The 41,336-nt window shown below is 61.2% G+C and carries 30 protein-coding genes; 7 read left to right on the forward strand and 23 right to left on the reverse strand.

What is annotated here, in order from left to right; translation table 11 throughout:
• Positions 1 to 251: transposase (locus BM116_RS17505; protein ID WP_139222370.1), on the reverse strand; the 251-nt coding region annotated here is incomplete at its 3' end.
• A 120-nt stretch (positions 252 to 371) separates the two neighbouring features.
• A complete protein-coding gene (locus BM116_RS17510) occupies positions 372 to 2,162 on the reverse strand; it encodes an acyl-CoA dehydrogenase C-terminal domain-containing protein (RefSeq protein ID WP_083728341.1) in 1,791 nt (596 codons plus the stop codon).
• A 197-nt stretch (positions 2,163 to 2,359) separates the two neighbouring features.
• Between BM116_RS17510 and selO the strand changes: the two genes are divergently transcribed.
• On the forward strand, positions 2,360 to 3,784 hold the full coding sequence (gene selO, locus BM116_RS17515) for a protein adenylyltransferase SelO (RefSeq protein ID WP_083728340.1): 1,425 nt from the start codon (positions 2,360 to 2,362) through the stop codon (positions 3,782 to 3,784).
• A gap of 132 nt (positions 3,785 to 3,916) precedes the next feature.
• Positions 3,917 to 5,704: an SLC13 family permease gene (locus tag BM116_RS17520; RefSeq protein WP_083728339.1), complete on the forward strand. Its 1,788-nt coding sequence runs from the start codon at positions 3,917 to 3,919 to the stop codon at positions 5,702 to 5,704.
• 266 nt (positions 5,705 to 5,970) lie between these two features.
• On the opposite strand, the gene BM116_RS17525 is transcribed toward BM116_RS17520, so the two are convergent.
• From BM116_RS17525 to BM116_RS17585, 13 genes are all read right to left on the reverse strand, one after another.
• Positions 5,971 to 7,245 (reverse strand): bifunctional O-acetylhomoserine aminocarboxypropyltransferase/cysteine synthase, encoded by a 1,275-nt coding sequence (locus BM116_RS17525; protein ID WP_083728338.1) that lies wholly within the window; start codon positions 7,243 to 7,245, stop codon positions 5,971 to 5,973.
• Positions 7,246 to 7,322: 77 nt separating this feature from the next.
• Positions 7,323 to 8,093, reverse strand: coding sequence for a ParA family protein (locus BM116_RS17530; protein ID WP_083728337.1), 771 nt, complete (start codon positions 8,091 to 8,093; stop codon positions 7,323 to 7,325).
• A gap of 56 nt (positions 8,094 to 8,149) precedes the next feature.
• Complete coding sequence (hemE, locus tag BM116_RS17535; protein ID WP_083728336.1) at positions 8,150 to 9,232, reverse strand: uroporphyrinogen decarboxylase; 1,083 nt, start codon at positions 9,230 to 9,232, stop codon at positions 8,150 to 8,152.
• Positions 9,233 to 9,358: 126 nt separating this feature from the next.
• Entirely contained in the window at positions 9,359 to 10,777 is a 1,419-nt protein-coding gene (locus tag BM116_RS17540; RefSeq protein ID WP_083728335.1) for an FAD-dependent oxidoreductase, read from the reverse strand.
• A 93-nt stretch (positions 10,778 to 10,870) separates the two neighbouring features.
• Positions 10,871 to 15,322 carry a glutamate synthase large subunit gene (gene gltB / locus BM116_RS17545; RefSeq protein WP_083728334.1) on the reverse strand — a complete coding sequence of 1,484 codons (4,452 nt, stop codon included), beginning with the start codon at positions 15,320 to 15,322 and terminating at the stop codon, positions 10,871 to 10,873.
• A 258-nt stretch (positions 15,323 to 15,580) separates the two neighbouring features.
• Complete coding sequence (locus BM116_RS17550; RefSeq protein WP_083728333.1) at positions 15,581 to 17,140, reverse strand: SPOR domain-containing protein; 1,560 nt, start codon at positions 17,138 to 17,140, stop codon at positions 15,581 to 15,583.
• Positions 17,137 to 18,216, reverse strand: coding sequence for a 3-dehydroquinate synthase (gene aroB / locus BM116_RS17555; RefSeq protein ID WP_083728332.1), 1,080 nt, complete (start codon positions 18,214 to 18,216; stop codon positions 17,137 to 17,139). Before aroB ends, BM116_RS17550 begins: the two co-directional genes overlap by 4 nt.
• A 67-nt stretch (positions 18,217 to 18,283) precedes the next feature.
• Entirely contained in the window at positions 18,284 to 18,793 is a 510-nt protein-coding gene (gene aroK, locus BM116_RS17560) for a shikimate kinase AroK (RefSeq protein ID WP_083728331.1), read from the reverse strand.
• A gap of 5 nt (positions 18,794 to 18,798) precedes the next feature.
• Positions 18,799 to 20,934, reverse strand: a complete 2,136-nt coding sequence (pilQ, locus tag BM116_RS17565) for a type IV pilus secretin PilQ (RefSeq protein ID WP_083728343.1) — start codon at positions 20,932 to 20,934, stop codon at positions 18,799 to 18,801.
• Between the two features lie 56 nt (positions 20,935 to 20,990).
• On the reverse strand, positions 20,991 to 21,512 hold the full coding sequence (gene pilP / locus BM116_RS17570) for a type 4a pilus biogenesis lipoprotein PilP (protein WP_083728342.1): 522 nt from the start codon (positions 21,510 to 21,512) through the stop codon (positions 20,991 to 20,993).
• A gap of 5 nt (positions 21,513 to 21,517) precedes the next feature.
• A complete protein-coding gene (locus BM116_RS17575) occupies positions 21,518 to 22,147 on the reverse strand; it encodes a type IV pilus inner membrane component PilO (protein WP_083728330.1) in 630 nt (209 codons plus the stop codon).
• Positions 22,144 to 22,722, reverse strand: coding sequence for a PilN domain-containing protein (locus BM116_RS17580; RefSeq protein WP_083728329.1), 579 nt, complete (start codon positions 22,720 to 22,722; stop codon positions 22,144 to 22,146). The genes BM116_RS17575 and BM116_RS17580 overlap by 4 nt, the downstream gene beginning before the upstream one ends.
• Positions 22,722 to 23,786 (reverse strand): pilus assembly protein PilM, encoded by a 1,065-nt coding sequence (locus tag BM116_RS17585; protein ID WP_083728328.1) that lies wholly within the window; start codon positions 23,784 to 23,786, stop codon positions 22,722 to 22,724. Before BM116_RS17585 ends, BM116_RS17580 begins: the two co-directional genes overlap by 1 nt.
• A gap of 184 nt (positions 23,787 to 23,970) precedes the next feature.
• Between BM116_RS17585 and BM116_RS17590 the strand changes: the two genes are divergently transcribed.
• On the forward strand, positions 23,971 to 26,367 hold the full coding sequence (locus BM116_RS17590; protein WP_083728327.1) for a penicillin-binding protein 1A: 2,397 nt from the start codon (positions 23,971 to 23,973) through the stop codon (positions 26,365 to 26,367).
• Here BM116_RS17590 and BM116_RS17595 read toward each other — a convergent pair.
• The gene (locus BM116_RS17595) at positions 26,325 to 27,272 is read right to left on the reverse strand and encodes a LysR family transcriptional regulator (protein WP_083728326.1); all 948 of its coding nucleotides are present in this window, start codon (positions 27,270 to 27,272) and stop codon (positions 26,325 to 26,327) included. The genes BM116_RS17590 and BM116_RS17595 overlap by 43 nt on opposite strands.
• Before the next feature lie 154 nt (positions 27,273 to 27,426).
• Here BM116_RS17595 and BM116_RS17600 point away from each other — a divergent pair, with 154 nt between their 5' ends.
• Both BM116_RS17600 and BM116_RS17605 read left to right on the forward strand, forming a co-directional pair.
• Complete coding sequence (locus BM116_RS17600) at positions 27,427 to 29,127, forward strand: AMP-binding protein (protein ID WP_083728325.1); 1,701 nt, start codon at positions 27,427 to 27,429, stop codon at positions 29,125 to 29,127.
• A gap of 3 nt (positions 29,128 to 29,130) precedes the next feature.
• Complete coding sequence (locus BM116_RS17605) at positions 29,131 to 32,415, forward strand: acetyl-CoA carboxylase family protein (protein WP_083728324.1); 3,285 nt, start codon at positions 29,131 to 29,133, stop codon at positions 32,413 to 32,415.
• Positions 32,416 to 32,555: 140 nt separating this feature from the next.
• On the opposite strand, the gene cydC is transcribed toward BM116_RS17605, so the two are convergent.
• The 7 genes from cydC to BM116_RS17640 all read right to left on the reverse strand — a co-directional run bounded on the left by cydC (position 32,556) and on the right by BM116_RS17640 (position 39,968).
• Positions 32,556 to 34,190 carry a thiol reductant ABC exporter subunit CydC gene (cydC, locus tag BM116_RS17610; RefSeq protein WP_083728323.1) on the reverse strand — a complete coding sequence of 545 codons (1,635 nt, stop codon included), beginning with the start codon at positions 34,188 to 34,190 and terminating at the stop codon, positions 32,556 to 32,558.
• Positions 34,183 to 35,856: a thiol reductant ABC exporter subunit CydD gene (cydD, locus tag BM116_RS17615; RefSeq protein WP_083728322.1), complete on the reverse strand. Its 1,674-nt coding sequence runs from the start codon at positions 35,854 to 35,856 to the stop codon at positions 34,183 to 34,185. The genes cydC and cydD overlap by 8 nt, the downstream gene beginning before the upstream one ends.
• A 28-nt stretch (positions 35,857 to 35,884) precedes the next feature.
• Positions 35,885 to 35,998, reverse strand: coding sequence for a cytochrome bd-I oxidase subunit CydX (cydX, locus tag BM116_RS17620; RefSeq protein ID WP_083728321.1), 114 nt, complete (start codon positions 35,996 to 35,998; stop codon positions 35,885 to 35,887).
• Positions 35,999 to 36,013: 15 nt separating this feature from the next.
• Positions 36,014 to 37,153, reverse strand: a complete 1,140-nt coding sequence (gene cydB, locus BM116_RS17625) for a cytochrome d ubiquinol oxidase subunit II (RefSeq protein WP_083728320.1) — start codon at positions 37,151 to 37,153, stop codon at positions 36,014 to 36,016.
• Entirely contained in the window at positions 37,153 to 38,709 is a 1,557-nt protein-coding gene (locus tag BM116_RS17630; RefSeq protein ID WP_169847296.1) for a cytochrome ubiquinol oxidase subunit I, read from the reverse strand. Before BM116_RS17630 ends, cydB begins: the two co-directional genes overlap by 1 nt.
• Before the next feature lie 174 nt (positions 38,710 to 38,883).
• Positions 38,884 to 39,612 carry an LrgB family protein gene (locus tag BM116_RS17635; protein ID WP_083728318.1) on the reverse strand — a complete coding sequence of 243 codons (729 nt, stop codon included), beginning with the start codon at positions 39,610 to 39,612 and terminating at the stop codon, positions 38,884 to 38,886.
• Positions 39,609 to 39,968 (reverse strand): CidA/LrgA family protein, encoded by a 360-nt coding sequence (locus BM116_RS17640; RefSeq protein ID WP_083728317.1) that lies wholly within the window; start codon positions 39,966 to 39,968, stop codon positions 39,609 to 39,611. Before BM116_RS17640 ends, BM116_RS17635 begins: the two co-directional genes overlap by 4 nt.
• A gap of 212 nt (positions 39,969 to 40,180) precedes the next feature.
• Here BM116_RS17640 and BM116_RS17645 point away from each other — a divergent pair, with 212 nt between their 5' ends.
• Both BM116_RS17645 and BM116_RS17650 read left to right on the forward strand, forming a co-directional pair.
• Positions 40,181 to 40,957 (forward strand): outer membrane protein OmpK, encoded by a 777-nt coding sequence (locus BM116_RS17645; protein ID WP_083728316.1) that lies wholly within the window; start codon positions 40,181 to 40,183, stop codon positions 40,955 to 40,957.
• A gap of 112 nt (positions 40,958 to 41,069) precedes the next feature.
• The coding region (locus BM116_RS17650) for a transposase (protein WP_139222371.1) at positions 41,070 to 41,336 on the forward strand (267 nt) is incomplete at its 3' end.

Genomic DNA, 41,336 nt, shown 5'->3' on the forward strand with positions numbered 1-41,336 from the left:
TGAATCTCGCGCATTAACTGTCGTTCGCTGCGCACGCCGAACAGGTAGCCAATAAACAGCATCTTGAACAGAGTGACCGGGTCAATCGCCGGGCGACCGTTGTCAGCACAATACAGGTGCTGGGTGGCAGGACGAATGAACTCGAAATCAATGTGCTGGGCGATCTTGCGCAGCAGATGGTCAGCTGGCACCAGTTCTTCGAGGGTGACCATCTCCAGCGCGTGTTGTTTGGGTGAAGGGGGGTTGAGCATCGGGTTGGCCTGCGATAAACGACAACCCATTAAACAAAAGCCCCCGCCTTTCGGCTAGGGGCTTTGTCAGCAGTCTGAAACCCCGGCGAGCCGGGGTTTTGGTTCACATCAGCGGACCGATCAGAACTGCTCGACAGCGATGTCCATCAGGCTGGAAGCACCGGCAGTCAGCGCTTCGGCGTGCGCCTGAGCGCGCGGCAGCAGACGCTGATAGAAGAACGCCTGAGTCGCCAGCTTACCTTTGTAGAAGTCGACCTCAGTGCTGCCTTCGTCCAGCTTGGCCTGGGCAACCAGCGCCATCTTCAGCCACAGGTAGGCGTGAACCACGTAACCAGAGAACGCCAAGTAGTCGACCGCAGCAGCGCCCACTTCTTCCGGGTTCTGCATGGCTTTCATGCCAACAGAGGTGGTCAGCTCGCCCCACTGGGCGTTCAGCTGGGCCAGCTTCTTCGCGTAGTCGCCAAACTTGGCGTCGCCTTCAACCTCTTTGCACAGCAGGTGCACCTGCTTGGTGAAGGTCTTCAGCAGCTTGCCCTGGCTACCCAGTACCTTGCGACCCAGCAGGTCGAGGGCCTGGATACCGTTGGTGCCTTCGTAGATCGGCGCGATACGGCAGTCACGAACGTGCTGCTCCTGACCCCATTCACGGATAAAGCCGTGACCACCGAACACCTGTTGACCCAGCAGCGTGGCTTCCAGACCGGTATCGGTCATGAAGGCTTTACAGATCGGCGTCAGGAAGGCCAGCTGTGCTTCTGCGTCGGCACGGGCTTCTTCTTCAGCCGCGTAGTGCGCCTGATCCAGCAGCTTGGCAGTGTGGTAGGCCAGCGCGCGGTTACCTTCGTTGAAGGCTTTCATAGTCAGCAGCATGCGACGCACGTCCGGGTGAACGATGATCGGGTCAGCCGCTTTATCCGGTGCAGCCGGGCCTTTCAGCGAACGCATTTGCAGGCGATCTTTAGCGTAAGCCAGCGCGCTCTGGTAGGACGCTTCACCGTGACACAGACCCTGCATGCCGGTACCCAGGCGAGCGTGGTTCATCATGGTGAACATGCAGTTCAGACCCTTGTTGACATCACCGATCAAAAAGCCGGTGGCATCGTCAAAGTTCATCACGCAGGTAGCGGAAGCCTTGATACCCATCTTGTGCTCGATGGAGCCACAGATCAGGCTGTTGCGCTCGCCTACTTCACCGTTCGCATCCGGCAGGAACTTGGGCACGATGAACAGGGAGATACCCTTGGTGCCAGCCGGCGCGTCAGGCAACTTGGCCAGTACCAGGTGAACGATGTTTTCAGACATGTCGTGCTCACCGCACGAGATGAAGATCTTGGTGCCGGTCACCTTGTAGGTACCGTCAGCCTGCGGCACAGCGCGGGTTTTGACCAGACCCAGGTCGGTACCACAGTGCGGCTCGGTCAGGCACATGGTGCCGGTCCAGGTGCCGGGGGTCAGCTTGTTCAGGTACAGCTCTTTCTGCTCGTTGGTGCCGTGCGCAGCGATCGCCGCAGCACAACCGTGGGACAGGCCCGGGTACATGCTGAACGAGTAGTTAGCCGAGGCCACCATTTCAGCCAGAATCAGACCCAGCGAGGACGGCAGACCCTGCCCGCCGTACTCGGGAGAAGCGGTCATGGAGCCCCAGCCGTTTTCACAATAGGCCTGATAGGCTTCCTTGAAGCCCTTGGGCGTGGTGACGACGCCGTTTTCGATGTGGCAGCCTTCTTCGTCACCGGTGCGGTTGAGCGGCGACAGCACCTGATTGGTGAACTTGGCACCCTCTTCCAGGATCGCGCTGACCAGATCCGGGGTGGCGTCTTCCAGACCGTACGCAGCGTAGCTGCCGGTCATGTCCAGCAGCTCGTCCATGACAAAGCGCATGTCGCGCAAGGGGGCGTTATATTCAGGCATGTCGACTCTCCAAAGGGCGGCCAGTCACCACCGGCAGCATGATTTCATACAGGTGTTTGAACACTAAGGACCGACGCCCCTGCGGTCAAGAAATTGGGCCGTGCATTACCTCTCCTGATACAGCGCTATAACGCAGCGCTGCCAGCCATGCGGCACTGCTGTAGCATGGTGAGTCAGACCCAAACAAGGAGCCAATTGTGCCCACTCTGGCCGACCTGCAGTTCGACAATCGCTTTGCCCGTCTGGGAGACACTTTTTCCAGCCGCGTGTTGCCCGAACCACTGAGCAACCCGCGACTGGTGGTGTGCAGCGAAGACGCGCTGGCCCTGCTAGACCTGGATTCCGACCAGGCCGCAGACCCACTGCTGGTGGAGCTGTTTGCCGGCCACAAGGTGTGGAGCGATGCCGAGCCCCGCGCCATGGTGTACTCCGGGCATCAGTTTGGCGCCTACAACCCGCAACTGGGCGACGGTCGCGGCCTGCTGCTGGGCGAGGTGGTCAACCAGGCCGGCGCCTACTGGGATCTGCACCTCAAGGGCGCCGGCAGCACGCCTTACTCGCGCATGGGCGATGGCCGCGCGGTGCTGCGCTCATCAATCCGCGAGTTTCTCGCCAGCGAAGCCCTGCATGCGCTGGGCATCCCGACCAGCCGGGCTCTGTGCGTCACCGTCGGCGACAACCCGGTGTACCGCGAGCGCGAAGAGCGCGCCGCCATGTTGCTGCGCCTGGCGCCCTCGCATATCCGCTTTGGTCACTTCGAGTACTTCTACTACACCCGCCAGCAAGACGCGCTGCGTCAGTTGCTGGAGTTCACACTGGACACCTGCTATCCGGACTGCCGCAACGCAGAGAACCCCGCTCTGGCCATGCTGCATCAGGTGCTACAGCGCACTGCCGAGATGGTCGCCCGCTGGCAGGCATACGGTTTCTGTCATGGGGTCATGAACACCGACAACATGTCGATACTGGGTATCACCTTTGACTTTGGCCCCTATGCCTTTCTCGACGCCTTTGACGCCCGGCACATCTGCAACCATTCCGACCACGAAGGGCGCTACGCCTTTCACCGCCAGCCGCTGATTGCCCAGTGGAACCTAGCCTGCCTGGCCCAGGCCCTGACACCCTTTGCCTCCGTTGACGAACTCAAGGCTGAACTGGCCAACTTCATGCCGCTGTTCGAGCAGCACTATCTGGCGTTGATGCGCCAGCGCCTGGGCTGGACAGCCACGCGCGAGGATGACGCCGAACAGATCGACGCCCTGCTGCAACTCATGCAGGCCAGCGGAGCCGACTACCACCTGACCCTGCGCCAACTCGCTGAAGAGCACCCCTTGGTGCGCGACCAGTTTATCGACCGTGACGCCTTCGACGCCTGGCGACAGCAACATGAGCAGCGCTGCGACGCGCCCCTCGACGCGCGCCAGGCAGCCAACCCGCTGTATGTTCTGCGCAACTATCTGGCCCAGAACGCCATTGCTGCCGCCGAGCAAGGCGACTTCAACGAAGTGCGTAGACTGCATCACATCCTGCGCCAGCCATTCAGCCCGCAGGCGGGCGCCGAGGCCTACGCCGCCGCGCCGCCGGACTGGGGCCGACATCTGGAAATCAGCTGCTCATCGTAAACAAGCTTTATTCTTTTTAAGAATATAAAAATCAGTTTTTGTGCTTGGACAAATATAGCGCCGACTCTTAATGTGACGCCCAGCGTGGGTCCGACTGCGGACCCGATACCTCACGAGAGAGTTCGGTTACCGATGAGCTGGGATTCACTGCCCCTGATAGGCGTAGCACTGCTGCTGTGCTGGGTGTTCTACGCCTTCGCGCGGGAAAAATTCAGCCCCGACGTGGTCGTGGGCATCGCGGTTGCCGTGCTGCTGGTCAGCCAACTACTATCGCCAGCCGACGTCCTTGGCGTACTGTCCAACAGTGCCCCCATCACCATTGCCTGCATGTTTATCCTGTCCGCGGCGCTGGAGCGAACCGGTTGCGTCGAGACCCTCGGCAACTGGCTGGCGCGTATGGGCGGCGGCAGCCAGTGGCGCACGCTGTTCAGTCTGATGATGACGGCCCTGCTGCTATCGACCTTCATCAACAACACACCGGTGGTCGCCATCCTCACGCCGGTTGCCATTGCACTGGCCACCAGCATCGGCAGCAAGCCCTCGAAGATGCTGATTCCGCTGTCCTACGCCACCATCTTCGGCGGCACCATGACCATGATCGGCACCTCCACCAACATCCTGGTCGACGGCGTTGCCCGGCAGATGGGGCTGGAGCCGTTCGGCATGTTCGATATCACGTTGCCAGGAATGATCATGGCCAGCATCGGCATGGCCTTTGTGCTGCTGATCGGCCATCGACTGCTGCCCGAGCGTGAAAGCCTGTCGCGCCAGCTGCGTCCGGACCAGGCGCGCACCTTTATGACCGAGCTGCTGGTGCCGCACGACTCGCCGGTGATCAACCAGACCATCAGCCAGGCCAACCTGAACGGCAACAGCGGTATCCGTGTGCTGAAAATCTTTCGCGGCGATGAGGAGCTGTCTACCCCGCTTAACGACACCCAGTTACTGGCAGGCGACCGTCTGGTGCTGCACACCAGCATGCGTGATTTTGTCGAGTTGCGGCACAACGGCTTGCTGGCGATCAACCGCGCCGACAGCTTCGAGACCATCTCGACCCGCGATGTGATGCTGGCCGAGGCCATTGTGGGCCGCAACTCCCGCTACAGCCACCGCCCGATGCGCGACCTCAACCTGACTGCGCGCTACGGAATTCACGTGTTGGCAGTGCACCGCCACAACGAGAATATTCAGGACAACCTGGATGACTTCGAACTGCAGTTCGGTGACGTCATGCTGGTAGAAGGCACAGCGTCGCAGATCAAGAAGTTTGCCGACAACGGCGAGTTGATCAGCCTCAACTCGGTACAGGAGCGCGCCTACCGCCGCGACAAGGCGCCGATCGCCATCGCCGCTGTGCTGGCCGTGATGGTGCTGGCCGCGTTCAAAGTCATGCCCATCGAAGGGCTGGCGATGATTGCTGCCGCGCTGGTGGTCGCTACCGGCTGTCTGGATACCGAAGACGCCTACAAGGCCATCGACTGGCGCATCCTGACGCTCATCTTCGGCATGCTGGCGATCAGTATCGCGATGAACAAGGTCGGCCTAGTGGATACCGTGGTCAGCCACGTGATGACGCTGTCGCCGCTACTCGGACCGCTGTTCATGCTGTCGTTCATCTACCTGCTCACCTCGATCCTCACCGAAGTGGTCAGCAACAACGCCGTCGCGGTACTGGTCACCCCGATTGCGATTGGCGTTGCCCAACAGCTCGGCGCGGACCCGCGCCCCTTTGTGGTCGCGGTGATGTTTGCTGCCAGTGCCAGCTTTGCCACCCCCATCGGCTACCAGACCAACACCTTCGTTTACAGCGCCGGTGGCTACCGCTTCTCGGACTTTATGCGCATCGGCGTACCGCTAAACCTGATCATGTGGGCAGCTGGCTCGCTTATCATCCCGCTGATCTGGCCGCTGTTTCCCTGAAACGCGCGCTGGCGCGCGCAAGCTGGAAGCTGGAAGCTGGAAGCTGGAAGCTGGAAGCTGGAAGCTGGAAGCTGGAAGCTGGAAGCTGGAAGCTGGAAGCTGGAAGCTGGAAGCGTAATCAGTATGAGTTGACCTACAGGCAGTCAAACACTTTTTGCATTCAGAGTGCCATCCCAAACATAAGAAAACCCGCGCGATTTAACACCGCGCGGGTCTTGCTTACAGCTTGCGGCTTGCAGCTCGCTTCCCGCAAAGCGGGAAAGCGCTTAGCGCGAAGCTTCCAGCGCCTGCGACAGATCGGCGAGGATGTCGTCGATATGCTCGATACCGATCGACAGGCGCACCATGTCGCGTGGCACGCCAGCCTTGGCCAGCTCTTCGTCATTGAGCTGACGGTGAGTGGTCGAGGCCGGGTGACAGGCCAGTGACTTGGCGTCGCCGATGTTGACCAGTCGCACCACCAGGTTCAGCGCATCGATAAAGCGCGCACCGGCCTCCTGGCCGCCCTTGATCCCGAACGACAGTACCGACGCCGGCGTGCCGCCCATGTAGCGCTTGGCCAGGGCGTGCTCGGGGTGATCCTCCAGCCCGGCGTACTGTACCCAGGCAACCTGCGGGTGGCTCTGCAGGAAGCTGGCGACCGCCATGGCGTTGTCGCAGTGACGCTCCATGCGCAGCGACAGGGTTTCCAGCCCCTGCAGAATCATGAACGCGTTGAACGGCGACAGCGCCGCGCCCATGTTACGTAGCGGCACAACACGGCAGCGACCAATGAAAGCCGCTGGGCCGAAGGCTTCAGTGTAGACCACACCGTGGTAGGACGGGTCAGCGGTGTTGAGCAGCGGGAAGCGCTCCGCGTTCTCAGCCCAGGGGAAGCAGCCGCCATCCACCACGATGCCGCCAAGGGTCGTGCCGTGGCCGCCCATGTACTTGGTCAGCGAGTGCACCACAATGTCAGCCCCATGCTCAAACGGGCGGCAGAGCGCCGGGGTGGCGACGGTGTTATCGACAATCAGCGGCACGCCATGACGATGGGCGGCATCAGCCAACGCCTGGATATCGATCACGTTACCCGCCGGGTTGCCGATGGACTCACAGAACACCGCCTTGGTGCGCGCATCAATCAGGCTTTCCAGCGCGGCGATGTCGTCATGGGCGGCAAAGCGGGTTTCGATACCCTGGCGCGGCAGGGTGTGCGCAAGCAGGTTGTAGGTACCACCATACAGCTTGGCCACGGAAACGATGTTGTCGCCCGCTTCGGCCAGGGTCTGGATCGCGTAGGTGATAGCCGCCATACCGGAGGCGACAGCCAGGGCACCAACACCGCCTTCCAGCGCCGCAACGCGCTGTTCCAGCACGTCGTTGGTGGGGTTCATGATGCGCGTGTAGATATTGCCAGGCACCTTCAGATCGAATAGATCGGCCCCGTGCTGAGTGTCGTCAAAGGCGTAGGAGGTGGTCTGGTAGATTGGCACGGCAACCGCGTGCGTATTGGGGTCGGGGGTGTAACCGGCGTGTATGGCAAGCGTTTCGAGCTTCATGGCGCTGTCCTTGTTATTGAAGTCCAGCGCCGAGCATGAAGAAGGAAGTCCGGCTGGTCAATACGACCAGGCGCAGCCTATTGCGCCTCGATATGGTCGTGCAGCGCCATAAACTGCTGAGTCAGCTTGTGCCGGCCATCGAGGAAAATCAGCGGCGTGGCCGCCTCGTGCGACTCGCGCATGCGCACCGAGCTGTTCAGGTGCACCGGAAGCACCGGCAGACCTTCAGCGATCATCTCATCCAGCATCTTCTGCGGCAGGGCCGCACGCGGCTGAAACTGGTTGACCACGATACCCTCGACCGCCAAGTCCTCGTTGTGCTCTTCACGCACGTCTTCCAGCTCGGTCAGCAGGCCGTACAGCGCCTGACGCGAAAAGCTGTCGCAATCAAAGGGAATCAACACGCGGTCAGCGGCAATCAGCGCCGACATGGTGTAGAAGTTGAACGCCGGAGCCGTATCGATGTAGATCCGCTCGTAGTTATCCTTCAAGTCCTTGAGCAGCTTGCGCAGCTTCTGGATTTTGTAGCGCGACTCCAGCTTGTGCTGCAGCTCGGCCAGCTCGGGGCTGGCCGGCATCAGCCAGAGGTTCTCGAACGGCGTTTCGGTAACGAAGTTCTCGGCCTTTTTGCTGAACAATCCGCTGGACAGAGTCTGCGAGAAGAAATCCGCGATAGTAGTATCCACATCCTTCATCCGCTCACCGAGCAGGTAATGGCTGGAGTTCGCCTGCGGGTCCAGATCAATCACCAGCGTTTTATAGCCCGCTGCCGCACTGACCGCAGCCAGATTGCAGGCGATGCTCGACTTGCCGACACCGCCTTTCTGGTTGAACACTACCCTACGCATACGCCCTCTCCTTGTTCAGAAATCAACAGCCCTGCCCTTTGCCAGCGCAGACGGCATCAAACCACGATAGCATTCGGATCGTGATAAACCGCTGACAACTCGTGCACAGCCTCAATGAAGGCACCGGCGTGAGCCGGGTCGACCTCGGGCGTGATGCCGTGGCCCAGGTTGAATACATGGCCGCTGCCCTTGCCATAGCTGGCCAGAATACGCGCGACCTCGGCGCGAATCGCCTCCGGCTTGGCGTACAGCACGGTCGGATCCATATTGCCTTGCAATGCAACCTTTGAACCAACCCGCGAACGCGCCACGCCGATATCCATGGTCCAGTCCAGACCCAGCGCGTCGGCACCGGCGTCGGCAATGCTTTCCAGCCACAGGCCACCATTTTTGGTGAACAGAATGACCGGAATCTTGCGACCATCGTGTTCGCGGATCAGACCGGAGACGATCTTGCGCATGTAAGCCAGCGAGAACTTCTGGTAGGCGTCGGCAGACAGGTTGCCACCCCAGGTATCAAAGATCTGCACTGCCTGGGCGCCGGCCTTGATCTGCCCGTTGAGGTAGCTGGTCACCGACTGAGCCAGCTTGTCGAGCAGCAGGTGCATGGCTTCAGGCTGGTCATACAGCATGGCCTTGGTCTTGCGGAAATCCTTGGAGGAGCCGCCTTCAACCATGTAGGTTGCCAGCGTCCATGGGCTGCCGGAGAAGCCGATCAGCGGCACACGGCCGTTCAGCTCACGGCGAATGGTACGCACCGCATCCATCACGTAGCCCAGGTCCTGCTCCGGGTCCGGCACCGGCAGTGCCTCGATATCGGCTGCGGTATCGATCACCTTGCGAAAGCGCGGGCCCTCGCCGGTCTCAAAATACAGGCCCTGCCCCATGGCATCGGGAATGGTGAGGATGTCGGAAAACAGAATGGCTGCATCCAGCGGGTAGCGATCCAGCGGCTGCAAGGTGACCTCGCAGGCCATCTCCGGATTCATGCACAGGCCCATGAAATCGCCGGCACGGGCCCGCGATGCCCGGTATTCAGGCAGATAGCGGCCGGCCTGACGCATCATCCACACCGGGGTGACATCCACAGGCTGACGTGCCAGTGCGCGCAGGAAACGGTCGTTCTTGAGTTCAGTCATGGGGCCCATCCAGTCAAAAAAGGTCAGCGGCCATTGTAGCGGCAATTGCGCATAAACATCAGGCCGCAAAGCAACAAGGGCGCCCGCAGGCGCCCTTGTTGGTAACAGACAGGCCGTGACCTGTTGTCACACCTCGAGGTAATCGAGGATACCTTCGGCTGCCTGGCGACCTTCCCAGATGGCGGTTACGACCAGATCGGAGCCGCGCACCATGTCACCACCGGCAAACACCTTGGGGTTGCTGGTCTGGAACTTGTACTGCGCCTGCTCCGGTGCCACCACGCGACCCTGGCTGTCGGTATCGATCTGCTTGTCGGCAAACCAGTCGGCCGGGCTGGGACGGAAACCGAAGGCGATGATCACCGCATCGGCAGCCAGTACCTGCTCGGAACCGGGGATCGGCTCGGGGCTGCGACGGCCACGGGCGTCAGGCTCGCCCAGGCGGGTTTCAACTACCTTGACGCCTTCAACCTTGTCTTCACCAACAATGGCAATCGGCTGACGGTTGAACAGGAACTTAACGCCCTCATCCTTGGCGTTCTTCACTTCCTTGCGCGAGCCCGGCATGTTCGCTTCGTCGCGACGATAGGCGCAGGTCACGGCGTTGGCGCCCTGACGGATGGAAGTGCGGTTACAGTCCATCGCGGTGTCGCCGCCACCGAGAACCACAACGGTCTTGCCCTTCATGTCGATGAAGTCATCGGCCGACTTTTCAAAGCCCAGGTTGCGGTTCACGTTGGCGATCAGGAAATCCAGCGCGTCGTAGACACCGGGCAGATCTTCGCCGGGGAAGCCGCCCTTCATGTAGGTGTAGGTACCCATGCCCATGAAAACGGCGTCGTAGTCGGCCAGCAGCTCGTCGATCATCACGTCCTTGCCGATCTCGGTGTTCAGGCGGAACTCGATACCCATGCCTTCAAACACCTCACGACGACGGGACATTACCGTCTTTTCCAGCTTGAACTCGGGAATACCAAAAGTCAGCAGGCCGCCAATCTCCGGATTGCGGTCGAACACCACCGGAGACACGCCGGCACGCGCCAGCACGTCGGCGCAGCCCAGACCGGCCGGGCCTGCGCCGATAATGGCAACACGCTTGCCGGTCGGTACTACGCCGGACATGTCTGGACGCCAGCCCATGGCAAAGGCGGTGTCGGTGATGTACTTCTCGACCGAACCGATGGTAACAGCACCAAAGCCGTCGTTCAGGGTACAGGCGCCTTCGCACAGACGGTCCTGCGGGCACACGCGGCCGCACACTTCCGGCAAGGTGTTGGTCTGGTGCGACAGCTCGGCGGCTTCAAGGATGTTGCCTTCGGAGACCAGCTTCAGCCAGTTGGGAATGAAGTTGTGCACGGGGCACTTCCATTCGCAATAGGGGTTGCCGCAACCGAGGCAGCGATGCGCCTGTTCGGAGGCCGCATCCGGCTTGAACTGCTCGTTGATCTCAACGAACTGGGTCTTGCGCGCGCGCAGCGGGCGCTTCTTCGGATCTTTACGACCTACATCGATAAACTGGAAGTCGTTATTCAAACGGTCTGCCATATCTAAACCTCTACACTGCAGCGGCGATCACGTCACGCCACTGCCAGACTCATCAGGGCCGGCAGGCCGCCGCAGCGGCCTGCCTCGGGCGGCTTATTGTGGGTTCGCTCGGGTACTGGTCAGCAGCGCGCGCAGGCTCGCGGCCTTGGGCTTGACCAGCCAGAAGCGACGGATGTAGTCGTCCAGGTTGTCCAGCACCTCTGCACCCCAGGCACTACCGGTCTCGGTCACGTACTCGGCCAGCACCTGAGTCAGGTGGCTGCGGTACATTTCCATCGACTCGTTGCTGATACGGTGCAGCTCGACCAGCTCGTGATTGAGCTTGTCGAAGAAGGTGTTATCCATGTCCAGCACATAGGCAAAGCCACCGGTCATACCCGCACCGAAGTTGTGGCCAGTGCTGCCCAGTACGCAGACCATCCCGCCAGTCATGTACTCACAGCAGTGATCACCCGCGCCTTCGATGATGGCATGGGCGCCCGAGTTACGGACCGCGAAGCGCTCACCAGCGATACCGGCGGCGAACAGCTTGCCACCAGTGGCACCATACAGACAGGTGTTGCCGATGATCGAGGTCTGCTCGGAACGGAACGGGCTGCCCTTGGGCGGTACGATGGTCAGTTTGCCGCCAGTCATGCCCTTGCCGACGTAGTCGTTGGCGTCGCCTTCCAGGTACATGTGCAGGCCACCGGCGTTCCAAACACCGAAGCTCTGGCCGGCAGTACCGGTCATGCGGAAGGTGATCGGCGCACTGACCATGCCCTGGTTACCGTGCACCTTGGCAATCTCGCCCGATACGCGGGCACCAATGGAACGGTCACAGTTGGTCAGCGACAGCTGGTACTCACCACCGGTGCGGCCATCGATGGCGGCACGCGCCATCTCCACCATCTTCTCGGCAGTCAGGCCCTTGTCGAACGGCTCGTTACGCGGCGACTCGCAGAACTGCGGTTTGTCAGCCGGCACCAGATCGCTGCCCAGCAGCGGGCGCAGATCCAGGTTCTGCTGCTTGCCGGTTGCACCCGGCAGGATGTCCAGCAGGTCGGTACGGCCGATCAGGTCCTGCAGGGTGCGCACACCCAGCTTGGCCAGCCACTCACGGGTTTCCATCGCGACGTAGGTGAAGAAGTTCATCACCATCTCGACGGTGCCGATGTAGTGGTTATCACGCAGATGCTCGTTCTGCGTTGCAACACCGGTCGCACAGTTGTTCAGGTGGCAGATACGCAGGTATTTGCAACCCAGGGCAATCATCGGCGCGGTACCAAAGCCGAAGCTCTCGGCACCGAGAATGGCCGCCTTGATCACGTCCAGTCCGGTCTTCAGACCACCGTCGGTCTGCACGCGCACCTTGCCGCGCAGATCATTGCCGCGCAGGGTCTGATGGGCTTCAGACAGGCCCAGCTCCCAGGGCGAACCGGCATAACGGATGGAGGTCAGCGGCGATGCGCCGGTACCACCGTCGTAGCCGGAAATGGTGATCAGGTCAGCGTAGGCCTTGGCCACGCCGGCAGCGATGGTGCCAACGCCCGGCTCGGAGACCAGCTTGACCGAGACCAGCGCCTGCGGGTTGACCTGCTTGAGGTCAAAGATCAGCTGCGACAGGTCTTCAATCGAGTAGATGTCATGGTGCGGCGGCGGCGAAATCAGCGTGACACCCGGGACCGCGTAACGCAGACGGGCGATCAGCTCGTTCACCTTACCGCCAGGCAGCTGACCACCTTCACCGGGCTTGGCACCCTGGGCGACCTTGATCTGCAGCACGTCGGCGTTGACCAGGTACTCGGGCGTTACGCCAAAGCGACCGGAGGCGATCTGCTTGATCTTGGAGGTACGCACAGTGCCGTAACGGGCCGGATCTTCACCGCCCTCACCGGAGTTGGAGCGCGCGCCCAGACGGTTCATCGCCTCGGCAATTGCCTCGTGCGCCTCGGGAGACAGAGCACCCAGGGAGATACCCGCCGAGTCGAAGCGCTTGAAGATGGACTCCAGCGGTTCAACGTCATCCAGCGAGATTGCCTGCTGGTCATCGCGCACCTTCAGCAGGTCACGCAGCGCAGCAACCGGGCGGCTGTTCACCAGCGCGGCGTATTCCTGATACTTGTCGTAGCTGTCGCCCTGCACGGCGTCCTGCAGCGCGCGGACCACGTCCGGGTTGTAGGCATGGTACTCGCCGCCAAAGACAAACTTCAGCAAGCCACCCTGCTGGATGGACTTGCGCGGGTTCCAGGCTTCCTTGGCCAGCAGCGCCTGCTCGGCCTGCAGGTCCTCAAAGCGGGCACCCTGAATACGGCTGACAACACCGGTAAAGCAGACATCAACCACTTCGTCTGCCAGACCGACCGCTTCAAACAGCTGGGCGCCACGGTAAGAAGCGATGGTGGAGATGCCCATCTTCGACAGGATCTTCAGCAGGCCCTTGGAAATGCCCTTGCGATAGTACTTGAAGGTCTCGAACAGGTCGCCGATCACCTCACCGGTACGGATCAGGTCACCCAGCACTTCGTAGGCCAGATACGGGTAAACCGCGGTCGCACCAAAGCCGATCAACACCGCATAGTGATGCGGGTCGCGGGTGGTAGCGGTTTCGACCAGGATGTTGCACTCCGAACGCAGACCAACCGCGGTCAGGTGGTGGTGCACCGCACCAACCGCCAGCGCCGCATGAACCGGCAGCTTGCCCTGCTCGATGGCACGGTCGCTGAGCACGATGATGGTCTTGCCTTCGCGCACGGCCGCTTCAGCTTGCGCGGTGATGTCCTTCACGGCATCGCCCAGCAGGGTGCCTTCTGCGACGTTCAGGTCAATCACGTGGCGCGCAAAACCGGGACGCTCATCCAGGTTCATGATGGTGCGCCACTTGGCCGGCGAGATCACCGGCGAGCTGAGGATCGCGCGATTGGCGTGATCGGCAGTCTCTTCGAACACGTTGCGCTCGGCACCCAGACAGGTTTCCAGCGACATGACGATGGCTTCACGCAGCGGATCGATCGCCGGGTTGGTTACCTGGGCGAACTGCTGACGGAAATAGTCGTAGACCGAGCGAACCCGACCAGACAGCACAGCCATCGGGGTGTCGTCACCCATGGAGCCGACCGCTTCCTGACCGTTCTCGGCCAGCGGACGCAGCACCTGATCACGCTCCTCAAAGGTGACCTGGAACATTTTCATGTACTGCTTGAGCGCCTCGGCCGACAGGAAGTCAGCGCCGTGATCGCGGTCGTCCAGGGTCGCCTGAATACGCAGGGCGTTCTCTTTCAGCCACTTGCGGTAGGGGTGGCGAGACTTCAGACGATTGGCGACATCATCGGTATGCAGCACCTCGCCGGTCTGGGTGTCGACCGCCAGGATCTGACCCGGACCAACACGCCCCTTGCTGACCACATCCTCGGGCTGGTAGTCCCATACGCCGATTTCAGACGCCAGCGTGATGTAGCCGTTCTTGGTGATGACGTAACGCGCCGGGCGCAGGCCGTTACGGTCGAGCAGACAGACCGCGTAGCGACCTTCGGTCAGCACGATACCGGCCGGGCCGTCCCAGGCCTCCATGTGCATGGAGTTGTATTCGTAGAACGCACGCAGGTCGGCGTCCATGGTTTCAACGTTCTGCCAGGCTGGCGGCACGACCATGCGGATCGCGCGGAACAGGTCCATGCCACCACACAGCAGCAGCTCCAGCATGTTATCCATGCTGGAAGAGTCGGAGCCGGTGGTATTGACCAGCGGTGCCAGGCTGTCCAGATCGGGCATTAGGTCGTTGGTGAACTTGTTGCGACGCGCGTGAGCCCAGTTACGGTTGGCCGTGATGGTGTTGATTTCACCGTTGTGGGCAACCAGACGGAACGGCTGGGCGAGCGGCCACTTGGGCAGGGTGTTGGTGGAAAAGCGCTGATGGAACACGCTGATCGCGGTTTCCATGCGCTCGTCACCCAGATCTGGATAAAACTTGTCCAGATCCGCCGGCATCATCAAGCCTTTATAGGAGATGACCTTGTGCGACAGGCTGCAGACATAAAAGCTGCTGTCGGCCTGCATGGCAATTTCAGCCTTGCGGCGCACATAAAAGAGCTTCACACCGAACTGCTGCTCGTCCAGGCCCTCGCCAGAGACGAACACCTGCTCGATACGCGGCAGGCTAGTGCGAGCAAGCGGCCCCAGCTTGGTCGGATCGACCGGCACCGGACGCCAGCCCAGGCCGGTCAGGCCCTGATCGGCCAGCGCATCGGCGAAGGCCTGCTTGGCCGCGGCGGCAGCCGGTTCGTCAGTCCCCATGAACACCATGCCGACGGCGTACTGCTCTGGCAGCTCGACCGACAGGGTTTCACGAGCGACCTCGCGCAGAAAGCGATCCGGCTTTTGAATGAGCAGGCCGCAACCGTCGCCGGTCTTGCCGTCAGCATTAATACCGCCACGGTGCGTCATGCAGGTGAGGGCTTCGATGGCCGTCTGCAGCAGGTGGTGACTGGGCTGGCCTTCCATGTGGGCAATCAAACCAAAGCCACAGTTATCCTTGAACTGATCAGGCTGGTATAGACCTGCTTTCATAGGCACTCTCTCAAAAAGCTAATAAATTCAGGCACTTAAAAAACCAGACCACGGATAAATCTGGCTCTGCGCCGGGCAAAAGGGGAGTAATTGTACACAGCGCCAAGCACGCTCACAATTTTTTTTGGCGCAATGATGCCGCTTGGGCGTATTCAAATGTCGTAAATCGGAAACTTTGTAGTCCGACTATAGCGCTACCGACAGGCATCGGCCACGCCTTTTTGGTCAGCAGGCCCGCCTAGCGGCGGGCCTGACAGCTTAGCGTAGAGCGCTCTGGATATCAGCCATCCCGCGAGGCCAGGGCTTGCTATCACGCAGTGCGGGCGGCAGCTTGGCAACACCGGCCTGCGCCGCTTGACGGGAAGCATAGGCCCCCTGCGTCACAACATACCAGGGCTCGCCCTGGTGCGTGGTCTCAAAGTAGCCCAGATCAGAGACCTCGGCATGGCGAGCGATAAAGGCCTTGGCGGCCGCCTCGGAGCGTGAGCCAAGCAGTTGGACAACGTACTCCGAACCGGGACGCTGACGATACCAGCTGGCATCGTGATAACCCGAAGCAGGACGCGCCGCCGCTGGCGCGGCCGGCGGTGCGACCTCGCGTGGCTCGGTCTCGGCTTTTTTCGCTGCAGGTTCAGGAGCCGGAGCCGGAGCCGGAGCCGGAGCCGGAGCCGGAGCCGGAGCCGGAGCCGTCAAGGCTGGCGCTGGGTCCGGCTCTGCGTCCAGTGCAGGCGCTTCAGTCTGCACCGGTGCCGGATCGGGCGCCGAGGGAGCCTGCGCATCAACCAGCGTCGGCACGGCATCCTCTTCCGACGCAGCTGCCGAGCTCGCATTCTGAGCACCGCTCGTGGTGCCGTCCCCAGGCAGCGGGGCCGATACCGGCGCCTGACTCTGCGCCTCGACTACTGGCGCAGGGAGCTGCAGAACTGTTCGCTCTGGCTCCTGCGGCTGATCACCCATATACCAGGCGACGCCGATGCCCGCGGCGATCAGTACCAGCGCGGCCAGCGCCTTGACCGGGAATGGGTTGCCACCGGCTCGACGCATGGCAACGGGCGCCTCCTGCATAGCGGCCAGCAATGCCTGCCGCGCAGCCTGATTGATACCGCCAGGCCAGCCGCCGCTGCGCTGATGTACCCACTCAACTTGCGCATCATCCAACAACTCAATTCCCTGCCCAGCCCCCTCAAGGCGCTGAGCCATGTAATCCCGCGTTTCGGCGACATCCAGTGGCTGCAGGGCGATCATATGCACGGCAGGCGCATCATCCGACTTGCGAACGAGCGACAGCGCCGCCTCCGCCTCACTATCAGCGAACAGGAAGACACGCGGCGCCGCCGGTCCGGCCTCGGCAATCTCGCTCAGCATGCTGACGGCAGACGACTCCAGACACTCCGCATCGTCGATGACCAGATACAACTGAATACCGACCGCCTCACTTTGCTGCGCCTTGCGGAGCAAACTGGCGACGTCGCGCTGCTCGGCACTGACCGCCTGACACAGCCCGGCAAGCAGCGCACTTTCAGCGGGCATCTCCCGCGCAGACAGCACAACGCACTGGATGCTGTCTTTATTGCTACTGGCGACCAGCGCCTGGCGCAGCAATGTCTTGCCACTGCCCTGAGGGCCCGTGACCGCCATGACCTGATCGCCATAGCGGGCAAGGTGGTGCAACTCGGCCAGCACGCTTTTGCGTTTGGGGGTAAAAAAGCGAAATCCGGGGGTGCGCGGAGCAAAGGGATCATGCGTGAACTGGTAATGATCCAGCAGATCATCGGCGCCACTCACAGCCGTGAAGACTTCATCAAAGCCTTTGCTCATTGTTCAAACCCCACAAGACACTGACGCAACGCATCAGCAGTAAATTCAGCCGTCACAACGGCCTCACCCATGCCGCGCAAGAGCACAAGGCGCAGCTGACCATCCAGCACCTTCTTGTCGACCGACATGAGACGTTCAAAATCAGCGGCAACCATGCCCTTGGGTGGTACCGTCGGCAGACCCGCCGCGCTGATCAGCGCAACACCGCGATCTCGCTCAGCGTCCGTAATCCAGCCGAGCCTGCAGGACAGGTCCAGGGCCATCGCCATGCCGGCGCCAACCGCTTCGCCGTGCAGCCAGCTGCCGTAGCCTTGATGCGCCTCGATAGCATGGCCAAAGGTGTGCCCCAGGTTCAGGATGGCGCGCACGCCGCCTTCGCGCTCATCGGCCGCGACCACCTCAGCTTTGATGGCGCAAGAGCGCTCAATCGCGTAGGTCACCAGCGCCGCGTCCAGCGCACGCAACGCTGCCATGTTCTGCTCAAGCCAGGTCAGGAAATCCGCGTCCCGGATCAAACCGTATTTGACGATTTCAGCCAGCCCGGCGCTAACCTCGCGCTCGGGCAAAGTGCGCAGACTGTCGGTGTCGATCAGCACCGCCTTGGGCTGATAAAACGCACCTAGCATATTCTTGCCTGCCGGATGATTGATACCGGTCTTGCCGCCAACAGAAGAGTCGACCTGAGAAAGCAGCGTAGTCGGCACCTGAATAAAGTCCACGCCGCGCTGGTAGCACGCCGCAGCAAAGCCGGTCATGTCTCCGATAACACCGCCACCCAGCGCAATCAGGGTGGTGCGACGATCATGACGCTCGGCAAGCAGCGCATCAAACACCTGCTGCAGCGTTGACCAGTTCTTGTAGGCCTCGCCGGTCGGCAGCACTACGCTGGTCACGCGATAGCCGGACAACTTTTGCAGCAGCGACTCAAGATACAGGGGAGCAACGGTATCGTCGGTAACGACACAGACTTGGCGACCGGCGATATGACGCTGCAGCAAGGCCTCGTCAGAAAGAATGCCGGCACCGATATAGATAGGATAACTGCGATCAGCCAGATCGACTTTAAGACACTGCATCAGGACACTCCCCGTTTTAAGCGGGCACAGCATACAACAGTCACCTGAGACCCGGATATATGGCGACTCAGTCTTCCTGAAGCTTGCCAAGAATGGTATTGACCACGACCTTGGGGCCGCGCTGATCGGTCTCGATAATAAGGTCGGCGATTTCACGATACAGCGGGTCACGCCGTGCCATCAGGTCACGAAGCACCGCTTCAGGGTCAGCGGTTTGCAAGAGGGGGCGCTGGCGGTCTTTTGCGGTACGCTGAAGCTGCTGCTCCACGCTGGTACACAGATAAACCACCAGGCCATTTGCTGTCAGAGCAGCCCGGTTCGCCGGGCGCATGACCACACCACCGCCGGTAGCAAGCACAATGCCGCGTTCCTCAACCAGCTCAGCGATCATAGCCTCCTCTCGTTGCCGGAAACCCTCTTCCCCCTCAACATCAAAAATCCAGGGGATATCGGCACCCGTACGGACCTCAATCTCGCGATCGGAGTCCTTGAAAGGAAATTTCAGCTCTTTGGCAAGCAAACGCCCGATGGTGCTTTTTCCAGCTCCCATCGGGCCAATTAGAAAAACGTTACGCAACAGACTTACCTGGCAAGCGTAATAGCTCCGTTATTGATGATGCGCGGCGTCAGGAAGATCAGCAGCTCGTTCTTGGTTTCCGAATTAATATCGCGACGGAAAGCCTTGCCAAGAATCGGCAGGTCACCAAGGAACGGCACCTTCTCTTGAGCACTCTGCGACTCACTTGAGAACACGCCACCAATTACGATTGTTTCACCATCTGCAACCAGGATGTTCGCGTTGACCTCATTCTTGCGAATCGTCGGCACACCATTTACCTCGTTGGTGAAGTCCGGCTCATCCTTGGTGACGATGACCTCCATGATAACCTGGTTATCCGGAGTGATCTGCGGGGTCACTTCCAGGGAGAGCACAGCCTCTGCGAACGCAGTAGTGGTTGCACCGCTGGAGCTGGCTTCCTGATAGGGAATCTCGGAGCCCTTCAGAATCTTCGCGGTTTCCTTGTCAGAGGTAACGACCTTTGGCTGGGAAATAATCTCACCGTTTCCAGTGCTTTCCATGGCTGACAGCTGCAGATCCAGAATGGTGTTATCGGTGATAAAGCCGATACCAATACCCGAGGTTGCACCATCCACACCCATGTCTATAAAGGGGGAGTTCACCGGACGCTCTGCAATCCCATAGAACCCGCCAGTGCTGGTTCCGTCAGGCAAGAAATCTGGAGCCTCGCCAATACTGGTCTCGCCGTCTTTCCCGAAAGCAGAGAAGTTGCCACCCAAGTTCAAATTACCACCCCAACGCACCCCCAACGCCTTATCAAAGCCAACATTGGCCTCAACAATACGCGCTTCAATCATCACCTGACGCACAGGGATGTCCAGCTGGGTAACGATTCGACGCAGCTCGTCGAGCTTATCCTGGGTTTCCAAAGCAATGATACTGTTGGTGCGCTCGTCGACGGTTAACGACCCGCGCTGACTATCAGCATCGGCAGAGGTTACCGACGCGAACAGCTGAGCAATGTCGCTTGCCTTGGCGTAGTTAACCTGAATCAGCTCACGACGAAGCGGGGCCAGTTCGGCAATCTGCTTCTGTGATTCCAGCTCCTGACGCTCGCGGGCAGCAATTTCCTCTGCTGGAGCGACCAGCAGCACGTTGCCAATCTGGCGCTTATCCAGACCCTTAGTCTTCAGTACCAGATCCAGCGCCTGATCCCACGGCACGTTCTGCAGGCGCAGCGTGATGCTACCTTGAACGGTATCACTGGCAACCAGGTTCAGGTCCGTGAAGTCGGCAATCAACTGCAGCACCGAACGCACTTCAATATCCTGGAAGTTCAGCGACAGCTTCTCGCCGGAGTAAGTAAATGCATCGGCACGACGCTGCTCGACTTCTGCGCGCGTCAGCGGCTTGAAGCTGACGGTCAGACGGTCGTCAGCCTGGTAGACCAGATGCTCATAGCTACCAGTAGGCTCGATGACGATGGTCGCGTTGTTACCACTGCCGGTAGCATTGACGAAGTTGACCGGCGTTGCGAAATCTTTGACGTCGAGCTGGACACGCAGCTCATCAGGCAGACGCGTGTTGGGGAAGTTCAGGCGGACGCGCCCTCCCTGTTCCTCAACATCCACCTTGATACCGGGGTCACTCAGATCAACGATTACGTTACCGGATCCGTCTGTCCCACGCTGAAAGTCAAGGCTGCTGATGGCACGGCCACCGGCTGCAACCGCACCGGAAACAGCAGGCTCGTCAGTGGCGCGCCAGTTGGTGTTACTAGCAACCGGCGTCGGCGCCGGGGCAGCGGCCTGAGCAGCAGCTTCAGCACCCACAGTGACATAGAGGTCATTACCCTGGACGCGTGTGCTGTAAGGTGCCAGCGACGTCAGGTTGATGATGAGGCGCGTTCGATCAGCTGCCTCGACGACGGTAACGCTGCGCGCATTACCAAGTCCAAGCTCACGAGAACGCTCACCTAGCTTGTTCTGCACACCGGGAAGATCAAGCGCAATCCGAGCAGGCTGATCAATGGTATAACCTTTAGGAGCAGCGCTGACCGGCTCATCGAAGGTCAACTTCAGCTCGACGCGGTCGCCCGGCAACGAGGCCACATCCATATTTTGCAGGTCGGCAGCCAAGGCTAGCGGGCTCAGCAGCGACATCAGCGCCGCGAGCGGAAGTTTTCTGGTCAGAAGCATTTTTTTGCGGTCCACGCGTGACTGTTTGCAGTTCATGTTATCTCTCCCTGGTTGTCCTACCCGCGCTCAGCGAGGCTGAGGGTACGCGGACGCTCCAACCACCCGCCTTCACCATCCGGCACGATTTCCACTACATCGACGCGATTTTCTTCAATACCGGTAACCCGTCCATGGTTGCGTCCCAAATAATCGCCTACATGAACACGGTGGACGCTGCCAGCACCCTGAATCAGTGCCTGCATTCCACTCGCATTACTCAGAGTGCCAACCATCTCGAAGCTTTCGATGTTGAAGCCTTCAAGGAACTGTTTGACCCGGTTCTCGTCCGGCTTGATATCCTGAGATCCTTTTTGCCGCTGACTAAGATCAATCTTGATCGGAGGCTGAAACGGGCTGCGCAAGGAGGAGGCGCTGTAGGTAAAAGCCTCATAAGGCTCAAACCGAGGCAGAGGTTCAATTGTGCCCGAAGGGCGCGCTCTGGTTTCATCCATAAATCGCTGCAAGTCAGCGAACTCACCACCACTGCAACCGACCGTCAAAAGGGAGGCCGCGACAACACCCAAAAACCTGGGGCTCATTACGCTCATTGCTGCCCCTCCTCTGCCGCATCATTATAGCGATAGGTTTTCGCGATAATTTCCATCGCGAGCAGATCAGGATTATTCTCGCTGACCGGCTCAATGCCAAAATCGCCAAGAGTCACAATGCGAGGCAGGCCAGCAACACTGCTCACGAAAGTGGCTAGATCGTGATAGCTACCGCGGACGTTAATCTGAATCGGCAGTTCAACATAAAACTGTTGCGCCACCTCGGGCTGCAGAGTGATGGACTCGAACTCCAAACCGCTGTTAAGCCCCATCTGGGTGATATCTTCTAGCAGGCCCGGGACCTCGCTATCCTTTGGAAGCTGTTTCAGCAGGCCGCTGAAACGCTCCTCAATCTCTTCCAGCTGCTCTCGATAAGCTTCCAGGTTTGCCGCACGAAAGGACTTGTCTTGAAACTCCTTACGCAATTCAACTTCCTGCTGCTCAGCTCGCTCAAGGTTCACCCTGAGATCCTTGAGATGGAACTGATACCCCAGAACAGCAAGCACGACAAAAACAACCGCACACACAATGACCTTTAGCGCTGCTGGCCAAGAACCAATGTTGTTGAAATCCAGGTCATCCGCCTGAACTTTCTTCAAACTTTCCATTTGTTGAGCGAAACTCATGGCTGCTGTTCTCCCTCAGCGGCACCAGCACGCGGCGCGGTCTGTTTGACGGTCAGCTCGAACACATTAGCCTGGTCGAGCGCGCCAGACGTCACCGCTTTCACCGCCGTCAGATTGGGTGCGGTCAGCCACTCAGAGCCGTCCATCTGACGCATCAGATTCGACACTCGGCTATTCGATTCAGCGCCACCCTTGACCGACAATTCCGCCCCCTTCATCGCCAATTCGGTGAAATACACTCCGTCGGGCAACGTACGCGCAAGCTCATCAAACACTCGCACAATAATCGGACGCTTACCCTGCAGATCCTCGATAATTTTCATACGATCAAGCAGTTGAGCTCGGCGCGCCTGCAGCTCCTCGATCTCCTTGATTCGAGCATCCAGCAGAGTGATTTCCTTCTTCAGGAAAGCATTTCGCTCATTCTGATGGTCAATTCGTCCGTTGATGTAGCGGTCACCCAAAAAGACCAGCGCCCCTGCAAACAGGACAACCAGTGCCAGAATCGTCAGGAATTCCTTTTTTCGTTCTTCCCTTAGCTGCTCGCGCCAAGGCAACAGGTTAATGCGAGCCATCAGTCAAAACTCCTCATTGCCAGACCACACGCGATCATCAGGGCTGGCGCATCATTGCTCAGAGCAACCGCGTCAACCTTGTTCGACAGGGTCATATTTGCAAAGGGGTTGGCAACCAGGGTGGTGGTTCCGATCTTCTGCTGAACCAGTTGATCCAGCCCAGGAATCGAAGCCGTGCCGCCAGCCAGCAGAATGTAGTCAACGTCGTTGTACTGACCACCAGCGAAGAAGAACTGCAGCGAACGAGAAACCTGCTGCACTACCGCGTCCTTGAACGGCGCCAGCACCTCAGACTCGTAGTCGTCAGGCAGACCGCCCTGCTTCTTGGCCAGACCAGCTTCCTCCTGAGACAGGCCGTAACGGCGCTGGATCTCGTCGGTCAACTGCTTGCCGCCGAACAGCTGTTCGCGCGTGTAGATTGTGCGCCCACCACTCAAGACGCTCAGCGTCATCATGGTCGCGCCGATATCGATGACGGCGATGGTCAGCCCGGCATCATCCGCGTCCAACTGACCGACCACCAACTCGCACGCCCGCTCCATCGAGTAGGCCTCGACCTCGACGATTTTCGCCGTCAGGCCTGCCAGCGCCAGCGCCGCCTCGCGAATGTCAACATTCTCACGTCGACAGGCCGCCAACAGCACTTCTTCTCGTTCTGGATTGCGGGGGGATGGACCCTGCACCTCGAAATCGATGGCTACTTCATCGAGGGGGTAGGGAATGTACTGGTCAGCTTCGAGCTTGATCTGCTCTTCCATCTCGTCGGGATCAAGACCGGCATCCATTTCGATGGTCTTGGTGATCACTGCAGATCCGGCGACGGCGACAGCAGCTTGCTTGAGCGACGTTCTGGAGCGCGCAAGCACTTTCTCCAGTGCCTGGCCAACGCCTTCAAGCTCGACGATGTTTTTCTCGACCACCGCTCCGGGTGGCAAGGGTTCGACCGCATAGGCTTCAACCTTGTAGCGGCCTCCGGCGCGACTAAGCTCAAGCAGCTTCACCGTGGTGGAGCTGACATCGATGCCCAGCAGCGTGTTCGCTTTTTTCTTTAGGAGCCCTAGCACAGCCAATTTCCTATCAGCATCCGACACTTACGGACGGTTTGTGTTTTCCTACATTAAATAACAGTCCTTGTACAAGCGCAAATGGCTAAATCAAAAAAAATACGCTTATAATGCAGACTGCTACGCCGTTCTCTTTTAGCAATCCAGCTAACTTTCTAATTATTCAGGGAATTCCCCATCCCTTATGCGCTTACTGAGATTTCTCTTCTGGTCTGCCTTCGCGCTGGCATGTGCACCCATCATGATTCTGAGCGGGGTTGCGCTCTATCTTAGCCCCGCCCTGCCTGATGTTGAAACCCTGCGTGACGTCGAACTGCAAACCCCATTGCGGATATATAGCACAGATAATCGACTGATAGCAGAGTTCGGTGAAATGCGACGTTTCCCGATCAGCTACGACCAGGTCCCGGGCGACTTCGTGCATGCCCTGCTGGCAGCCGAGGACGACAACTTCCTCAACCACCACGGGGTCGACCCGATGGGGTTGCTGCGCGCAGCCAGCGAGCTGCTGCAGACCGGCCACATTCAGACCGGCGGTAGCACCATCACTATGCAGGTGGCGAAAAACTACTTCCTCAGCAGCGACCGGGTTTTCTCGCGCAAGCTGAACGAGATATTGCTGGCCCTGCAGATCGAGCGCAATCTCGACAAGCACGAAATTTTCGAGCTGTACGTCAACAAGATCTACCTGGGCAACCGCGCCTACGGTATCGAGGCGGCCGCGCAGGTCTATTACGGCAAATCGATCAACGAGCTGCCCCTGGCCGACCTGGCCATGATCGCCGGCCTTCCCAAGGCACCGTCCCGCTATAACCCGATCGCCAACCCGGAGCGCACCAAGGTCCGTCGCGACTGGATTCTGGACCGCATGCTGACCCTGGGATACATCGACGAAGATAGCTACCGCGAGGCGGTCAACACGCCCATCACCGCGCGCAACCATGGCGCGAACCCGGAGATGGAGGCCCCCTACATCGCCGAGATGGCGCGCCTGGAAATGGTCGAGCGATTTGGCGACAAGGCTTACACCCAGGGCTTCAACGTCTACACCACCGTGGACAGCCGCCTGCAGGACATGGCCAACAAGGCCGTGCGCGATGGCCTGCAGGAATACGATGTTCGCCACGGCTATCGGGGCCCAGAGGCGCGCAACCCGGATATCACCCTGGAACAGGGCCTTGAACTGCTCAAGGGCTATAAAAGCCTGGGCGGCCTGGAGCCTGCACTCGTCGCTGCAGTCAACAGCGAAAACGTGGAGATCCGCCTGCGCCGTGACCAGCAGGGCGTGATCAACTGGGACGACATGAAATGGGCTCGCCCCTATCTGAGCGCCAACGGCATGGGGCCGCGCCCCGGCAAGCCGATGGACGTGCTCCAGCCGGGCGATATCATCCGTGTCAGCCGCATCGAAGATGACAACTGGCGCCTGGCGCAGGTGCCCGAGGCGCAAAGTGCGCTGGTCGTTCTCGGCCCGCAGGATGGTGCTATCAAGGCACTGATCGGCGGCTTCTCCTTCCTGCAGAGTAACTACAATCGCGCCACCCAGGCGCGCCGTCAGCCGGGCTCCAGCTTCAAGCCGTTCCTGTATTGCGCGGCGCTGGACAAGGGCTACACACCGGCCAGCCTGGTCAACGACGCGCCGCTGATCTTTGTTGACGACTACCTCGACTCCATCTGGCGCCCGAAGAACTCTGGCGGCGACTTCCTTGGCCCCATTCGCCTGCGTGAAGCCCTGTATCGCTCACGCAACCTGGTATCCATCAGGCTGATGCAGGATCTGGGGGTCGACAACGCACTGAGCTACATTGAACGCTTCGGCTTTGAGCGCAAGGATCTGCCGCGCAACCTGTCGGCCTCTCTCGGCACCTCGGAGCTGACTCCCCTGCAGATTGCCCAGGGCTATGCGACCTTTGCCAACGGCGGTTATGCGGTCAAGCCCTACCTGATCGACCGCATCGAGAACCGCTACGGCCAACTGATCGACTACAGCAAGCCACCGGTCACTCCCGAGCTGACCGAGCAGCAACAGGCTCGCCTGAACGCCTATGTCGAGCGCCAGGGCAGTGGCATCAGCGAGCAGCCTACCGAGGCTGAGCGCGTCGTTGATGAGCGCACCATCTATCAGCTCAACAGCATGCTGCGCGACGTGGTACGTCGGGGCACGGCAGTACGCGCCCGCGCCCTGAACCGCAATGATCTGGCCGGCAAGACGGGTACCACCAACGACCAGAAAGACGCCTGGTTCTCCGGCTTCAACCCGGACCTGGTTGCTACCGTGTGGGTTGGCTTTGATCAGCCCAGCACCCTGGGTCGACGTGAGTTCGGTGGCACCGCCGCGCTGCCTATCTGGATGAACTTCATGGGCGCCGCACTCGAAGGCGTGCCGGACCGCGAACCGCGCATGCCCAGAGGGCTGGTGACTGCCCGCATCGACCCCACCACCGGGCGCAGCGCATCACCCGGCACCGACGGCGCCTTCATGGAGATATTCAAACAGGAAGACGCCCCACCGCCCTACAGCGAGCTGGAGATGGGCGGCTACGACAGCGGTGGAGCGGTTACACCACTCGAACTGTTCTGAGCCAACGCATGAACCTGGCGCCGCAACCAGCGGTTGACCGGGTCGTGCTCCATGCCCTTGTGCCAGTAAAGCGTCAGGCCGATCTCCGGTAGCGGCAAGGGCATCTCCAGTAAGCGGTTACCCAACGGCCGATTGATCAACTCGGCGTGGCGCCGCGACATGGTCAGCAGAAGCGGCGTTTCTGCCACCACCAGACTGGCGGCCTGATAGCTCTGGCACTGCTGCACCACATTGCGCATCAACCCCAGATGCCCCAGCGCCAGATCTTCAAAGGACAACCCTCGCCGCCAGGACGCGACCGCGATGTGCTCGGCGGCCACGTAGCTGTCCGCTGTCAGCTCGCCCTCAAACTGCGGGCCGGCGACCACGCACAGTGGCTCCTTGACCAGCTGCATCTGGCGCAGACTGGCATCCGCCGGGCGGGCGATCTGCACCGCGAGATCAATCCGCCCTGCCGCCAGCTCCAGCTTTAACTCGGACCACCTGACACCGACTGTTCGCACCCGACTGCGCGGCGCCTGCTTACGTAAGTGCGTCAGCAGCGACGGAATCAGTACCGGCTCCAACTGTTCGGGCAAGCTGATGGTGAAGGTGCGCGCATCTTCCTGCGGATCGAACTGCTGCAGATAGCCCAGGCTTTGCTGCAGCCGGCTCAGACTGTCGATAATGCCCGGCGCCAGTCGCATAGCCGCTGCCGTCGGCGTCACGCCCCGGCCCTCGCGAACAAATAGCGGATCAGAGAAATGTTCGCGCAGCCGGGCCAGCGAATGACTCACCGCCGACTGACTGACGTGCAGCACTGCCGCCGCTCGAGTCAGGTTGCGCTCGCGGTAAACCACCTCAAACACCCGAAACAGATTCAGGTCTATCCGGGCCAATGATGGGGAATCATTCTTTTCACTCATTAACAAACACCTGCTGCATGGGCTGTATCCCCGAGATTACGCGCCCACAGCCAAACCATGAATAGAGATCATGGTTCTGAATGAATATTGATCGCTTCTTATCCGCCTCGACAGCTCCTAAGCTTGAGCGACAACAACAGCAAGAGGCACGGACATGCACGAGCAGGACTATCTCGACACCCTGAAGGCGATTCAAGCCAAGGTCTGGCCGGCAGGCAAACCGACCACCCCCGTCTACCCGCAGGGTGAGCGTCCGCTGACCGAATACCTCGCGCATTGGGCCCACACCGCGCCAGAGCGCGTTGCCGTGCACTTCTACGGCCACCAACTGACCTACGCCGAGCTGGACGACCTGAGCAACCGCTGCGCCGCCCTGCTGCAGGCGCAGGGCATCAAGCCGGGCGACCGCGTTGCGGTGTTCATGCCCAACTGCCCGCAACTGCATATCGCCTTCTACGGCCTTCTCAAGATGGGCGCGATCCATGCCCCGGTCAGCCCGATGGCCAAAGGCATGGAGCTGAGCTATCAGCTCAACGACTGCGGCGCCCGCGCCATTATCTGCTTTGACCAACTACTGCCCGTGGTGCAGGAGGTGCGCGAGCAGACCGCGCTGGAACAGGTGTTCACCACCAGCCTGTCTGAACTCTGCCCAGCCCAGCCGCCGATCCCGGTGCCGGATCTGCTGCAAGCACCCAAGCTACCCATCACTAACAGCATCGACCTGATGCCCGCGCTGGCAGCCACCACGCCTGCGCCGCAGAACCTGCCCAAACTGAAGCTGGATGACACCGCCGCCCTCAACTACACCGGCGGCACCACCGGTCTGCCGAAGGGCTGCATTCATACCCACGGCGACATGCTCTACACCTGCGCCAGCTTTGTCCCGGTCGCCATGGGCTTTGACGAGGAGCGCATCGGCCTGAACTTCATGCCGGAATTCTGGATCGCCGGCGAGAACTCCGGCCTGCTGTTCCCCGTTTTCGCCGGCACCACCCTGGTGTTGCTGGCCCGCTGGGACGCGCTGACCTTTATGAGCGCCGTTCAGCACTATCGGGTTACCCAGACCGGTCTGCTGGTCGACAGCGCGTCCGAGGTTCTCGATCACCCGCAGGTGCGCGAGTTCGACTTCAGCTCGCTTGAAACCACCAGCTGCGTTTCCTTTATCAAGAAGCTGACCCCGGAATACCGCCGCCGCTGGCGCGAGCTGACCGGCTGCACGCTGTTCGAAACCAGCTTCGGGATGACCGAAACCCATACCTGCGACACCTTCACTGCCGGCCTGCAGGACGATGATTTCGACCTGAAATCCGAACCCACTTTCGTCGGCCTGCCGGTGCCCGGTACCGAATTCAAGGTGTGCGACTTCGACACCGGCGAGCTGCTGCCGCTGGGCAGCGAGGGCGAGCTGTGCCTGCGCAGCCCCTCCCTGCTCAAAGGCTACTGGAACAAGCCGGAGGCCAGCGCCGAGGCCCTGCGCGACGGCGGCTGGCTGCACACCGGCGACAGCGGCGTGATCACCGAACAGGGCTTTATCCGCTATCTCGGGCGGCGCAAGGAAATGCTCAAGGTCAACGGCATGAGTGTGTTCCCCAGTGAGCTGGAAGCCATGCTTGGCCAACACCCGGATATTCTCGCCTCCGCGGTCATCGGCAAGCCCGACCCCAAGCGCGGCCAGACGCCACTCGCCTTTATCATCACCAAACCCGGCAGCCAGGCCAGCGCTGAGTCGCTACGCGACTGGTGCAAGCAGGCAATGGCGATCTACAAGGTGCCGGAGATTCGGCTGGTGGATACACTGCCGATGACCGCGACCGGCAAGGTCAAGAAACAGGAACTACAGGACTGGATCAACTAACCCATGGCATTCAACCGTATTCTTATCGCCAACCGTGGCGAAATCGCCATCCGCCTCGCCCGCGCCATCGCTGACTGCGGCGCCACCGGTGTGGCCGTTTACGCCGAAGATGACGCCCAGTCGCTGCACGTGCGCAGCGCCGATCAGGCCATTGCCCTCGAAGGTCAAGGCGTAGCCGCCTATCTGGACGCAGCCCAGCTGATCCACATCGCCAAGGAGCAGAGCTGCGATGCCATCCACCCCGGTTACGGTTTTCTCAGCGAAAACGCCGACTTCGCCCGCGCCTGCCAGCAAGCCGGCATCACCTTTATCGGCCCGGCGCCCGAGGTGCTAGACACCTTTGGCGACAAGGCTAGCGCCCGTCGTTTGGCCCAGCAGCAGGGCGTGCCGCTGACCCAAGGCACCAACGAGCCAACCACGCTGGAGCAGGCACGCGACTTTATGCAATCGCTCGGCGACGGCGCCGCGGTGATGCTCAAGGCACTGGCCGGCGGCGGCGGACGCGGCATGCGTGCGGTGCACGATCTTGCCGAGCTGGATGACGCCTTCGCCCGCTGCACCTCCGAGGCCACCGCCGCCTTCGGTCGCGGCGACCTGTATGTCGAGCGGCTGATTCGCCGCGCCCGTCATATCGAAGTACAGATCATCGGCGACGGCACAGAAGTCGCCCACGTCTGGGAGCGTGACTGCACGCTGCAGCGCCGCAACCAGAAGCTGCTGGAAGTGGCCCCGGCACCGAGCCTTGATCCAGCCGTGCGCAAACAGCTGCATGAAGCCGCCTGCACCCTGACCCGCGCGGTCGGCTACCGCGGTCTGTGTACCGTCGAGTTTCTGCTCGACGAGGAGCGCGGCGACTTCGTCTTTATGGAAGCCAACCCACGCATTCAGGTGGAGCACACCGTGACCGAAGCGGTAACCGGCCTTGATCTGGCAGTGACCCAAATCCAGCTCGCCGCGGGCAAGACCTTGGCAGAGCTGGGCTTTACCCAAGCCGAGATCCCGGCGGCACGCGGTTTTGCCGTACAGCTGCGCATCAACCTGGAAAGCATGGCTGCCGACGGCAGCACCCGCCCGGCTGGCGGCACGCTCAGCGCCTATCAGCCGCCGAGCGGCCCGGGCATCCGCGTCGATGGCTACGGCTACGCCGGTTACACCACCAGCCCGCGCTACGACTCGCTGCTGGCGAAACTGATTGTGCATGCGGGTGGCGACTATCCAAACACCCTGCGCCGCGCCTATCGCGCGCTGTGCGAATTCCGCCTGGAAGGCGCCGCCAGCAACCTGCACCTGCTGCAGAATTTGCTGCAGCACCCGCAGGTGCAGAGCAACGACGTATCGACCGCCTTTATCGAAGCCGAAGCCGCCAGCCTGACCGCGGCCCACGCCAGCGCCCATCCGCACCGGTTCTTCCAGAGCAGCACGAGCAGCGCCACCGCCAGCAGCACGCAGACCGATGCACCCGCCGGCACCGAGCCGTTGAACGCGCCGGTTCAAGGCGTGCTGGTCAGCCTGGATGTGCAGGTTGGCGACAGCGTCGCCGTCGGCCAGCAGGTCGCGATCATGGAAGCCATGAAGATGGAGTTCGTGGTCAAGGCAACCCAGAGCGGCATCGTCCGCGCGCTGGCCGCCAACGCTAGCGACAGCCTGTTCGAAGGCAGCGCCCTGCTCTATCTGGAGCCCGCCGAAGTGGCGGGCAACGCCCAGCAGGACGAAGAAAGCGTTGCCATCGACCACATCCGCGCCGACCTGCAGGAAGTGCTGGAGCGCCGCGCCGAACTGACCGACGAGCGCCGCCCGGACGCCGTAGCCAAGCGCCGCAAGACCGGCCAGCGCACCGCCCGCGAGAACCTCGCCGACCTGCTCGACGACGGCAGCTTTATCGAATACGGCGGCTTTGCGCTGGCGGCCCAGCGCACCCGCCGTACCCACGAAGAGCTGTTGAAGATGAGCCCGGCCGACGGCCTGATCAACGGCATCGGCACCATCAATGCCGACAAGTTTGGCGAGCACGCCGCCCGCTGTATGGCGCTGTCCTACGACTACACCGTGTTTGCCGGCACGCAGGGCGTCACCAACCACAAGAAAACCGACCGCATGCTGGAGCTGGCCGAGCAGTGGAAGCTGCCGCTGGTGTTCTTCACCGAAGGTGGCGGCGGTCGCCCCGGCGATATCGACAAGGTCGGCGTGGCCGGCCTGGACTGCACCACCTTCATGCGCATGGCGCGACTGTCCGGCATGGTGCCGACCGTGGGTATCGTCTCCGGCCGCTGCTTCGCCGGTAACGCCGCGCTGCTCGGCTGCTGCGATGTGATCATCGCCACCGAGAATGCCACCATCGGCATGGCCGGCCCGGCGATGATCGAAGGCGGCGGTCTGGGCCGTTTCACCCCAGAACAAGTTGGCCCGACCAGCATGCACGGCCCGAACGGCGTGATCGACGTGCGGGTGCAGGACGAGGCCGAGGCCACAGCCGTCGCCAAGCAGTACATCTCCTACTTCCAGGGCGATCTGACGGAATGGGAAGCGGCGGACCAGCGCGAGTTGCGTCACCTGATCCCGGAAAACCGCCTGCGCGTCTACGACATCCGCAAGGTCATCGACACCCTGGCAGACCGCGACTCGGTGCTGGAGCTGCGCCGCGAATTTGCGCCGGGGCTGATCACCGCGCTGATCCGCATCGAAGGCCGCGCCTTCGGTCTGATCGCCAACAACCCGATGCACCTGGGCGGCGCTATCGACGCGGTAGCGGGCGACAAGGCCGCGCGCTTTATGCAGCTGTGTCAGGCCCACGGCCTGCCGATGGTTTCGCTGTGCGACACCCCCGGCTTTATGGTCGGCCCGGACGCCGAGCAGCAGGGCACCGTGCGCCACGTCTCACGCATGTTCGTCACCGCCGCCAGCCTGAGCATTCCGTTCTTCACCGTGGTGCTGCGCAAGGGTTACGGGCTGGGCGCGCAGGCAATGGCAGCGGGTAGCTTCCACGCACCGATGTTCACCATCGGCTGGCCGAGCAGCGAATTCGGTGCGATGGGCCTGGAAGGCGCGGTACGTCTTGGTTACTCGAAGGAGCTGGCGGCGATTGAGGGCGAAGGCGAGCGTCAGGCGACCTTCGAGAAACTGGTCGCCGAGCTATATCAGCGCGGCAAGGGCATCAGCATGGCCAGCTTCCTCGAGATCGACGCGGTGATCGACCCGCTGGAAACCCGCGGCTGGCTGATGCGCGGCCTGCACTCGGCGCCGGACGAGGCGCTGCTCAAGGGCACCCGGCCGTTCGTGGATACCTGGTAACCAGGGACGGTTGCTGTTTCCACCCGCCTGCCTGCCTGCCGGAGGCTATTTTCCGGCCAGGCAAGGCGCTGGGGGGTGCAGTGTGGTCATCCCACATAAGCGATCGACACCGCATCATGGCCGGAAGATGGCCCTGGCCTTTAGCCAATACGCAGGTGGCGCGCCTCCGGGACTGCCACCTGCTGATGGCTGACAATCACGATAATGCCCTGCTCGCGCCGACGCAGCAGGGACGCCAGCACCCGCTCGCGGGTCTGCGCATCCAGCCCGGCAAAGGGCTCATCCAGTAACAGCAACGGCCGCTTGGTCAGCAGCAACCGAGCCAAAGCGATACGCCGCGCCTGCCCACCCGACACCTTCGCGCCAAACTCACCCAGGGTGGTCTTCAAGCCATGCTTGCGGCTGCGCACCCAGTCAGCCAGCGCGACATCTTCCAATACCTGCCAGAGCGCCTCGTCGGTGGCTTCGGGGTCTGCCAGTCGCAGGTTCTGCGCCAGCGTCATATCAAAGATATCCAGCTGCTGCGGCAGGTAGCCAATCAGCTCGCGCAAATCCCAACGTTCAAAACCCTGACCATTGAGCAGCCGCTCACCCGTGAACGCCAGTGGCTCACCCGCCAACACCTGCAACAGCGTGCTCTTGCCGCCGCCGGACGGCCCTTCGATCAACAGCACATCACCCTGCTGCAGCTCGACCGACACATCCTCCGGACCGTTCAGCGCGCCGGGCATTCGCGCGCTCAGGTCAGACAGCGCCAGGCTCAGTGGCAACTCTGGCAACGCAGTTGCAGTGCTTGCAGGGTCCGTCTCGGCAGCCGTCAGCAGATTCAACCGATCCCGCGCCGCCTGACTGAAACCCAGCGAAATAAAGCTCGCTGCCAGCGGCAGCAGGGCTTCGGCCAGCCCCATTACCGACAGGAAGGCGGCCAGCAGCCAGGGCACCGACAACGCCCCCTGCTGCAACAGCGCATGCCCCTGCCAGAGCACCGCAAGCAACGCCAGCGCCAGGCCCAGTTGCTGCCCCAGCGCCGTCAAACTGACCAATTTCTGCTGTCGCAGGCGCTGCTGCAGCCAGGCATCATCCTGCTGCAGAAACGCAGCCTGCTGATCGTCCCAGCGCTGCCACAGCAGCAGCGAGGTCAGCAGTTGCAAGCGGTCGAGCAAGAACTCGCGGCGCTGCTCGGCCAGCTCGGCGTCACGTCGAGCAAGGTGCGCAGCCAACCGACCACCGAGCAGCGGCACCACCAACCAGGCCAACAGCAGGCCCGGCAGCGCCGCAACCGCCAGCGAGCTGTCGAGCAACGCCAACCAGCCGAGTACCAGCAGCGTAAGCGTGGAAGCCCAGAACCAGGGCGCGACAAAGCGCAGCGGGAAGAAGTCCAGCAGGTCGATATCGGCAACCAGCCGGTGCATGGCGATGGCCGAGCGCGCTGCCGGCGTCAGCCGACGCTGCCCGGCAACGCGGGCAAACAAGCGGGTACGCAGGTCCTTGAGCAGGGCCAGCGCAGCGTTGTGGGAGGCCAGCCGCTCGGCATAACGCCCTGCGGTGCGCACGATGGCGAAGAAGCGAATGATCGCCGCTGGCCGAAAGTAATCGAACCCGTAGGCCGCCACCGTGGCCAACCCGGCCAAGGCTGCCGCACTGATAAACCAGCCGGACGTTGCCAGCAGCCCGGTCGCTGACAGCAAGGTCACAGCGCCAAGAAACAGCGCCAGATTCCACTGCCCGAGGCGGCTGCGCAGCAAGCCGCGCAAACGGATAGGTTGCTCAGGCATCGGCGCCCTCCTCGCTGTGTTCCGGCTGGCCAAGCGTGACTACCCGATCAGCCCAATCCAGCCCGTGCAAATCATGGCTGACCAGCAGCAGGGTGCGCCCCCGACTGAGGCGTTCGAGTAGCGAGTGAATCAGCTCGGCGGTATCGGCGTCCAGGTGCGCGGTCGGCTCATCCAGCAGCCAGACCGGCGTATCGCGCAGCAGCAATCGCGCCAGCGCCAGCCGGCTCAGTTGCCCACCGGACAGCCCCAGTCCACGTTCGCCCAGCTCCGTCTCCAGCCCTTTCGGCAACTGCCGAATCAGCGGCCAAAGCGCGACCTGCTCCAGCACTGCGATCAGTTCAGCGTCACTGGCGTTGGGCGCAGCAAGGCGCAGGTTGTCGGCGATGCTGCCGTGCAGGATCGGCACCTGTTGGGCCAGATAACCCACATGGCGCAGCCAGTCCGGCCGCGACAGTTCCAGCAACGACTGACCATTGACCAGCAACTCGCCCTGCCAGGGCACAAAACCCAGCAGCGCCTCCAGCAAGCTCGACTTGCCGCTGCCACTGGCGCCCTGCACCACGACTCGCTCGGCGGGCTGCACGCTCAAGTCCAGCGGCGCCAGGCGGCCCTCAATAGCCAATTGTTTGCAGTGGATACCGGGCGCGGCGCTCAGCGCCAGCGACTCCCGGCCCGGATGCTCCCAAACCTGTTGATTCAGCAGCGGCAACAACTCGGTCATCGCCCCTTCGGCTTCAGCCTTGGCGTGGTAGTCAGTACCGAGTTGGCGCAGCGGCGCATAGAACTCCGGCGCCACCAGCAGAATGAACAGCGCGCCCAGATAAGGCACGGGGATCTCGCCCTTGGCCCAGGGCAGGATACCGAGCAGGCCAAGCCCCAAGTAGAGCGCCACCAGGGCAATCGCCAGCGAGGCAAACAGCTCCAGCACCGCACCCGAGAGAAAGGCCATGCGCAAAACTCGCATGGTGCCGGCACGGTAATGCTCGGCGGCGGTTTCGACTTCCGCCTCAGCCGCCGGCAACGCGCCCAGATGGCGCAGCGTCCAGCTGCCGCGCAGCAGATCGCTGAAACGCCCGCTCATGCGCGCCAGCGCGATGAACTGGCGCTGACTGGCAGAGGCTGCGGCCTTGCCGAGCAGAATCATAAAAACGGGCACCAGCGGCGCCGTCAGCAGCAGCAGAACCGCTGCCAGCGGGCTGAACACAGCGGTGCAACTGACCAGCAACACCGGCACCAGCAGCACCAGCTGTCGCTGCACCCGGTAGCGGCTGATGTAGGCATCCAGCGCCTCGACCTGCTCCAGCAGGCGGCTGCCCAGTTCAGCATCCGCGCCCAATTGCGCCCTTGCCGGCCCCAGCGCCGCCAAGCGCTGCAGCAGCATGCGCCGCAAGTCACTGCGCGCGCGCAAACTGGCCAACTGACTGGCCTGTTCGCGGCCGTACTGCAGCAGCGGACGACCGATCAGGCAGAGCGCCAACCAGGGCAGCAATGCGGTCAACAGCTGCGCCTGGGAATCACCCAACCCGCCCTGCTGCCAGGCCACCAGCCAACCGGAGAACAGCTGCGCCAGCAACCAGCACTGCCAGACAAAAAGCCCCGCCGCCGCAAGCGCGAACAGCAGGGCCAGATTAAGCAGGGAAGACTGCGGCGCCAACAGCCGACTCAACCAGCTGCTGGCGCTACGCGGATCACTCTCAGTCGACTTGATCTTCTTCTCCTACATAGCCGTTGAGTTCCAGCCACATGGCGTTGACGATGCCGAACGCGCAGGCCAGCAATACGCCGAGAATCCAGGTGAAATACCACATAGTCTTCTCCTTCCGTTAGTACAGGCTGTGGGAGTTATCGCGAATGTGCTGCTCGTTCAGACGGCCGCGCATCACAAAATATCCCCAGGCGGTGTAACCAAGAATGACCGGCACGAACACGCAGGCCACGCAGAACATGATGAACAGCGTGGTTTCACTGGCAGTCGCATCCCACATGGTCAGGCTATGGTTCGGCATGCTGGACGACGGCATGACGAAGGGGAACATGCTCAGGCCGGCGGTGATCAGCACCATGGCCATTGCCAGCGCCGAGCTGACAAACGCCATTGCGTGCTTGCGCGCCTTGCTGAACAGGGCACAGAACACAAAGCAGATCACACCCAGCGCCGGCACCGCCCACAGCAGCGGCACTTTGGCGTAATTGCCAAACCAGGCTGCAGAGCTGATTTCGACGACCTTGTCGATGGTGCGGTTGTCGCCGTTGGTGTCGATCACGCTGACCACCTGATAGCCGTCGACACCCAGCCACAGCCAGACGCCGGCCATCACGAACAGCACCGCACAGACCAGCGACAGCAGGCCAGCCATGGCTTCACTGCGCGCCTTGATCTGCCCCTCGGTCTTGAGCTGCAGATAGGTCGCACCGTGGTTGACGATCATCAGCAGGCTGAGCACCCCGGCCAGCAGCGCGAAGGGGTTGAGCAGCGCCCAGAAGCTGCCGGTGTACTCAAAGCGCAGCAACTCATCGAAGTGGAAAGGCACGCCCTGCAGCAGGTTGCCAAAGGCCACACCGAAGATCAGTGCAGGGATCGCCGAGCCGGCAGTCAGTGCCCAGTCCCAACGGCTGCGCCAGACTTCGCTGTCGATCTTGGAGCGATACTCAAAGGCCAGCGGCCGCAGGAACAAGGCAAACAGCGTCAGCATCATGGCCAGATAAAAGCCACTGAACGAGGCCGCGTAAACCGTCGGCCAGGCGGCGAACAGCGCGCCACCGGCGGTTACCAGCCAGACCTGGTTACCGTCCCAGTGCGGCGCGATCGAGTTGATCATCACGCGCCGCTCATCGTTGCTCTTGCCAACAATTTTCAGCAGCGCGGCAACGCCCATGTCAAAGCCGTCGGTGACCACAAAGCCAATCAGCAGAACCCCGATCAGCACCCACCAGATGAACCGTAATGCTTCGTAATCCATGATCAGGCCTCCTGTGCTTCGGCAGTTTCCAGGTCATAGCGACCGGTGTGCAGGCTCGACGGCCCCTTGCGCGCGTACTTGGTCATCAGCCAGATCTCGATGATCACAAAGATGCTGTACAGCACCGCGATGGAGATCAGGGTGAACAGCACATCGCCCGGACTCAGCTGCGAGGCTGCCATATGGGTCGGCAGGATTTCACCGATAGCCCAGGGCTGACGGCCATATTCGGCGACGAACCAGCCCATCTCACTGGCAATCCACGGCAGCGGCAAGCTGAACAACGCAAACTTGAGCAGCCATTTGGGCTTGTCCACGGTGCGGCGCGCGCTATGCCAGAAGGCGCAGGCAAACAGCAGCAGCATCAGAAAACCGCAACCAACCATGACGCGGAAGCTCCAGAACAACGGCCAGACCTTGGGCACGGTCGCCTCCACGGCGTTGGCAATTTCTTCCGGTGTGGCATTGAGCACGTCATCGGTGTAGCCGCTGAGCAGCAGACCAAAGCCCAGATCATCGCGCACCGCGTTGAACTGCTCGACCGTGGCGGAGGACTTGTCACCAGCGCGGATGCGCTGCATCAGGTCATAAGCCTCCTGGCCGCGGATGATGCGCTCCAGGTTCTCTTCCTTGATCTGCTGCAGGCCCTTGACCTCTTCATCCAGCGAACGGGTGGCGATCAAGCCGAGTACCGCCGGGATCTTGATCGCGTAGTCGGTGTGCTGGGCCTCGGCATTGGGGATGCCGATCAAGGTGAAGGCTGCCGGCGGGGTCTGGGTTTCCCACTCGGCTTCAACCGCTGCCAGCTTGACCTGCTGCACCTCGCCCACTTCGTAGCCAGACTCGTCACCGAGCACGATGACCGACAGCGCACTGGCCAGACCGAAGGCCGAAGCGATAGCAAAACTGCGGCGGGCAAAGGCCAGGTCGCGGCCCTTGAGCAGGTAGTAGCTGGAAATGGCCAGCACAAAGATGGAACCCGTGACATAGCCCGCCGAGACGGTGTGAACGAACTTGACCTGGGCAACCGGGTTAAGCAGCACTTCGGCGAAGTCGGTCAGCTCCATACGCATGGTTTCGATATTGAACTCGGAGCCAATCGGATGCTGCATCCAGCCGTTGGCGACCAAAATCCACAGAGCCGACAGGTTGGTACCCAGCGCCATCAGCCAGGTCACTGCCAGGTGCTTGACCTTGCTCATGCGCTCCCAACCGAAGAAGAACAAACCGAACAGCGTTGATTCCAGGAAGAACGCCATAAGCGCTTCAATCGCCAGCGGTGCGCCAAAGATGTCGCCGACGTAGTGGGAGTAATAGGACCAGTTGGTACCGAACTGGAATTCCATCGCCAGGCCGGTAGTTACCCCAAGAGCGAAGTTGATACCGAAGAGCTTGCCCCAGAACTGGGTCATGTCTCGGTAAATGGTCTTGCCGGTCATCACATAGACCGACTCCATGATGGCCAGTAGAAAGGCCATACCCAACGTCAGGGGAACAAACAGGAAGTGAATCATCGCCGTCATGGCGAACTGCATTCGTGAGAGTTCTACGATATCCATCTGCGTACTCCGCTCGGAGGAATCATCAGGTCAATTCGGTCACCGCCGACAAACATAACGGACACATGTTTGCCGAACTAGTATGGCTCAGCCCCCGGCAAGCGGGGACTGGGCGAATTGACGCACGTCACGTTCGACGCACAGATGCGGGAAATACTCCCCAGCGGAGAAAATTCAGCCCTGAAAAACCATCCAGAGCGATACCGCAAGCGGCAAAAGCAGCGCGGTAGCCGTGCCCATCAGGCTCATGGCCAGGGCAGAAAAGGCGCCAGCCTCCTCCCCCTCTTCCAGCGCCCGCGAGGTACCCACCGCATGCGCGGTCAGGCCCATCGCCATCCCCCAGGCAGCCGGATGGTCCACGCCGCACAGACGCAGCAGCACCGGGCCGAAGATGGCCCCAAGCACACCGGTAAACATCACGAACACCGCCGCCAGCGCCGCCACACCGCCGATCTGCTCGGCCACCAGCATGGCAATCGGCGAGGTTACCGACTTGGGTGCCATGGTCATCATGATCATTGGCTCGGCGCCCAGCAGCCAGGCCAGCAGTACCGCAAGCACGGTCGCCAGAGTACCGCCTACCAGCAAGCAGATCAGCACCGGCCAGAAATAGCTGCGGATGCGGCGAAAGTTCATGTACAGCGGCACCGCCAGCGCAACGGTGGCCGGCCCCAGCAGTACCTGCAAGGGTTGCACGGCCTCGCGGTAATGGGCGTAATCCTGCCCGGCCGCCAGAATCACCAGCACCAGCACGGCAGTGGAGACCAGCACCGGGTGAAACACGGCCAGCTTGGTACGCTGATAGAGTGCCACGCCCAACTGGTAAGCCGCCAGGGTCACACCGACCCAGAACAGGGGGTGGTTGGCAACGGCCTGCCAGGCCTGCAGCAGAGTGCCGCTCATGGTGCCTTCCTCCGTTCCTGACGCTCGATCAGCTTCTGCATAAGCCAGCCACAGAACGGCATGCTCAGCGCCAGCGACAGGGCCAGGGTGACCAGAATCGCCGTGGCATCAGCCAGAATCTCACTGCCGTAGGCCATGATGCCCACTGCCGGCGGCACCAGAATCAACGGCAGGTAGGTGAGCAGACCACTGGCGGCCAGGCTGATCGACTCGCTCACACCGCCGCGCACGCACAGGTACACCACCATCAGCAACATGCCGATGATCGGGCCAGGTAAAAAGGGCAACACCAGCACATTCAGGCCGGTCCCCAGCAACTGAAAGAACACCAGCCAGGTCAGTCCACGTAGCAACATCAGTCCAGAGTCTCCGGTCACGACAGCAAACCGGCAAGGGTAAACACTCGCCCGAACAGTGCCTAGCCCTACTATGGTGAAATAGCGTTTCCAATCTGGAAACACCGCCGTTCTCCGACAGGCGCCAGCTGCGCCTGCTGCGGTTTTGCTATACCATTCGCGCCGGCGTTACACCCCTCTACACCCCGTTCAATATAAATGGAGAAACATCCATGAACCGCCTGACCCGCGCCGCCATGGGCAGCACCCTGATGCTGGCCAGCAGCCTTGCAAACGCTTACCCGCTGCTGTGGCAAAACAACAGCCTGACCTATCTGTACGGCACCGACTTCCAGGTTGACCCGGACACCCAGCAAACCTTGACCTTCGAGCACGCCAGCGGCTGGACCAAGGGTGACCTGTTCATCTTCTTCGACAGCATCCACTACAACGGTGGCACCAACGCAGCCGGCGACAACAGCACCTACTACGGTGAAGTGTCCCCGCGCCTGTCGCTGAGCAAGATCACCGGCCAGAGCTTTGCCTTCGGCCCGATCACCGACGTGCTGCTGGCAGGCACCTACGAGTTCGGCCGTCATGACCTGAAAAACTACCTGCTCGGCCCGGCCGTTGACCTGAACATCCCCGGCTTCGACTACTTCCAGCTGAACACCTATTACCGCCACGCCGACAACGACGAAAGCGGCCGCGGTATCTGGCAGATCACCCCGGTCTGGGCTTACACCGTGCCGGTGGGCAACTCTGACGTGCTGATCGACGGCTTCATCGACTGGGTTGTCGACAACGACGGCGACAACTACCACGCCAACCTGCACATCAACCCGCAGATCAAATACGATCTGGGCAAGGCGCTGGGCTGGTCCGAAAAACAGCTGTACACCGGTATCGAGTACGACTACTGGAAACACAAGTACGGCATCGAAAACGGCACCTTCGGTCTGGATACCCACCAGAGCGCTACCAACCTGATCGCCAAGTACCACTTCTGATCAGGGCATAAAAAAACCGCAGCCAAGGCTGCGGTCAGACTGCTGACAAAGCCCCTAGCCGAAAGGCGGGGGCTTTTGTTTAATGGGTTGTCGTTTATCGCAGGCCAACCCGATGCTCAACCCCCCTTCACCCAAACAACACGCGCTGGAGATGGTCACCCTCGAAGAACTGGTGCCAGCTGACCATCTGCTGCGCAAGATCGCCCAGCACATTGATTTCGAGTTCATTCGTCCTGCCACCCAGCACCTGTATTGTGCTGACAACGGTCGCCCGGCGATTGACCCGGTCACTCTGTTCAAGATGCTGTTTATTGGCTACCTGTTCGGCGTGCGCAGCGAACGACAGTTAATGCGCGAGATTCAGGTTAACGTTGCCTAT

Source organism: Halopseudomonas pachastrellae (assembly GCF_900114765.1).
Classification (GTDB): domain Bacteria; phylum Pseudomonadota; class Gammaproteobacteria; order Pseudomonadales; family Pseudomonadaceae; genus Halopseudomonas; species Halopseudomonas pachastrellae.

What these genes read in the sequence shown, in the direction of transcription:
- pilQ (WP_083728343.1), bottom strand. Translation starts at nt 20,934, where the DNA reads ATGCTTCTGACCAGAAAACTTCCGCTCGCGGCGCTGATGTCGCTGCTG.
- BM116_RS17550 (WP_083728333.1), bottom strand. Translation starts at nt 17,140, where the DNA reads ATGAGCAAAGGCTTTGATGAAGTCTTCACGGCTGTGAGTGGCGCCGAT.
- cydX (WP_083728321.1), bottom strand. Translation starts at nt 35,998, where the DNA reads ATGTGGTATTTCACCTGGATTCTCGGCGTATTGCTGGCCTGCGCGTTC.
- BM116_RS17605 (WP_083728324.1), top strand. Translation starts at nt 29,131, where the DNA reads ATGGCATTCAACCGTATTCTTATCGCCAACCGTGGCGAAATCGCCATC.
- BM116_RS17580 (WP_083728329.1), bottom strand. Translation starts at nt 22,722, where the DNA reads ATGGCTCGCATTAACCTGTTGCCTTGGCGCGAGCAGCTAAGGGAAGAA.
- BM116_RS17640 (WP_083728317.1), bottom strand. Translation starts at nt 39,968, where the DNA reads ATGTTGCTACGTGGACTGACCTGGCTGGTGTTCTTTCAGTTGCTGGGG.
- BM116_RS17520 (WP_083728339.1), top strand. Translation starts at nt 3,917, where the DNA reads ATGAGCTGGGATTCACTGCCCCTGATAGGCGTAGCACTGCTGCTGTGC.
- BM116_RS17525 (WP_083728338.1), bottom strand. Translation starts at nt 7,245, where the DNA reads ATGAAGCTCGAAACGCTTGCCATACACGCCGGTTACACCCCCGACCCC.
- BM116_RS17595 (WP_083728326.1), bottom strand. Translation starts at nt 27,272, where the DNA reads ATGAGTGAAAAGAATGATTCCCCATCATTGGCCCGGATAGACCTGAAT.
- BM116_RS17530 (WP_083728337.1), bottom strand. Translation starts at nt 8,093, where the DNA reads ATGCGTAGGGTAGTGTTCAACCAGAAAGGCGGTGTCGGCAAGTCGAGC.
- BM116_RS17635 (WP_083728318.1), bottom strand. Translation starts at nt 39,612, where the DNA reads ATGAGCGGCACTCTGCTGCAGGCCTGGCAGGCCGTTGCCAACCACCCC.
- BM116_RS17510 (WP_083728341.1), bottom strand. Translation starts at nt 2,162, where the DNA reads ATGCCTGAATATAACGCCCCCTTGCGCGACATGCGCTTTGTCATGGAC.
- cydC (WP_083728323.1), bottom strand. Translation starts at nt 34,190, where the DNA reads ATGCCTGAGCAACCTATCCGTTTGCGCGGCTTGCTGCGCAGCCGCCTC.
- BM116_RS17540 (WP_083728335.1), bottom strand. Translation starts at nt 10,777, where the DNA reads ATGGCAGACCGTTTGAATAACGACTTCCAGTTTATCGATGTAGGTCGT.
- BM116_RS17590 (WP_083728327.1), top strand. Translation starts at nt 23,971, where the DNA reads ATGCGCTTACTGAGATTTCTCTTCTGGTCTGCCTTCGCGCTGGCATGT.
- hemE (WP_083728336.1), bottom strand. Translation starts at nt 9,232, where the DNA reads ATGACTGAACTCAAGAACGACCGTTTCCTGCGCGCACTGGCACGTCAG.
- BM116_RS17645 (WP_083728316.1), top strand. Translation starts at nt 40,181, where the DNA reads ATGAACCGCCTGACCCGCGCCGCCATGGGCAGCACCCTGATGCTGGCC.
- BM116_RS17575 (WP_083728330.1), bottom strand. Translation starts at nt 22,147, where the DNA reads ATGAGTTTCGCTCAACAAATGGAAAGTTTGAAGAAAGTTCAGGCGGAT.
- BM116_RS17630 (WP_169847296.1), bottom strand. Translation starts at nt 38,709, where the DNA reads ATGGATATCGTAGAACTCTCACGAATGCAGTTCGCCATGACGGCGATG.
- gltB (WP_083728334.1), bottom strand. Translation starts at nt 15,322, where the DNA reads ATGAAAGCAGGTCTATACCAGCCTGATCAGTTCAAGGATAACTGTGGC.
- pilP (WP_083728342.1), bottom strand. Translation starts at nt 21,512, where the DNA reads ATGAGCCCCAGGTTTTTGGGTGTTGTCGCGGCCTCCCTTTTGACGGTC.
- aroB (WP_083728332.1), bottom strand. Translation starts at nt 18,216, where the DNA reads ATGCAGTGTCTTAAAGTCGATCTGGCTGATCGCAGTTATCCTATCTAT.
- BM116_RS17600 (WP_083728325.1), top strand. Translation starts at nt 27,427, where the DNA reads ATGCACGAGCAGGACTATCTCGACACCCTGAAGGCGATTCAAGCCAAG.